The following is a 57,111-nucleotide window of genomic DNA, read 5'->3' as shown; positions in this document are numbered from 1 at the left end:
GCGAAAAGCGTTCACCCGATGTCAACGGCTCAGATGCCTCGATGCGCGTGCCGAGGCTCGGTCGCCGTGACACCATGCCGAGTTTCTGCAATTCGCCAAGCGCGGCGCGGACCGTCGAGCGGCTGACGCCCAATGCTTCGGCCAAGACGGGCTCGCTGGGTAGGGTCGACCCCAACGGATAGACGCCATTTGCGATGTCGAGAGACAGCTGTTGAGCGATCTCCGCATAACGCTTGCTTGCCTTCATTCGCCGAAAATCTCCATCTTTACTGGATGTTATAGGCGGCGCAGGGGGAGCAGACAAGTCGACCTGACCTTGTTCGTACAAAACGTTTTGTTCGGACAATAGTGGAGGACTAAATATGTCAAGCACGGTTTCCGACTCTCTGCTGTTCATATGTTCGGGACGGCCGCGATGCGCGCGGTCTTCAGCGATGAGGCCCTGGTTGGCCGCTCACGAGGCGTTATATTCGGCGATTGCTGGCCCTGGATTACATGAGCAATTTCTAAATAATGGGTTACCGTAAGCGACGACGATGATACCGTCGAATTGCTTGAGATGACCTCCTTCGACCCCGCTGCGGCCTGCGGCGGGGTTTCTTTTGTCAGATTTCTCGAGTCCCGCTTAGGCTGCCTGGATCGTATTTATGCCAACACATCACCTGACAGGTGAACCAAATAGGTCCCGATACTGTCTTGGTTGGCTCCTGAGATATTGATCGGGAGCTCGCACGGTCTCCCCGAAATGGGCCGCGGCATGCCATGGCCAACGTGGATCATAAAGAATTGCCCGCGCGAGAGCGACAAGGTCAGCGTCACCGGTCGTCAGAATTCCCTCCGCTTGCTCGAACTCCGTGATCAAACCGACGGCGATGACGGGAATGTCGATGGCCTGCTTGACAGCGCGGGCGAACGGCACCTGATAGTTGGGGCCGGGAGCGATCTGCTGATGTGATGCCAGCCCGCCTGTAGAAACGTGGATCGCCGAACAACCTCTCGCCTCGAGCGCCTTTGCAAACACGATCGTCTGATCGGTGTCCCAGCCACCTTCGGCCCAGTCGGTCGCCGACACTCGCATTGTCACGGGTTTTTGGTGAGGGAACGCCTCCCTGACCGCATCAAATACTTCGAGCGGGAACCGCATGCGATTTTCGAGAGAACCGCCATACTCATCGCTACGCCTGTTGGACAAAGGCGACAGGAATTGATGGAGAAGGTAGCCGTGCGCACCATGTAGCTGTACGGCGTCGATACCCAAAGCAGCAGCTCTTAGCGTGGCGTCGACGAACGCGTTTCTGACACGCGAGAGCCCCTCTTTGTCGAGGCTTTTCGGGTGATCGTACTCGTCCTTGAACGGGATATCGCTCGGCGCGACGGTCTTCCAGCCGTTATTGCTGCCCGAGCTGATCTGATGGCCTCCTAGCCAGGGCTTTTCAGTCGAAGCCTTGCGCCCGGCATGACCAAGCTGGATGGCGATCGGGATGTCGGACCACCTGCGCACGCTGGTTAGCACGCGGGCCATGGCTGCCTGGCAAGCGTCCGAGTAGAGGCCGACGTCGCCGTATGAAATCCTTCCCTCCGGCGAGACCGCTGTCGCCTCGATAGTCAGAATGCCCGCCCCCGAGAGTGCGAGGTTGCCCAAATGGATTTGATGCCAGTCAGTCATCTCGCCCTCGACTGCGGAGTACTGGCACATCGGTGCAATCACGATGCGATTGCGAAGCTCGAGAGAACCGACACTGACGGGTGAGAATAGTCTGGTCTTCGACATTGCAGCTCCTTCAGGGTCGGTCCACGCATTGGTAATGCTTCTCGACAATATAGCAACGTGGTTCTCAAAGGCATGGCACTTGAGCAGCGTTCTCCTTGGCAGGGGTATTGAGCCCCTGCCAAACTTTACCCGCCGCAGTGGGCCGTGTTCAAGGAACCGTTACCGCGCGTGCTTGTTAAGGTCATGACCAATCCAGGAGGCTTCCATGACCTATGACAGATATCCAATCCCGCCCTACCCCGAGCAGCAGCAAGAGCCGCCCGGCTATACGGGTCAAATGCAACCCACTCCCGATCACGGCGAGCAGTCCTACCGCGGCAACGGCCTGCTCGAAGGAAAGGTTGCCTTGGTGACAGGTGGCGACTCCGGTATTGGCAAAGCTGTTGCGATCGCATTCGCTCGCGAAGGCGCGAATGTGGCGATTGCTTATCTTAACGAAGATGGCGATGCCGAGGACACAGCAAAGTGGGTACGAGAAGCCGGCCGTAAGGCCGTTCTCATTCCGGGAGACCTGACAACGGAGACCCACTGCAACGAGGTGATCCAGCGAACGGTGCGCGAGCTCGGCGGCATCGATATCCTCGTTAACAATGCAGCGTTTCAGCGAACATACGCCGACATCGGTGACATTTCTGTCGAAGAGTGGGATCGGACGTTCCGCACGAACATCTACGCGCCTTTCTTCCTCTCAAAAGCTGCCATTCCATACATGCGATCGGGTAGCGCGATCATCAATACGACGTCTATCCAATCGCGCCAACCCTCGCCTCAGCTGCTGGCCTATGCGTCGACGAAGGGCGCGATCTCGAATTTCACCGCCGGGCTTGCGGGAATGGTGGCCGAAAAAGGCATCCGGGTAAACGCTGTCGCGCCCGGCCCGATCTGGACACCGTTGATCCCTTCGACAATGCCGTCGGAAAAAGCGGCAAAGTTCGGTCAAAACACGTTGATTGGACGGGCCGGGCAGCCGGCGGAGTTGGCGGGGGCTTACGTGCTGCTCGCCTCCGACCTTGGCAGCTACATGACGGGTGCCGTCGTTCCCGTCACAGGCGGCGAGATCATGATTTAGCGATCAGTCTGCGGCTCGATAGAGCGGCATGTCGAGATGTTTAGCTTCACTCGTGCGGCGGGTTGACCGCACGCTCACGCCCTCACCAGCACAGAGCCGCGACTAACGCCCATGGCAATCCCGATTTCCCCCTCGCAACCGTTCGACGCTCACGCAAATAGACTGCAGCAGGAGGTAGCGTTTCGCCGGTGAAGCGTAAGGTAGAGACAGTTGAGCTCGCTGACTGATAGTGAATGAAGCCCCCCTGTTTCGACGACCAGAGCGGCGCGACAATTCAGACTCTATGCCAAGCTGCTGGGAGCCCGAACGACAAAAAGGCCCCGGCCGGAGCCGAGGCAGTTTCCCCTAATCACGTTGTTGCGCGAATGAAACCAACGTTGAAATACTCGCGGTGCTCCGAGCCGGGCATCAGTTGATAAAGCGCACTGCCAACATCAGGCGGTCACCTCGGGTCGGGGGTGAGGCGCGATGATAGCAGGAAGTGTCCTGAACGAACCCTGTTCCCGCCGGGCCTTCGATCGTTATTTCGTTGTCCCTTCCGAACTGCCTATACACGGCCTCTGGCGAGGCTCTCGCCGACCCGAGAAGCATTCTTAAAGGCTTAGACTTGTGCGATCGCTTCATCATGACATGAGCCCCGGAGAAGCGATCGGTATCAGTGATGTAGAAGCTCGCGTACACGAAGCTGTAGCCACCTACATCGTAGTGATAATCGATGACGCCATGTTTCAGCCGCCGGCGCTCCTCGTCGTTCATGGCCGATGCAAAACTCCAGTCCAGTATGGTCACTATCTTCCGGGGCTCGTGCCCGAGATATTTCCGCACGATGGACCGAAGAATTGGGTCATCAATCACCTTCTGCACCGCCGAGCATCGCTCTGGCTTGGTGATGCCACCAATCGGCATGAGCCTCCCGTCAGCTGCGACGCCATCCTTGACGTCAGAGTATTGGAAGGTCGGCCCGGTTGGATCGTAAATGGCGTGTAATGGCTCCGACAGGGCGAATTCCCTGATTTGATCAACCACGTATCCCGGCAAGTTCAGGCCGATAAAAACGGCTTCATCACGAATTGATTGCACAATGTCAGGCACATTTGCCTGAGGAAACAAGGTCGGCATGCTCCATCGGCCTAGCGGTTTCCGTTTGAATAGCTCTGCCGCTCCTCTTGCGGAGCTGTATCCAATTCTGACTAATCTGAACCGTCCAAGCATGTAGGCTAAATCCTTGGACTTAATGCGATTAATTATGCCTCCCCCACGCTTCCGCTCTCTCCGGTTGTTGACCCCGCATTAGCTGCCGCGCATATAGAATACCGACTTGGCGGCTCACGTACACGGGCCGAGGATCGGCATAAAGTGGTAAATCCATTTCGACATATAGCTGAGCTGTTAAAGCCCTGGTGCCAACAACGAGAGCCGCGGCTCAATCAATCACCCGCTCTGCGGCATGTCTATTTAGCGGATGGCTATCCGCGCCAGCGTTCTCAACTGCTCCGGAATTTCTTGACCCGGCTATGGACACCACAACTCTCTTCAGAGCACCAAATCCGCCGTCCTCCCTTCGATTTATCAAGGAACAGCCAGCCGCAGTTGTCGCCCTTGCATTCCTTCACTTGCCGACGCTCGGATCGTGTTGCCAATAGCTCCGCAGCGGATGAGGAAAGAACGTGCACAAGGTCGGCCGGTGTCTCGATTTTATGCGCCCAAGTCCATGCCGCGGATCGTTGCGCGAAAACCTGACGGCCACGAGCCGCCGTTGCCACTGCGCCGATATAAGCGACGTCATCCATCTTGGGTTTTCCGCGCGCGTCCTCATTCAGAAAGACACGGTACACGCATTCGCGGAGTTCCACCGAAGCTTCCAGAGCCGTTGCTGCCGCAGCAGGGTTCTCTTTTGCCATCTGCTTCAAACCAGCCGCTTGCGCGTCCGAAAGGAGATCGACCCGTCTACTGAAAGTAATCAAGTCAACGTAATCGCTGAGGAAATCAGGACCCCATCGATTTCGTCGGCTGTCGACGGTGTTCACAAAGTCGAGCGCGGGATGGCCGCCGCTCAGTCGCATATCTTTTACTGATTTTGCCATATGGAACAGGATGCAGTTGCGTTAGTTGTAACGGTATAAACGAATTATACTCGTTACATAGATCGGGTCCATACCATGTCAGCTTCAAACTATGGGAAATTCGCGATCCTCTGCGCTGTTTGGGGTTTGACCTGGATCGCTGTGAAATTCGGGGTGACGACCTTGCCACCCATGCTGTTCGCGGCCCTGCGCTTTGTTACGGCAGGGGTTGTCTTTCTGTCGATAGCAATCTGGCACCGTTGCTCGATGCGAGCATTGGCTGCCGACTGGTTCCCAATCTTCATTGCCAGCTTGCTGATGATAACCCTCTGCTACGGACCGTTGTTCTGGGGAATGACAAAGGTTCCGTCCGGCACTTCTGCCGTCTTGGAGATGTCTCTGACGCCAGTTTGCCTCTTCGTGTTTGGTATGCTTTTACGACAGGAATCATGGAGTTGGGCAGCGGCCGCCGGCCTGGCCGTCGGTTCCATTGGGCTATATCTTCTATTCGTAGGGGGAGATCGCGCGAGCTACGACGACGGGGCGTGGATAGGCATTATTGCCGTCTGCTGGGCTGCCGCATCGTCGGCACTCGGCTCGGTGTTGGCAAAACCAATTATCGCGAAGCACGGCAGCACGGCAATCGCGGGGGCAACGACCCTCTTGGGCGGATTGCTGCTTGCCGCTGCGGCCTCAATCTGCGGCGAAGATGTCACCGACCTGGCGGTCTCCAAATGGACCATGAAGGCGTTCGGTGGTTGGCTGTTTCTGGTGATCTTCGGTTCGCTGATTGGATACCGACTTTACGTGCAGCTCCTGAGGGATGCGGGGCCGACACGCGCAGGCATGTTTGCCTTCGTATCGCCAGCTATTGCTGTCGCAGTCGGCACCTTCTTGGCAAGGGAGCCGCTCACCGCCACGAACCTCGTCGGGATGGCTTTCATGCTCTTGTCGGCGGGAGTCTGCCTGTACGGTACAAAAGTGCCATCTAACAAGATGTCCAGATAATGCCGCCCCGTGCTGTATGACGGGCCGGCCGCAAATTTATCCCGACGCTTACCGTTGTGCCCCTAAACTAGGTTGTGCTCCGCCTCCCTCTCTAAGTCTCTGATCAAAGCTTCATATTCGGCAACGCGGTCTGTTGGTGAGCCGGTGGCGATCAGTTTCCGCGTGTAGAGGACCGCGAGGCTATAGTGTTCGAAGATTTCAACGGCCCAATGAGACTGAGCGTCAAGTGGCGGATGGCAGGCACTCGCATAGCCGGTAGCGCCCGCTTGGGTGGTGGCGTCGAGCGCCAGCCTAGGACAGCCTTTATGTTCGTCCGGCCTTGAGCGCGCGGACGATGCCGTGTGCGTTCCTCGAGGCGTCTCCCTCGCCACGTCACGAGATTTCATTTCACCGCTGTGGTATCGGGACAGAATTCGTATGGTGCAGACAGAGCAAGAAGCCTCGGACCGGGTTGTCCGTGAGGCCTGAGATGCGCGAAGTTCACGATCACTTGGACGAACGTTCGTCCTCCAAAAGCTGCCTGATTGCCGCCACGCCCTTTGCGGTGTCAGACCATGACTGTCGCCAAATCAGCAGTGAAACACACGCCATCGTCGCAGCCACGAATGGTAATAGGCCAAGAAACCAGAACGCGGCAGCTACCGTAAAGTAATACGATCGGACCCCGACACTGAACGATCTAAGTGCTGGATTGAGGACGAGCGTCAACGCGTGGGTCCAGGCTACAAGGTCGCGCTCCTCTTGGCGAGACGGGCTCGCGCCTATCGCTGCGAGGCAGTAGTTGATCTGACGAACTGCCCAGATGAAGTCCGAGAGCCCTCTCAAAAGCGTCGCAACAACGAGCAATACTTTGCATTGGAAGAACCAAGCGGGGTCCTGAACGGCAAACATTGCTATCAGACCGTGTCCCGATCCGTAGTTCGGCTCAACGAACAACGCGCCGCTCAAGCCCACGATGACAATAAGGTTAGCCGAGCCGAAGAACGACGCCGAGTTGATCGTATGTCAAAGAATGGCGGCGTCGCCGATAAAGTTGTTATCCCTCGTCAGCACCTCTCTCATCCAGGAAGAGCGAATGCGGACCATGTCGATCGAGAGGCTGTCGTTTCTCCTTGGCCAACCGATCGCCATCAGGGGCTCAAAAGTGATCCACACAATCAGGAAGAAAAGAAACGCGAGGGCATTCAGAAAATCCATCGGCGACCTCGAACTATTTATCGTGCCAACTGTAATCGGGGTGGCCGCTACTGCAAGGGGAGCGCGCTCCTGATTTTCAGTCCGCTGAAAAGCGCCTCGATAGCTTCGCAAACAACTTTTTCAAGCCAGGCTCGCCCACGCGATGAGCTGCTTCCGACGCCGAGACCCAAGCCAACTCCCTTTGGCCGCGCTCCGGAAAAATCGATCGGGTCTCCCTCACCTTGATAAGGTGAACCGGCGCCCCTCACTGCCAGACTGAGTGAATGCCCTACCAACCCCTCTACCACTGGCGCCGCACAAAGCTCACGGTCTTGCCAACTGGACAGCCTGAAGCAGATATCATTGATGACCGACATCGACGCAAGATCCGCGCTCCTGACGCTGCTGAAAGAGATGAAGCTCGAACCTGGGTTTCGCTCAGCCTCTATGAGATCGGCCCGCCCCTCGGCGGCCAAGGCATCAGCCAGGACGCTATCGTCAAAGCGCTGTACGCCATCAAGGATGAAGGCGTGATTGATCTGCCGAGCGGTAATCGGCTCGTCCTGCTGAAGCCACTTACATGAGCAGAACGAGCCCCGTAACTAACTTCGCATCTTGATGTTGCGTAAAAAAGCCGAAGCACAACGCCCCGGCCCTTTGTTGGTGCAGTCAAAGCGTTGCAAAGAACGCCTCACCGGCAGCTTACTTGCGTGCGCCGCCCGGACGGCCCCTGTTCTGGCCGGCGCCACCGGAGGTCTTCGCATCGTTGGACTGGCCAAATTGGGTGCCGCCGAGGTGTCCACCGCCACTGCTATTGGCAACGTATCGTTCCGTCCGACGCTGAAGCTCGGCTGCATTGGTCTTGCTCATAGGATCTTCCCTTTGTTGAACAGAAATCGCCTCCGGCCGGGCGGCCGGGGTGCGTCGAATCGATTTTGAGAGAAGAAGTCAGCTTGAACGCCTGAGACGTTAAACAAAGCTCGACCAGCAATTCCGATTTGAAAGCTTTGCGCGCTTATCGCACCCAAAGCAAGGGTAGCCCGTCGCCCGCTCGTGAATTTCGGCCCGCCAGCGGGCGACCGGAGCACAAAACCGACTGGTGCGACTGAGACCCGGGAACTCTCCGCCCTTCCATATGTTCGTGTGTGTCGCTGTGAACGGTCTGCAGCCAACGCAGCGGCAAGGCAAAGGGCTTTCGTTGCTGACGGCCCTTCGTCGACCTGTTGCTGGGTCGGCTTTCCGTTACAGTGGCGTTAACATGGCCGACCCAGTACGGGCCGAATGGCCTTGCCACCGTGGAACTTATCGCCGTTTCTGCGTGTTTTACACCGCCGGGATGCATCCCTTGCCTTCACCGGCACGTGGAGGGCCTTGAGCCCCTGTAACTCTCTCGGCTCTCCATATCCTCGGACTTCCAACCGGAAAGACAGGAGCACCTGCATGTCAGGCTACGGTCCAACCCTTCGCCTTGCCCTACTTCTGCACCGTCTGAACACCGACGAGTTCAAGCCGCTCCCTCCGGGCCTAGGGCGAAAAACGGTGAAAGTTGCGGATGAAGCGGGGTTTGTCGAAGTCAGCGATAGCTCGCGGTTTCCGATGTGCCGGTTGACGGCCGCAGGTCTGGCTTACCGTAAGGCGAACCCATACCGCTTCGACTAGGATCGCAAGACGTGGCGGCCGGGACACCGCAATGACTGGTGTGACTGAGCCTCTTCAGACTTTTGGCTGCCTTGGATGACAGTGGACTTGCCGTAAACTTGCCATTGCATCCTGTGAGTGTCGCTGAGATGAAAACTGAAATCGACCACGTCGCCCATGGCTGGGCTTTGCTGGCGCTACGCAATCCCGAGATCCGCGCGCTTTCTGAGCACCGACAATCGATTGGCGAGATGTGTGAAGCCTACAGCATCGCCGTCCTCCACCTTCGCGAGTTGAGAGCACTTGGCCCCGACACCGATCACATCGCCGAGTATGAACGCCTTATTGCCGAAATCGAGCACGAGACGTCGTATTACTTGACAATGCGCGCTCGATTGTCGGCCTAGATGTGCCGGAGCGATCAGTGGTCCCTGCCAGCGCGGGGCGGCGTAATGATTTGATCGAAAGTGCTTGGCATCAACGTCAAGTCAACCCGATATGGGGGCATCACCTGAGCGTTTCGCAAAGCATTTGGCTTCGACCGGGCTGTGAGCTTGTTGGAAGTCAGAGGTCTTTGGTCGGTTCGCTTGCGAATAGACAGCGGAGGCATTTTTGTTCTCCTTCATTGGCTGTGTATCCCATGACAACAATGGCTCGACGTGTTTGTTCCGATCGGCGTTTGGTCAGTCTGAGGCCACGCTCTGGATGCTTAGGACGCGGAACTTATCGCGCTCACCTGTGTTCTTTCCCGCCGAGATAGTCTCCCAACGTCTTGCTCGGCACTTTTGGCTGCCTTGGATGACAGTGGACTTGCCGTAAACTTGCCATTGCATCCTGTGAGTGTCGCTGAGATGAAAACTGAAAGACCACGTCGCCCATGGCTGGGCCTTATTGGCACTGCGAGTTCCTGAGATCCGTGCGCTGGCGGAACATCGCCAATCGATCGAGGAGATGTGTGAAGCCTACAGCATCGCCGTCCTCCACCTTCGCGAGTTGAGAGCACTTGGCCCCGATACCGAACAAATCACCGAGTATGAAAGCCTTGTTGCCGGGATCGAGTACGAGACGTCGTATTACCTGACGATGCGCGCTCAACTGTCGCCTAACTTTGCGGGAACTGATCCCGCTCAACCGCGTTCTTCCCCGCCGAGATAGTCTCCCAACGTCTTGCTCGGCACGTGGAGGGCCTTGAGCCCCTGTAACTCTCTCGGCTCTCCACATCCCCTTCACTCCGGAACATCTGGCTCGTTTCGATCCGACCGCGCTGGTTAGCTGTGCCGGCTTTGCCATTGTTGCGGTTGAAAGGTGGGGAGGCTTCCGGGGTCTCCCCCACCGCCACACGGATGGATCAAGCCGTAATGCGCATCTACTGCGTGTGTTAACGATATCTTAAAGTGCAATTTGACGTCGTACAAATTTCTGCGATTGTCGCCCCGGGCAACTGAGGGGTTAAACCGTGACTGTAGGAATTTGGGCTCGCCGCGCTGGTGCCGTGATGATGGCGCTTGCGCTGGCAAGCTGTACGACGACACAGGCAGAATTTGCGAAGAAGCCGTCTGCCGTGAGCAAGGCAGCGCTTTGCAAAACCGCGTTGGAGACGACAGATCCCGCATTCCAGTTCCAGCTGGTATCCGAGGTGACCCGTCGCGGCATGAACATGTTGCAATGTCAGCAGATGGTCATCCAGCAGCAGCAGGCCGCAGCAGCTCTCGTTGCTATCGCTGTAGTCGGCACCGCCGTCGCGGTATGCGCGAATAACAACTGTGGTGGCGGCAGCTACTACCAGCCTCGGCGCTACCCCGGAAACTGCTATTCGCCGAATGACACGGCGGCCGATGGAACGCGCTGCGGCAACCGAAGCGCGATGTCACGACCTGGTGGGTGGTGATCACTAAGAAGCCAATTTGAACACCACCGTCGAAATACAATATTAGACGACCACACTCCATGAGCCTGTCACGCCTTTTTCACGATGCCAGATATTGCGCGAATCGAACCTTGCTGACCTCTTTCAAGCAACCAAAGGAGGTGCTTCAATCTTCCACCTCGACGAAAAAAACGCAGTAGCCTTTACCGAGGATTCCGTCTCTCGCGCCGTGAAAAAAAGCAGGCGTGGAAGTCAAGACCGTCCGTGTCGAGCCTCACGGATCTGTGGTTATCAACGGGGATAACGGGGGGCTTCTGAGGGAGGACATGCCCCGCAAACGCTATGCTTTCACCGTGCAAGAATTCGACCGCTTCGGAAACGAACGCTGGTATTTTCGCATTGGCAAGGGGAAGCGCATCCGGCTCCCGGCACCGTGGGGGTCAAAGGAGTTCGAGGCCGAGTGGCGCCGCTGCATGGCAAACGAGGAGCCCGCCCCTGCTCCAACCACGCAAATGCCTGGGCTACTAATCGCCAGCCGAGGTCTTCATCGCTCATTTGCGCGAAAGCGGCTGATCCCCTACCCTGCAAACGAGGCAGGATGCACTTGGGTTGGGTTCTCCAAACTCGCACACCATAGACTCCAATTGAGAAAATCACCGCCAGGAATCATGCGGAAATACACCGAGACCGAAAGGACTACCGACATGCGCGGACCGATTATCGAGAAGCTCTCTGACGAGATCGGTATCTAACCAGCGACTTTCCCCGCGCCTAGTGCTCGTGATCGTTGATCCGATGGGGACACGGCGCGGGAAGACGGTCTCGGCGCCCTTAGGCGATGGGCTTGGCGGGTGGTGCCGCCTCGTGCTTCGATCCTCGATGGGATGGAACTTTCGGCCGCCCGAAGTATTTTGACGGAATGAAACTCAATATCGCAATCGTAACAATGGTAGGCACTGTGTTGGCTGCGTGCAGCCCAGCTGGGCCATCAGGCAATTCATCCGTACCTCAGCCCGCCAAACCTGTCGAACTCAAAAAATACATGGGCCACTGGTTCGAGCTGGCGCGCTACGAGAACCAGTTTGAGCGCGGTTGCGAGGCGGTTACCGCCGACTACTCGCTCCGCGACGATGGCATGGTTCGTGTGCTGAATGCCTGTCGCGAAGGCGGGATAATCGGTAAGCGCAAAGAGTCCGAAGGTAAGGCAAAGATTGTTGCAGACAGCGGAAACGCCAAGCTCAAAGTCTCGTTCTTCGGCCCGTTTTACGGGGATTACTGGATCCTCGATCACGCCAACGACTATTCATGGTCGATTGTCGGCGAGCCCTCAGGTCGCTATTTGTGGATCCTGACGCGGACACCAACACCCTCAGGAAAGACCAGTGACATGCTTGTCGAAAAGGCGAAGACGCTAGGTTACGATGTCGACATGCTGAGGTGGACGCATCACTGAGCGCACCATGGGCGCTTGCCGCTCTGCAGGGCGTACTTATCAGGTAACTAGGACAGGACTGCAGCGGATAATGCCGGTATAATCGAGTGATGGTCTCCCAGCCCATACCGGGTTTCTCGCCCACAGAAAGGCCGGTGCAGAACACAGCGCATACATTCGCTGAAGCAAATCTCCTTTAAGGGGAGGATACTGCTCAAACAGCTGTGCGTACACCAGATCGTTGTCGTCTGGGACATTCTCCCCGAGTTCAACGTGCGAACGAGCGCGCGGCGCGTAGTTTGGGGCAGTCGCGTCAGAACCTCGGCGGCGACGACGGGCCTACGCTCAAAGACATTCGTGATGCCATCATCGTTTTTGAATGCCGTGCATCCGACCGCCGTGACACCTTCGATCGGAAGGTCCTCGTCGCCCAAGTCGGCGCGGCGGCGAGCTTCGCGAAACTACGGCGGAGGTTCACTGTGGGATGCGAGCGGATGTGCGACGTAGATGGCGACAGGTGCGAGACCAAGTTTCCTTGCCTCGACGCGGCGCCCTTGTTGGCGCCGAAGGTCTCTTAGCTCCTAACAGGGCGCGCGCCTCGCCACGAGCCAGCCTCGGTCCTTTCTTACAAAGCGAAACCTAACGTGCTCCGCCTGGGATACTATTGACGCGGGTGACCGCATTCAGGATCGGTGGCGCAATGGGTCGTTTCGTCGGCGACGAAGAACCTGATGGGCGCAGGATGCCGATCAGGCGTTGGTCGATGATGGTTGCGGACCGTCGGATCCCGCATTTCTTCGCGTCCCGTCTCATGCAAGCCCCCACTCTGGTCGGCTGGGCTTGCGATCTCGTGCTACCTGCGGCGGCCTCCGTCCTGCTTGTAGTTTTATTCGGCGGCCTCCACGCGCTCGGTACGCTTCTACTGTTTCGCGCGATAAATCGCGGCGTAGTCATATCCTGGCACTGGTGTCAGGGTTCGTCAGAACGGAACGAGCATGGCTGAGGAAGTCGATGATCTTCCCAGTCTGGAAACGCGGAGCCGCGCGGGAATAAACTCGTGGTTCTTGACCACGACCGCCCGCGCGGCAACAGGAGTTCGTGGAACGAAATCGCCGCTCGCGCATTAAGATGCGTTACCATCCAGGAATATCGATGACAGAAAACAATAACAGCCGGCAGGACGCCAGAGACGCCGGTGACCGTCTTGTCGCTGATCACGCTTCGGAAGACCCGTTCGCCGCAGCGTTCAAAGCCACGCGTATGCCGATGCTGATCACCGATCCTCGTCAAGCGGACAATCCGATAATCTTTTGCAACGCAGCTTTCTGCAAGCTCACGGGCTACTCCAACGAAGAGCTCATTGGCAAGAACTGCCGCCTCCTTCAGGGCCCCGAGACCGATCCGGACGCCGTGTCCAGGCTTCGCGAAGCCATTGCTGCCGAAAAAGATCTCGCGATCGACATTCTCAATTATCGAAAAGATGGGTCTCCTTTCTGGAACGCCCTCTTCGTCAGCCCGGTCCGGGATATTTCTGGCACGGTGATCTACTTTTTTGCCTCTCAACTCGACTTCACGAATATCAAAAGCAAGGAAGCCGAACTCGCGCGCGCGCGTCACCTCGCCGAGGAAGAAGTGGGGATGCGAACGGCAGACCTGACCGACGCCCTGCGTGCAAAGACAACGCTGGTCCACGAGGTCGATCATAGGGTCAAGAATAACCTGCTTACGATCGCATCCATCGTAAAGCTCCAGGCCCGGATGACCGAAAACGACATTGTCAAGCGTACGCTGACGTCTGTTCTCAATCGCGTTGAAGCTCTTAGCACCGTCCAGCGCAAGCTTTTGAACGACGAGGAAGTGGGGCAATTCGACGTAGCCGATTTCGCGAACACCCTCATGATCGACAAGATCGGCGCACTGAAGCGCTCCGACATACACCTGACAACGGATCTACACGCGGTTGTGGTGCCTGCTACCAAGGCATCGCCCTTGGCTCTCATTATCAACGAACTAGTCGGCGACGCGATAAGAAGAGGTCTGAGCGACGGCGGTGGCGAGATCCATCTGGAGATCAGACGGCTCAACGGACACTTCCTTATCCGAGTCGTCGATACGGTCACGCCGGTTGACGTAGACAAAGAGGAAGCTGCGTTCAGCCAAGCCATGCTCGAGGCGTGCCTGAAGCAGCTTCGAGCAAAAATCGACCGAGTTGTGAAGGGCCACCGGACAGACGTTACAGTCACGCTGTCCGTTAAGGACTGAAAGGATTTGATTTGAATATTCTGATTGTGGAAGATGAAGTCCTTCTTGCCATGGAGCTGGAAAGCGAAGTGGAAGGCGCCGGGCATCTCGTTGTTGGGACGGCGACCGATAGCCGTGAGGCGATCGAGATCATTGATGCCACCTCGCCGCAATTTGCCTTTGTCGACATTCAATTGCTGGATGGCCCAACGGGTATCGACGTCGGACGCTACCTTTCGGCCAAGGCCATTCCATTCGTGTTCGTATCGGGAAATCTCAAGCGCATACCGGACGACTTTGCCGGTGCGCTCGGGGCGATCGAGAAGCCCTACACGGTTAACGGTCTGCAAAACGCCTTGCAGTTTCTGCAGATCATCATCGATGGCGGCCATGGCTCGCAGGTCGCGCCGCCTAGCCTCGTCCTCTCCCCTGCCGCGCGCGCCACCGTTGCGGCATGATCAACTCCGCGATTTCGCGGTGAAGGAAACCAGTGAGTTCACCATCGGAGCGCATCGGCGCCGTTCGGAATTCAGGTCTGCTTGGCGTTCAGGGCCAGTCCGAATTTCAGGACATTATCGAGGTCGTAAAGGCCGGGCTGGACTGTCCCGTGGCGCTTGTCTCCATTCTTGACGAGGACCGGCAGGTCTTCATCGCTCATCTCGGTCTGCCGGAGAAATGGGCCGAGGCGGCAGAGACCCCGCTGACCCATTCCTTCTGTCAACACGTGGTGCGGGACAATCAGCCCTTGATCATTGGCGACGCGACGATCCATGATCTTGTCAGAGATAACCTGGCCATCACGGATCTGGGCGTGATCTCCTACATGGGCGTCCCGGTCACAATGCCGGACGGTCTGGTTATCGGAGCGTTGGCGGCGATTGACGGTGAGCCCAGAACATGGACAAGACGAGAGCTCGAGCTGTTGAGCCGCATCGGCAAGGTTGCCTCGAACCAGATCGCTACGTTTCTATCAGAGCGCCGGTGGAGTTCGCTTTTCGAGCAGCTCGAGGAAGGTATCATCGTCGGTTCGGTCGTCCGTGACGTCAATGGAACTATTGTCGATTGGCGACATGACAGCGTCAATCCGGCTTGGAGCAAGCTTGTGGACTGTCCCGTCAAGGACGCCACCGGTCGTATGATGCGAGAGATCTTTCCAAATTTTGGAGAGGAGTGGGTATCGGACGTCGCGCTCGTTGTCGAAAGCGGACAGAGCAGGCGTTTTACTCGGCACATTCCCACCCTCGGACGTTGGTTCGACGGCTACGTGCAGGCGACAGGGGACGACAAATTCATCATCATTTTTGTCGATGTGACAGACAGAATGGAGGCTGTGGAGGCCCTTCGGGACAGTGAGACAAGACTGCGCCTGATCGTCGAGGGCGCCAAGGATTATGTGATCGTGACCATCGATCACGAAAAGCGTATCACGAGCTGGCTTGGCGGCGCAGAGGACACCTTTGGCTGGACCGAAGCAGAGATGCATGGACGACGGTTCGAGGAGATATTCACGGAGGAGGACCGCGCGGTCGGCGTTCCAGAAACTGAAATGCGCAAAGCTGCAGCCGAAGGCGTGGCACTTGATCGAAGGTGGCACCAAGCGGCCGACGGAACACGGGTTTTCCTAGACGGGACCATACGACCGTTTCCAGGCCATTCCGGTCCGGAAGTACCAGGCTTCATCAAGGTGGCCAGAAACGCGACATCTCAGAAGATCGCCGAAAATCGGCAATTGGCATTCCTTGAGCTCGGCGACAAGATACGGGAGCTGGACGATGTGAAAGATGTTGCATTCGCCGCAGCGGAAATCATGGCCCGCAACCTGGAGGGCGCGACAAGAGCTGGTTACGGGGTCATCGATCCCATCGTCGAGACCGTGCAGATGCTACCCGATTGGTGCGCCGAAGGTATCTCGACTGTCGCCGGCTCGCACCAATTCCGGGATTATGGCTCCTATATCGAAGATCTCAAACGCGGCGAGACGGTCATTATTCCAGACGTGGCCAAGGATCCTCGGACATCGGCGTCAGCCGAGCTTTTCCATTCGATCGGGATTTCTGTGCTGGTGAATGTGCCAATCATCGAGCACGGCGCCTTCGTAGGAGTCATGTTCGTTCACTACGACAGACCTCATGATTTCTCGTCGGAGGAACGCGACTTCGTTCGGACGATCGCAGATCGCACACGAGAGGCGATTTCGAGGATTCGCGCGGAGCAGGAGCAGCAGGTTCTTAATCACGAGATCAGTCACCGACTGAAGAATACGATGGCAATGGTCCAAGCGATAGCCACGCAGACCCTTCGCCCTGTCACCGATCGGGCGCCTGTCGAAGCTTTTACGAGCCGGCTTCACGCTCTTTCGAAGGCACACGATGTTTTACTCGGCCAGGACTGGTCGTCGGCGCGGATGATCGCCGTGATCGATTCCGTTCTCGGTCAGCTCTCATTGCCAGAGCGATATTCTATCTCGGGTCCAGACCTGCAGCTTGGACCGCGCTCGGCGCTCTCTCTGGCGCTGCTGATGCACGAACTCGGGACCAACGCGCTCAAATATGGAGCCTGGTCCAACGAAGCAGGCAGTGTCGATGTCTCGTGGATGATCGAAGGAGCCAGCGATGACAGTCTGCTTTTTCTTGCGTGGGACGAGCATGAAGGCCCTCCAGTGACCGCCCCATCTGGCAAGGGGTTCGGATCGAAGCTCATACGTCTCGGCTTGACGGGAACCGGCGGTGTCGACGTTGATTATTCCCCTGATGGGCTGAAGGTTAAGATGCGCGGACTGATTTCGCAGTTGAGGCAGTCGTGATGACCGTGAGTAATATTGCCAAGGACGTCGCAATCGTTCTAGTCGTTGAAGACGAGCCGCTCCTGCGTCTTGCCGGCATAGACCTCATCGAAGCTGCTGGATATGAGGCGGTAGCGGCGTCGGACGCGACAGAGGCGATCGCGATACTTGAGTCACGCGATGACATCCGTGTAGTCTTTACAGATGTCGATATGCCGCGCGGCGTCGACGGAATGCGCCTGGCCGCGATCATTCGAGACAGATGGCCGCCAATCAAGGTGATCGTGGTCTCCGGCCACATCGAGGATCCCGGAGACGTGATCCCGGCCGAGACGGTGTTTTTCTCCAAGCCTTACCGGGAGGAACAGATCGTGGCAACCATCAGGCAGATGCTGTCATGACACGGACCGGACTGAGCCCGCGTGCTTCTGGAGTTAAATCCATCCCTGGGTGTTCGGTGCGTCCGAATTCAGCTTGGCGAAGTCGACGAATGCCCTCAATGGCGCGGGCATGAACCTGCGGGAGAAATAAAGGCGCGGCCCATCGAAAACTCATCCACCAGTCCGGTGGAACTAGCTCTAGTTCCCCCAATGCGACGTGCGGCTCGAACCAGTTATCGAACCTGTATATCACACCGCGACCCGCGCGCGCCCAATCGATGGCGGCAGCCGCCGCATCCACGCCGACGATCAGCCTGCCCTGTGGGTCGATATTGACCGACTGCCCGTCTCTCTCCAGTTCCCATGGCACGAAGGCGCCGCTCGAGAACCTGAGCTGTATGCAGGCGTGGGCAAGCAACTCATCCAACTGCTCTGGCATGCCGACCTTTGCGAGGTATGACGGCGCTGCGAATGACTGCGGAGGTGTCGGGGAATTGGCGCGAGCACAATGTCGTTGCCGAGGCAGAACGCCGCAGGCATGCGGTATCAGGCGATACTGACGCGGTCGAAGCGGCGGGATAAGGTGAAGGCCCGCCACGCTGACGAAGTGGGCTCAGGTCTCAGTGGCTGGGATGAGTTTGAAAGCAAAGGCCTGCTGCGATAGATGTCCTTTTAAAGTAACCCGGCTAGGGCAACTCGACATCTATTCCGTGGAACTCGTCTCGAAATGATTTCAGACCTTTTTTGTCGGCTGCTGTCACGATCACAAATCGGCGGCCGCCTCCAGGTGGCTCCTGGTTTGACAAGTCGAACATCCAGATCGTTGTCGCGGTTCCCCTAGTGATCTCGATCAGCTTCTTCATGGCTGGATCTTCGACGGCGTCGACGACGAAGCTCATCTGATAAGCAAACGTCTCTTGGCCCGAGCCTCCCTGGAGCTGCTCCCTGAACCACTGCCAGACGTTGGGAAAGTCGACCGGAAACGGAGAGAGGTCCATGTTCACGTGAACAACGTCCCGCGCGAAAATGACCTCACCATCGAAGAAGGCATGAATACCTAGAAAGTATTCGGGGAGGTCCATGTGCGCGGATAGCGCGTCTTTCAGCATTCTCAAATTCGAAGTCTTTTGGAACACGTACTTCCCCATGCGATTGACAAATGCAGTCGAAAAAATCCTTTGTTCTTCTATGGGTGGCGCAGAACCGTTAAAAGTTGGCCATACGATTCAGGCGGGTATTCGTGGAGGTCTCATCGATAAAGATGAGCCGCGACAAGGCCTTGTTGAAGAACCGCTTTCGGCGGTTGATTCAAAGGTCACGGCCATTGGCGATCTCCGGCCTGCGCTGCTCGCTTGCCTTGAGGCCTTTTTTATTGCTTAGCCCAAGCCGGTGCAAAACCGCCCGACCGTAGCGCGATGGATTTCAATTCCGCGCCCCGCGAGTGCAACGCGCAGCTCATCCTGAGTCGTTTCGTCATGCGCGGACATCCGCTCGCGAACCCAATCAGCATGAGCCATAAGCTTCGCGCCGCCAGGCGGGTGGCCCTGCTCGGCGGCGGCGAGAAAACCGGATGACCGATGCAGGATCATCATGCGGTTGAGGTTCGCTCTGCGCTTGCCAACAGGCATGACACTGCTTCGGAAGCAGGTGAGCCGAACAACACACCTCGCCCGGTCGTGCTGTCGTCCTCCATGCAATTTGTCGTAAGGTGGGTCGGTCAGCCTCCAAGCTGCCCGCCTTCACCTGCTACTGGACCTTCTCGGTTCCATTAGGCGTCGTCACTTGCGTCGGCCCTCCACCGTTCCCAGACGGTGACGGGTTGCGATCGGTAGCCTCCGGAGGGCGGCCACTACCATCGGCCGCGTTGTTGTCGAAGGTACCAGGACCCGAGGGCTGAGCATTGATCGGGTCATTCTTCGTAGCGGTTGCAGGCTGAACATCGGAATCGACGCTCTCACCCCAAATCTCGACGCCGCCCCATACCATCAGCGCGAGGACAAGGCTGCAGACCAGCACCACGAAGACTGGTTTGCCGTAGCTTCCTTGCCGAGCTTCGCTCGCGGTTTCTGTGATCTTATCAGTCTGTCTGCCGTTGAACTGTGACATTGCGGATCTCCTGAACTTCAATAACCGCCGACGATTGGTAGGATTTCACCTGTGATGTAACTCGACATCTGCGGGGACGCGAGGAACACATAGGCGGGTGCAATCTCCTCCGGTTGCGCCGCGCGTTTCATGACCGCCCCGCTGCCAAATTTCGCGACATCCTCGGCCTGCTTGTCGGAGGGATTGAGTGGAGTCCAGACTGGCCCAGGCGCGACGGCGTTTACTCGGATGCCCTTCGGCACGAGCTGACTCGACAACGCTTTGGTGAAAGCGTGAATGCCACCCTTCGTCATCGAGTAATCGAGGAGCTCCTTGGACCCTTCGAGGCCAGTCACCGAACCAGTATTGATGATGGCGGAACCGTTGGACAGATGCGGGATCGCGGCCTTGGCCATATAGAAGTAGCCGTAGAGGTTCGTCTTCAGGGTCTCGTCGAAGTGTTCGTCGGTCAGATCTTCGATATCCGTGGTGTGGACCTGGAATGCGGCGTTGTTCACCAGGATGTCGAGCTTCGAGAATTGCATCTTCGTCTTCTCGACTGCCTTGCGGCAGAAGGCGGGATCCTTCACATCGCCGCGAATGATGAGACACTTGCGCCCTTCCTTTTCCACCGCGGACTTGGTTACCTCAGCGTCCTCGGTCTCGTCGAGATGAACAATGGCGACATCGGCGCCTTCCCGGGCGAAGAGGATTGCGACCGAACGTCCGATGCCGGAGTCCCCACCTGTGATGAGTCCGACCTTGTCCTTCAGCTTCTCGGAGCCTTTGTAAAACGGCGCGTCGTACATAGGCGCCAGCGGAAGGTCTGCCTCGGATCCGGGTTTGTCCTGATGGACGGCCGGAAACGGGGGCTCTGGATATCGACGAGCGCCCGCCTGCATGGCTCCGTCCGGCTTCGACTTCTTCTTCTCGTCGGCCTTCTTTACCTGCTGCTGGATCTCTCGCTGTTTTTTGGATGTGGCTTCTGACGACATGAGACGATCTCCTTGCTGTTGGAGGCCTAACGTCGGCCGAGGCAAAAGGTTTGCGTTCTTGAAAGAATTCGAGCGCACACGAAAACCTTGTCAAGGCAGCCTGCTGGAGACATCGACCACGCCCCCCGAATTGGCTTCCGTGAGCGTCTGTCGACCGCCCTGCCTGCGCAAAACGGGCGTCTTTTGCCCGGACATCGCTCCCCAAAGCCAAGCTGTTGGCTGGGACGGGGGCGCTTCCGTTAGAGCGCGGTATTTTGCGACGAGTCCAACGCGATTTCGGTACGGCGGTTGAAGCGTGGTGGTTGACCTGGCTGGCGTCGCCCGCTGGCCCTCCACAAAGGCATCGTCCCGGATCCGAAGGTGGCAACCTCCATCATCAATTCCCCAGCGTGATTGACGGATCCTTCATAATGAAACTCCGGGGAAGCAGCCATGCGTACCGAGATGGCTACTCAGCCCTCGCCGTTGAACTCGACTGTGACTTTCCCGTCATCCCTTTTATGACTCGAGTTCCTAGATGCCGTAATGGGCCGGCGTCTCACGAGTAGCCAGTTAGGTGGCTGTCCCTCAGAATGATGATGTTTTGGAACGAGGTCCGAGCGATCGGTCTCAAGCATCATGAGAGGAACAGCCATGGAGTATTATGCAGGAATTGACGTCTCGCTGAAAGAGAGCAGCGTGTGCGTGGTCGACGCGACGGGCAAGTTGGTTCGCGAGGCCAGGGTGGGCAGCGAGCCAGAATGCCTGGTCGGGTATTTTGCTCAACTGGAGTTTCCGGTAGAGCGCATTGGCCTTGAAGCGGGGCCTTTGTCCCAATGGCTATACGCGGCTCTCGCTGCTGCGGGTCATGAGGTGGTTTTGCTGGAAACACGACATGTGAAGGCGGCGCTTTCGGCGATGACGGTGAAGACAGATCGCAAGGATGCACGGGGGATCGCGCAACTTCTGCGCATGGGATGGTATCGTCCGGTCCACGCGAAATCGTCGCCGGCGCAGGACACTCGGGCTCTGTTGGTGGGTCGCAAGCTTCTGCAGTCCAAGCTGCTCGACGTCGAGCTCAGCATACGGGGTATCCTGCGCGGCTATGGACTAAAGGTCGGCGAAGTGAGCCGAGGGCGTTTTGAGGTGCGCATCCGCGAACTGATTGCAGGGCATGCGACATTGTCGACGGTGATTGACGCGATGCTGACGGCGCGAGCAGTGTTGTGGAGCGAATTTGCGAAGCTGCACCGCGAGATGCTCAGGATCGCCCGCGCTGACAAAGTTTGCCAACGGCTGATGAGTGCGCCAGGTGTCGGTGCCTTGGTTGCGCTGACCTATCGCTCTGCCGTCGATGATCCTGCCCGGTTCCAAAAGTCCAGCACCGTGGGTGCCTACTTCGGGCTGACGCCGAAGAAATATCAATCCGGCGAAACTGATCGCGATGGCGGCGTCAGCAAGGTCGGCGACGCGATGGTGAGAACCGCATTGTTCGAGTCCGCGCACATAATGCTGACGCGGGCCACGCGCTTTTCCAGTCTGAAGCGCTGGGCGCTCGATGTGGCCAGGCGTCGCGGAATGAAGCGCGCGAAGGTTGCCCTTGCACGCAAACTCGGTGTCGTTCTTCACCGCATGTGGGTGGATGCGACGGACTTTCGCTGGAGCGCAAGCCCTATGGCGGCATGACGATCGATATGTGATTGATGCAGGCAAGTATAAGGCTTGCATCAGATGAGGTCCCGTCGCTGGGACGCAGGCTTGGCAAGGTCGTGTGTAGTGCTGTGATCGCTTCGGCGAAGCACGCTTCCTAGATTGACCTGTCGGCTTGTTGATCTGATGGCATAGTGTGGCGGCCTTCGTGCTGACCACGGACAGAAGCATGACCTCAGCGACGAGATATTCATTCAGAGGGACTTGACGCACAAAGGCCCATTACAGAAACATTACAGTTGCGCGTTTTGGTGAACTCTGAATCTATGGGTCTCCATGATTGGGAGGTCATGGATGGCAGGTGCGTCAATCGAGACGACGTTGGAACTTTTTGCATCGTCGCTGCGCGACGTGAAGGCTCGTATTCGAATTGTTTACGCAGGAGCGCGTTGCGGCTTCAGCGAACCTTTTCCTGGACGGCTTGCTGGGTGACGAGCGCCGCAAGACAGGCTGGATGCGCGCCGAGGCGGCCGGTGATTCCGGTCCCTGGCGGCAACAAGCTATTCTCGGTCGCGGACGCTGGGACATCGAAACCCGCTCATGGCATGGCTGGCACCGCCACGTTTCCCTCGTCATGCTGGCCTTCGCCATGATGGCGGTGATCCGGTATCGCGCCAATGACGCGACGCCCCCAAAAAGACCGCGGATTCCGACCATCAGGAGTTGATCCGCTGGTCTATCCAGGAAGTCCGGCGCATCGCCAATAAGCTCGCCCAGCGTCGCATAAAGCACGCCTACGTCATCGCATGGTCGTGTTGGAGACGCGCGCATCAGGCCGCCGCCAGGCGCGCGCATTTGGAAACAAAAATGCAACTGTAATGGTAGGCGGCAAGCGAGTTGTCGCCTAAGCACCAAAGAACCAGGTCAGCCGTTCGGTCGGATGACGACCTTCACGCAACCATCCTGCTTGTCCCGGAACGTTTGGTACGCCTCGGGACCTTCCTCCAGACCGATACGGTGTGTGATGAGGAACGAGGGATCGATTGCGCCCTCCTCAATCAGGTCCATCAGTGGCTTTAGATACCGCTGAACGTGTGTCTGGCCTGTCCTCAGCGTCAGTCCCTTGCCGACGACGGCGCCAAGTGGAGTGGGCACGGCAGGCCCGATGAACACGCCCGGCAGGGATACAACGCCGCCAGGACGGCAAGCCCTGATAGCCTGGCTCAATGCGTACGGACGTTCGGTAGAGGTAAGCTTGGTTTGCATCGTCTCCATGACACCGCCCGCGCCGTGGCTCTCCATGCCGACCGCCTCGATGACCGCATCAGGGCCCTTGCCGCCGGTTAATTCAAGGATGCGCTGTTGCAGGTCTTCGTCGGTGTAATCGAGCGCTTCGGCGCCGGATTGCCGGGCAAGCTCCAGCCGTTCCGGCACGGTGTCGATTGCGAGGACACGCTCCGCGCCGAGAAGGAAAGCGGACTTGATCGCGAAGAGACCGACAGGGCCGCAGCCGAACACGGCGATGGTCTGGCCCTGTTTGATATCGCAGTTTTCCGCCGCCATGTAGCCCGTCGGGAAGATATCCGACAGAAAGAGGACCTGCTCGTCGGAAAGTCCGTCCGGGACCTTGATCGGACCGACGTCCGCATAGGGTACGCGTAAATATTGCGCCTGCCCGCCGGGGAAACGACCGTATAGTTCGGAGTAGCCAAAGAGGCCCGCGGTCGGATAACCGACCTGCTTGGCCTGTTCGGCGCCGTTCGGGTTAGAGCGCTCGCAGAGGGAGAATTGGCCCCACTTGCACTGACGGCATTCGCCGCAGGATATTGTGAACGGAACCACGACGCGGTCCCCTACCTTCAGTTTCGAGTTGCCGCGGCCGACCTCGACCACTTCGCCCATCGTCTCATGGCCCATGACGTCGCCGGCATGCATTCCCGGCACGAAGCCGCCATAGAGATGGAGGTCGGAGCCGCAGATGGCGCAGCTCGTCACCTTGATGATTGCGTCGCGGTCGTGCTGAATGATCGGATCGTCGACTTCCTCACACCGGATGTCGCCGCTGCCGTGCCAGGTAAGTGCTTTCATGTCTTTTGTCCTTTGGATTGAGTTTCGATGATGCTGGCGGGTTACGGCTGCCACCGCCACCCGCCGCGCCGTAGACCTGCCCCGTCGCGTAGCTGGCCCGAGGATCGGCAAGTTGGACGTGGATCGATGCGAGTTCGGCGGGCTGTCCCGGGCGGTCCATTGGCGCGTCGCCCCCGAACTTCTCGAGCTTTTCCATTGTCGCGCCGCCGCTGACCTGAAGCGGCGTCCGGACGGCAGCCATCGCCTATGCCCGCGAGGGCGCGGGCGTTGCCATCAACTACCTTCCCGACGAAGAGCACGAGCGTCGCGCTCGCCGCGGAAAATATTGATCGTCGGCTGATCGGAAATTTAGATTGAAATGTCATCTTGATCCCGTCGGCATGTGGGCGGACATGCCCAACTCGCTAACCTCTACCGCGGGGTGTTGTTCCCGCTAAATCAAATCGTGGCAGGAATTGCCGTGGCGGAGGGAACAGAGGTTCAGGACGCTGCCGGCCCCAAGGGCGCCTCCGATGGAAGAGGCTCCGGTCTTTCAAAGAAGAGGCGGAAACGGTCGAAAAAAGTGGGACGGCAGCTTGCTAAACCATGATCTTGTAAAATGGGATTTTTGTCCCACTCGGGGTTAAGCAGATGATTTTCTTGGAATTCGGCAGACCCTCAAAGTATGCTCTCGCCAAGCCTTCGATCCCAGGGCCTCCCAGTATGAGATCGCTGCGGACAGATCGCGCGCTGGGCTGCCATTTCGTTAGCCATGGCGAGAAACCGGCAAAACCACCATGTTCACCATCCCTGTCGCGTCCGGTTAGCACGCTCGCGATCTCGAATTCGGAAATGCGGACCTGGCCCTGATGTTCCCCCAACCCCCCGTGTACGCTAAGGTACAAAGCATGCAAGATGGGTCGGATCTTGCCTGAGAATTGGAACCTCCAGCTGCCCGACGTGTTTTCAAACGTCATTTCATAGGAGGACACGATGGCTACCACCAAGACCAACACGAAGACACTTGATGATTTGTTCCTTGATACGCTGAAGGATATCTACTTCGCCGAGAAGCAGATTTTAAAAGCTCTACCAAAGATGGCCCGCGCTGCACAGTCCGAAGAAGGCAAGGCGGGTTTCCTTCAGCATCGAGATGAGACGCAGGGTCAGATCGAACGCCTGGAACAGGTTTTCGAACTCCTTGGCAAGCCCGCCCGTGGCAAGACGTGCGAAGCGATCCAGGGGATCATCTCCGAAGGCGAGGAAATCATGGAAGAGTTCAAGGGTTCCCCTGCCCTTGACGCAGGATTGATTTCATCGGCTCAGGCTGTCGAACACTACGAGATCGCTCGTTACGGCACGCTTATAGCCTGGGCGACCCAGCTTGGCATGAAGGATGCAATCCCGCTGCTCCAGGCAAACCTCGAAGAAGAGGAAGCGACGGATCAGAAACTAACGCGGCTTGCCGAGGCGGCGGCGAACGCCAAGGCCACGAAAGCAGCCTAACGCTTGGTCAGGGCTGCCCCAAAAGGGGCAGCCCTATCGTATGTCGGCCAGTAGCCGTCCTCCGTGATGTTCATTGGGATCGGCGAAAGTCTCGATAACGCTTCCACCGTAAACTCCACCTGCAGCATGAATGCCCGCATCGGGCTAGGCATAGCGATGCCAGTGAGTTTCTCGCGTGCTAGAAAACGGCCCACGCCCGCCTCCCGCAGACGCCTTTCCCCCTCGGCCGCGATCGACGCATTCTTGCTTTGAGCGACAGACTTGGTTTCGGTTAGGCCACCTTCGATTACCCTGAACATCCCATTGCCCTGATTACGTTTTGCAGCCTATCTCAAAACTTACCGCGATTCCTGGCAAGTCTTCCGACATTCAGCGGTAATAACTTTCATGCCGCGTGACAAATTCGCGACAACACTCGTCTCTGATAGCAGGAGCAAGAATCGGCCACGGGCTAGCTTTTGGTCTGAAGGATACGAATGCGTTACGCTGTGGTCGATATTGATCGCCGGAGCAAGGCAACTTGGGTTGTTGTACACCGACCCATTTATCGAAGACGGCGGCGCGGGGCCGAAAGTCATGATTGGAAAGCTGCCGAGGCTGTTCGCGTTGAGCCAATTGTCCTTGGCATCGAAGTTCCAATGTCGGTGCCCACCAAAGGCGACATCCGAGCAACGATCCAACAGCTCCCTGGCGAGGCAGGCCATGGAACGCGGGGGGCGGGCCTAGTGTCACGGCGATGGCCCTGGCCCTGGTGCTCGCGATCTTGGATGGGTTCGCATCAAACCCGCCAGGTCTCAGTGCTTGCAGGGTTGGGCTCCGAGACCTCAAAGTCTCGGCGACATACTCGTGTTTGAAGCATTCGCCGCCCTGGCGCGTCTGATGGGCACGGCGGATGACGCGACTTGCCGCTTACGCAGCACGGGAACGACTGGCCGGGGTCGATGTAACCAGCGCTCTTGGTCCGGAATCGTGCATGAGCATGCTCGGTGCCGTACTCATACATGCCGATCTTTCCGACAACCTTGAAGAGCTTCGTCGGCAATGCCTTGTGGTAAGGCTCTCCAAAACAAGAAGGCCCCCGACCGCTACTTAGCGCTTACCGCCCGAGCCGTCCTAGCATCTCACCGTCCCAAGTTCATTACCAAAACTGACCTTGACAACGCGCCCGGGCAAGGCGGTCGGAAGTTAACCCTGCGAGCGCCGGTCAGAGACAGCTTACTTCTCCCGAGGTTCCCTATGTCGAACTCGATCGAAGTCATCATCGTTCTTTCCGTCGTCGCTGTCCCTGTATTTGAAGCTATCGAGTCTCCGCTGCCCCACTTTGTCCGATTCTTAGGAACTGATGTGGGAACCGTCAGCGACCTTCTTGGTTTGCGTTGGAGCAAAACCGGAGATTGATATGACCGAAGAAGCACGTCGCCCGACGCCACCCTACCCCAAGCAGCATCAGGAACCGCCAGGCAAGACCGAGGCGATGCAACCGGTTCCTGACCACGGTGAGCAGTCATACAAGGGCAGCGGCAGGCTTGAGGGTAAGGTCGCCCTGATCACCGGCGCGGACTCAGGCATCGGCAAGGCGGTGGCAATCGCGTTTGCTCGCGAAGGAGCAGATGTCGTGATTTCCTACTTGAGCGAAGACGACGATGCCGCTGATACTGTGAAGTGGGTTGAGCAGGCAGGCCGTCGAGCAATTGCCGCCCCGGGCGATATCACCTATGAGGAGCATTGCCAGGAACTCGTCCAACGAGCTGTCCGCGAGTTGGGAGGCATCGACGTTCTCGTCAACAATGCCGCCTTCCAGCGAACCTATTCCGACATATCGGAAATACCCGTCGAGGAATGGGACCGGACGTTCCGCACGAACATCTACGCACCTTTCTTCCTGTCAAAGGCGGCAATCCCGTACATGCGTCCAGGAAGCTCGATCATCAACACGACGTCGATCCAGTCGCGGCAGCCCTCACCGCCGCTGCTGGCCTACGCGTCCACGAAGGGCGCGATCTCAAACTTCACGGCGGGTCTCGCTGAAATGGTTGCCGAGAAGGGTATCCGAGTAAACGCGGTTGCACCCGGGCCGATTTGGACACCGCTCATCCCGTCGACGATGCCAGCGGAAAAGGCTGCCAAGTTCGGCCAGCAGACCCTGATCGGTCGCGCGGGGCAACCGGCTGAGTTAGCTGGGGCTTACGTTCTGCTGGCTTCAGAACTCGGCAGTTACATGACCGGCGCCGTGGTCCCGGTGACGGGTGGCGAGATCATGATCTAGGACGTGGACTCGCAAACTGAATTGATCCAAATTCGTGTCGCAACGAGTTTCAGTGCAGCAAGGTAATTGTCAGGGCGACGGTCGTAGCGCGTGGCCAGGCCCCGCATGTGTTTGATACGATTGAAGAACCTCTCCACTTGGTTTCGCTGCCTATAGACCCAGCGACTGAAGCTGAAGCTCTGCTTCCGATTTATCTTTGTTGGGATGTTAGCCCAAGCCTTGCGGCCTTTCACAAACGCTCGGATCGCATCCGTGTCATACGCTTTATCTGCAAGTAGCGTCGTGCCTGGTTCGATGTCAGATATCAGCCTCTCAGCGACCGGAGCATCCGCTGCCTGGCCTGCTGTCAGCTCCATTCGTAACGGTCGGCCATCCGCATCGACCATGGCATGGATTTTGGTCGTCAGGCCGCCGCGCGAACGTCCCATGCAAGGATCGGTAGAGCCCCCTTTTTTGCGTTGGCACCATGCTGGTGAACGCGCACACACGACGAGTCGATCATAACTATATCGCCGTCGTAACGCCTTGATACCGCTTCAAGAAGTCGGTCCCAAACGCCGGCTTTACGCCAGCGCGAGAACCGATTGTAAAGTGTAGTACGAGGGCCGTAGCGCTCAGGGATATCCCGCCAAGAGCAGCCAGTTCTGAAACGCCACAAAATGCCATTGATCACCCGGCGGTCATCAACACGTTCGACACCACGGCTCTTATTCGGCAAAAGTGGTGCGATAATCGCCCACTCTTCATCGCTAAGTTCATGACGGCGCATATCAATCTCCTTCCAAGGACATTGAATCATCATCCTGACTAAAGCGAAACCCTTTAATGGGGACGCGACCTAGTGCTCTTCGTCGGCTTGGCTCACCACCGATTGGCAAACACCAAGTATGCGGGTCGTGCGAGTTGGCTTGCTTTTGAGATTGCGCCCAGCTTCATTGTTGAGGTGGCATGCGAGGGCCTGGCCTGTGCAGGGCCGGGCCTTCGCCGCGGGGCGGTAACCACTCACACTGTCCTGATTGCAGCTTTCCGAAGCCGTTGATCTGCATCTGGACCGCGATTAGGCTCAGTTGGATCAAACCATTCCCAGCCAAACTTCGACATGAACGTGTACGCTTACGGCCGGGTTGCAAAACAGTGGATCCTGCAGAGGGCCTTCGTGGGTTAAGGACAGGGCCTCGGCGCAGTGCGGCTTAATAACCGGTTGCAGAAGAGTGCCTGCTCTTCCGATATATTGGCATTGGAGACGTCCATGCGAAGCACGATTTGATGAGAAATCAGCAAGAGCGGTTCGGTTGAGCGTATCTTGGCAGCTATGGGAGACGTGGCTGTCAGCAGCCAGACCCTCGACAAGCTGAAGGCCAAGCGACCGGTGGTTCTTTATCAAGGCGAGTAGCATTGTTCCGTGGTTGGACGGATGATGGCAATCTGCGCCACGCTTCATTACAACGGCCTTCGGGAGGTCCAGGATAGCACTGCGATCTTCGAGATTGATGGCATCGCTTAGAGGAGATGCATCTCTCCAGCGCCGTCGGCACTGGCGCCGTTTAGCCGCGCGCCGCTGAATAATGCGGGAAACGAGCCAAGCACGGGGAGCTTAAATGCGTTAAGAGATGACCGCGTCCTTGCGCGGCCACCTCAAATCAACTGATTAAAATCTTTACATCACCAGCCTGTCGCGGAGTTCCAAGCGCGTCCTTTTGATGCGGCGTCGGCCTTTTCCAGCCCTTGCTTAATTCGATCATCGGAAAATGGCTTACCAATTATGTCGACCGCGCCATCCAGGCCATGCCCCACGTCACCCGGAGATCCCGTAACGAAGACCACGCTTACTCCAAAACGGTCCGTGAGACGACGGGCAAGGGCTGCTCCACTCATGCCGTCGGCGAGCCCCAGATCCACTAACGCCACATCAACGCGGGGTGCGTGAGCAAGAGCCTGCTCCACGGTAGTGACAGGCCCAACTGCTGTGTGCCCCACTTCGGCAACAATTCGCTCAAGCTCCAAGGCAATAAGCGCTTCGTCCTCGACTATTAAAACTCGCATGACACTCTCCTAAAAAAGCAACTATTTAAATCGCCCTCTGTGAAGTTCGAGGATTTTCACATGTTATTGAAGGCTGCCTTCCCTTGGCTGACCGAGACGAGAGGACTGTACAATTCTCCCGCGATGGACGTTGACGATGGAGCGGATCGGCCCTCTGAACCACGACATCAAGAGGGCGTCACTCAATTTTTCCGCTAAGACCAATCAGTGGAGGACCGCCCCGACCGGGTATCGTGCATGACGGCACTGAAACGCAGTCAGCAGGCCTAGCGCACGCAGGACCACGCTCTCGGTTAGGATGATATCCGTCACAGCAAGTTCGCCCGCCGCTGAAGACATCGCGCTTCTGACGGATCGCAGTATCATCCCAAGGGCATCGTCGCCCTTTTCCGTCGCTACATCCGCATTACTTTCAATTGCCGTGGCAAGCAGCTCAATGATTGCCGGCGCTCCGGTACGGTCATGTATCTGACGTCAAGTGTTGAAGCGATCATGATTGCCCTCCGTGGTTCCGCCTTCGAATAAAACATAGACTACGCGATAAAGCCCCGTTCGAGCCCAAGCGTACGGTGGCGAACAATGAGCTTACCACTCCAGGGACGCGGGGACGCGCGCGGCATGCCTGCCAGTCATCGACCATGCCGGGGACCTTGCCGCACCTGCGCCAGCAGTTCGGCTTTCAGGCGGCTTGGGCCGCGGGGGGGGGGCGGGTTTCCGTTGCCTTAGATGTCGATTTGGGTCCGGGGGAACCGGCAGTTCTTGCCGACAACTTTGAGCTTCCAGTGATCCGTGGAAGCGTCGATGACGGCAAACGCGAAATCCCCAGGTTGCCAGACCTTTTCAGTAGCCTCGAAGCTTCTGGATCACCAGCATTCAGCCGCGCGTCAATGATGGACAAATGCCAGTAACGGAAGAACTCGAATCTGTTGCTGGAACGGTGGTTGTGTCAAACTCGATCGCACACTTCAAGAATGCGCCCCCGCTCGGGCCCAACTCTGACCGTCCCACAACCCGAGCATCCATGACGCCTCTCCTGGAAACATGAAAACGTATCGACGCAGGCTGTGACGCAGCATCGTACGGCTCTTTTCCGGGGGCGGTGGCACGACGACAATCTAACCCTTAGTTGAGTGTAATGTAACTATCGTTTGCAGACTGGGAGACGTATCGCCGTGGGACGCAAGCAAACACTCGTGCAGCCGGAACCAGCCCTCCTTGTCGCCGACGCGTTATGGTAGCATTCGAGGCGCGGGAGCGCGAGACGACAAGACGTTTGGGCCACGGCGGATGCTTGGAGGCGATCCATCCTCCAGCAACAGTCCGGCGCCGCTATACCTCGCTTCGCTTCAGCAGGTAGTCCAAGCCACCTGCCCGATACCAGCGAAACCCATAGGGCTCTAGCACCATGTGATGCTCGTAAGTTCCCGTTGCCTGGCTGTCGTGTCCGTCGAGAATGTCAATCAACATTCCCGGATTGCCCTCATTGTTGAGGCTGAAACTGATTTCGACGGGCTTGTCGTGGAAATTATGGATGATGACGACGACGTTTTCGCGCCATTCGTACCGCATGATCAGAACACCTGGATCCTGGCAGTCGATCACGGTGCAAGTGCCCCATCCGATCTCTGGAGCTTCCTTGCGCATTCTTATCATTCGCTCGGTCCAGTTCAGCATCGAGTCACTATCACGGCGCTGAAAAGCCACGTTCACATTCTCGTACCCGTATGGACCCTGTGAAATCAGCGGTAATACGGGTTTCTGACCTTTCGTGAAGCCACCTTGGGGCTCGTTTGACCACTGCATTGGAGTACGCGCGCAGTTACGCTCGGGCAGCGATAAGTCATCGCCCATGCCAATCTCATCGCCGTAGCGAAGAACCGGTGTGCCGGGCAACGAGTACATGAGGCTGTAGGCGAGCTTGAGACGACGGATGTCTCCTCCCAGCATCGGAGCTAGGCGCCTGCGAATTCCGCGATCGTATAGCTGCATGTCCTTGTCTGGCCCAAAGGCGGAGAAGACTGCTTCCCTTTCATTCTTTGATAGCCGCCCAAGATCAAGTTCGTCATGGTTGCGTAGAAATATGCCCCATTGGCCAGTACGCGGGAGCTTCTCCGTGTCCCGCATTGCCTTTGCAAGCGGACGGGTGTCCGCGCTCGCCAGCGCATAGAAGAGTGACTGGTTAACGTGGAAATTGAACATCATCTGCAGGCGCTCGCCGTCGTGCCCGAAGTACTGCATATTTTCCCTCGGGACGACGTTGGCTTCCGCCAGGATGATGCTATCACCCTTTCGCCACTGAAGAAATTCGCGAAAAGCGCGCAGCATGTCGAAGTATTCCTTGGGCTTTTTCACGTCCGCGCCCTTTTCGGCGATTACGAAAGGCACGGCGTCCATTCGAAACCCGGAAACCCCGAGTTGGATCCAGAAGCCCATGATTTTAAGGATCTCGGCCTGAACAAGCGGGTTGGCGGTATTAAGGTCAGGCTGGAAATCGTAGAAGCGGTGGAAGTAATATTCGCCGGAATGCGTGTCGCGCGTCCAAGTGGATTTTTGTACACCGGGGAAGACCATGCCCTCGCTTGCGTTTTTCGGCTTTGTCCTGGACCAGACATACCAGTCCCGGTACTTTGAGGTTTTGTCAGCCCTGGCCTCCTTGAACCAGGGATGTTCGTCTGAGGTATGGTTGACAACAAGGTCGATGAGAACTCGGATTCCGCGCTGCTTTGCGCCATGCGTGAACTCGACGAAATCCCCCAAGGTCCCGTAGCGCGGATCAACGTTATAATAGTCGGAGACGTCGTAGCCGTCATCGCGACCAGGCGATGCCTGGAATGGCATCAACCAAATCGCGGTGACGCCAAGCCCAGCCAAGTAGTCCAAGCGACGTTGCAGGCCTTGGAAATCGCCGATTCCGTCTCCGTTGGAATCCATGAACGTCTCCACCGATAGGCAGTAGACGACCGCGTTCTTGTACCAAAGGTCGTTGATCAAGGCGTTGCTCCCATCAGCAGATTGATATGGTGGTGGAAGGCATCGGCAACGGAAAGGTTCCAGGGTGTGAGCTGCCCGCGAGATTTTGGCAGCGGTTTCGACGAGGTTCTGGGAGCCGGTGTAGTTGCCGCTACATACCAGGGACGTGCAATCTCCCGCGGACCTTGACCCTCGTGCGTCCTTCAGGGCCGACCGATGCCTTATCTTCGCGCAACAATCTGTTGGGCTCTTCCCACGCCGAACAGGAGCGCCAGGAGTAAACTGGGCGAAGACTTCGCGTCACCGCGGGTGCCACGTCATGGGAGGCAGAACACGTGAAGAGTGAAACCACCTCGCGGTTTGCGTGGAAGCGTGATCGGCGGGCGTCGAAGTCGATGACATCTCGAGTCCCACCACTTGAAATTAGAGACGATGGCGATAGTTATGTCCGCTAACGTACAAAGCTCGCGCTAAGTCTCGGGAGCATACTCTTTCAGAGAAGCGAGCCCCGCATGCCCACGGACCAGATAGTCGTGCTCGTCGTGGACGACGAGCTTATTCTTCGCCTGTCGATCTCGGCCGAGTTGGAAGACGAGGGTTTCGTCGTGTTTGAAGCTGGCACGGCGGACGAGGCGATAGCGACCCTCGAGCGGCATCCGGAAATCCGGCTCGTGTTCACGGACGTGGACATGCCAGGAAGCATGGACGGGCTGAAACTCGCAGCGTTCGTACGCGATCGTTGGCCGCCGATCAAAATCATCGTGACGTCAGGCTACCGCCAGCCGGAAATTGGCCAGCTTCCGCAGGGCTCGCCCTTCTTGACAAAGCCTTATGCTTCCACCGACGTCGCGACTATGATCCGTGGGCTATTAATGGGTTGACACGGGCTTGGCCGTAGAAAGGCCATCAAGCCATCAAGCCATCAAGCCATCAAGCCATCAAGCCATCAAGCCGCTATTCGCGCTGGTCATGCGTCGTCGATGTGACCCGCGTTTTCAGTGAACTCTCGTTCCTTGGCTATCCGCACGTCAACGGACATCTTTTCGCTCTTGTATGGTCCGAGTGACCCGGTGGCGCCGTCGTTGTTCCATTCCACCCAATGACCCTTGTCATCGGATCGAACGACTACGGATAGTGAGTGCTTCTCTTCTGACATGACTAGGTCCCCTACTGTCGTTACCACAGCTGGAATGATGGCAATGCGCCGCTGGAATTCGCGATCGAAGCTAGCTCAGCGAGTTTGATCCCTGGCCTCGTCACGCGCGATCCGCGCTTCGCGAAGCCGTTGAGTCTTAGCTTGTCGCGCCTGTTCCTCGGTCTGAAGTTCCTCGACGGCTTGACCGTGTGCGAAGAATTGGGATTGGACGCGGTCGAATGCGGCTTCGGCCTGCTGCCTGGACTTGCTGTGGGTCATGAAACCTCCTTGGGTTTCGGGGCTATGAAGCGAAAAGGCCGGACAACATTGCCCGGCCCTTCAAACGCGCTGCCCCATTGCCAGTACATCCGTGGTCAATGGGGCGGCCCGTTCAATCATGCAGCTTGCAGGTTGCAGGCAGACATCTTGCCGGACTTGGCGTCGCGCTCGAGATCATAGCCGATCTTCTGGCCCTCGACGATTTCGCGCATTCCCGCACGCTCGACGGCGGAGATATGGACGAACGCATCAGCGCCGCCGTTATCCGGCTGAATGAAGCCGAAGCCCTTTGTGGAATTGAACCATTTTACTGTGCCCGTGGTCATAATGAACCCTTTCAAAGCATAGAGTGAGGGACCGCGGAAGCAAGGCTTCGCGGACGGTGATACGACTATTTTTGAGAGAGAAGGTTCGAATAGAGCGCGGTGCCAATCGCGCGGTAGACAAAGCTCGGCAAGCAAAAGATCGATGAAGTCATAGATAGAGGCTTTACGCCGAAAGTCAACCGATAGTTTTCCAGGGGCCGGTCGCTTCTCTTTTCGGATTTGGCCTCGATTGATGGTGTGGATGGCTCCTTCTTCCGCCGGCGTATTCCGGCATGGTTTCGGTGTCATTGCCTGAAGCAAAGGAGCGATCCATGTCAGAACTTGCCACAGTCGGTATCGACCTCGCAAAGAGCGTCTTCCAGATCCATGGTGTAGACGAAACGGTCTGGTCCTTGTGCGGCGGCAGCTTCGCCGCAGCCAATTGCTTGCGTTTTTCCAGAACCATCCCCGGTGCCTCATCGGCATGGAGGCTTGCGCTGGTGCTCATGACTGGGCACGCAAGCTTCAGTAACTGGGACATGATGTCCGGCTGATGCCGCCATCGTAATGTAAAGCCCTACGTCGCGGAAAGACCGACGCCGCGGACGCGGCCGCCATCTGCGAGGCTGTGACGCGGTCCTCGATGCGGTTCGTCGCCATCAAGAGCGAGGCCTGCTCGTGGGTAATGGTTCTTCACCGCACGCGGGACTTTCTGGTTCGCCAGCGCACGCAGATCGGCAATGCGATCCGAGCGCATATGACAGAATTCGGCATCATAGCCGCGAAGGGCGTGCAAAATGTCGAGCGGCTGAAGGAACAAGTGGATCAATTACCGCAAGCGGTTCGGATGCCCTTGATCTTACTATTAGACCAACTGTCCGAGACGAACACGCGGATCGAGCGGCTGACCGACGAGATCGAAGAGACCCATTCGCAAAGCGAGACAAGTCAGCGTCTGGCGACGATCCCCGGTGTGGGGGTACTGTCGGCGACGATTATCGCGGCAACGACCTCTGATGTCGACAATTTCGACTGCGCGAGGGATTATGCCGCTTGGCTCGGCCTCGCGCCCAAGCCTCATTCTACCGGAGGCAAGCAAAGAGTGGGCGCTGTATCGAAGATGGGTAATCGGTACATCCGGCGCCTGCTGTATCTCGGCGCCATGGCGCAGATCATGCTCCGACGTCGGCTCAAGCGGGAGCCAGGAGCGGACTGGCTGTCGGGCATGCTCATGCGCAAGAAGACGAAGATTGTCGCGATTGCCTTGGCGCATCGCATGGCACGAATGATTTTTGCCGTCCTCGGGGACGGGTCTCGATACGAGCCGCGGGTCGCCTGACGGCTCCTGGAATGGTCAGGGCAACGTGAGGTGATGGCAAACAAGCGGAGAAGAAGAACCAGGACACCCCGATGAATCCGAAGCTCTTCGATTGAGTGGGACCTGTTCTCCAAGCGGATATTCATCAGGGCTCGCAGCGGTCTCGCTGCATATCAGACGCCGTATACATGGCCGCAACCGACCTATTTACCGGAACCGATCTTGTCCTTTGCTCGCAGGAGCCATCCATACAGGGATTAAGGTCGGCGCCGATGCGATCGCTGTATCTCTTACGCGAGTTACCAACGCTATCCTATATCGGTCGTACGAAGAGATGACCCTATATTTTCATTCGGCACGAGGTTTCGAGACTGACAGGCACACGCACGGCTGCCGGCTTAGGGGTTGTGCCCTTCCGTCGGCCGAGCAAGGCGAGACATGACGTGATGGTCTTGCGACTATTTCCGGGCCCGAGCGTCCACAACAACCTGGAATTAGGGGCGGCCGAGGACAGCCGAATTCGCATCAATAACTACGGTTGCCTACAACATGTGACGGTTTCGGGGAATGCGATCCGCCCCGATTTCTCGACGGGCCACTTCTCTCGAAACCTGGAAACAGGAGAGGCCGCGCCCGGAGGTTTACCTTTTACGTTTTCGATCCAAGGATGGTGGAGGATCTGCTGGATCGAGGAGCCGTGGACGAATGGCGCGAGGAGGATGCGGTGACAAAGGCCGAAAAACGCAGACAGGCGGCCTACAAGGCAAAGCTTCCTCTGTCGCTTGAGCAAGTTAGGGAAGCTCTGAAATCGGCGAGTGAGAAGACGGATGACGCGCGGCCACGAAGCTGCGCGGATGGGAGGAATTCGATCTCGATGGCTTGCTCCATTGACGGAGTTGGATTGATAAACCTCGTATCCCGGAACACATCGGCGTTGGAGACGTTTTCTAGAAAATTGTCGAGGTTTTGATCATGAGAAGCTTGATCATGAAAACCATAGCGATCGTCATCACCGCGCTGTTGGCGACTTCTCCCGCGGTCGCGATCTCACGCCTGAGCCCGCTCAAGATGACGTGCGAACAGGCGCGCGCAACCGTCCACAACCAAGGCGCCGTGATTTTTCGCTGGTCGTCGCCCAGGGGACTTCCGCTGTATGACCGCTTCGTGCGGAACAGCCGCTATTGCGACGCGAACGAGTATGCCGAATGGAAGCGGATTCCGACGCGCGACCAATCATGCCCGGTTTTGTTTTGCGAGAACCTTGATCGTCTGGACGGCGACTTTATTATCCCGGACAACTCGCTCTGACGGGGTCGAACGCGCGTGCCCCACAAGGGCTTTTGTTGACGGGCTACGATCCACACATCATTCCGGGCCAACTCGCGGATATCGTGAGGCTCAAAAGCCGATCACGCTCCGCGATATCGTTGATGCGGTGAACAAAGCTCTGAATGGCCCGCAGCGATAGCCCCGACCACTCATTCAGCGTCTGGCGGGGCGCGCCAGCCTAGGCTGCTGGCCGAAGCCACCCGCGTCAGTCCGCCAAGCCGCCCGCGCGAAACCGCCGATCAGATAAGATCCCGCGCCGCGCCCTCGCGCGCCCTCGTAATCCCGCAGCACTGCAACGCATCACGAAACACCGCTTCGACCTGATTGGCTGCCGGTGTCAACACTGGCGGCGGCGGCTAGAAGAGCTTCAAGAAATGGCAGGCGGTCTTCAAACCCGGTCTTCAAGTCAAACAGAATCCGCTTGCCCTTAGCGGTTGCTCTCGCTAACTTTTTCCACTCCGCCAGTATCGCTGCGCTAGCGCGCTCATGAAATTCGACCGCGGCGCCGTCTGGCCCCACTCGCAGCGACGCGATGCCGAGAAGACCTGCCCACGCTCGAATACGAGCCGTTCGAAGCAACGCCGCCACTGGGTGGGGGAGGTCACCGAAGCGATCCAAGATTTCCTCCTCCAACTCTTCAAACTCTTCCTTCACCCTCATCTTCGACAGACGTGTGTAAAAGCCTAGTCTCACGGTTGGATCCGGGACGAAATCGGAGGGAATGAAGCCGGTTACGCCGACCTCGAAATCAGGAAGATCAGGGAAAGCGGCTTTTCCGCCGCGAAGCGAGCTGACCGCCTTTGCGAGAAGCTCCTGGTAGAGACCAGTTCCGAGAACCTTTATGTGTCCCGCCTGTTCCTCGCCCACCACGCTACCGCCGCCACGCAGTTCAAGGTCATTCATCGCCACGTCGGCTCCCGATCCCAGACGATCGAACTTGAGCAGTAAGGATAGGCGCTGACGACTATCATCGCTTTCCTTCTCACCTGGCTCGGTCAGCATGTAGGCGAGCCCTTGCGATCGGCCCCTTCCAACGCGGCCCCGCAACTGGTGAAGCTGCGCCAGGCCGAATTGATCGGAACGCCAGACAAAAATCGTGTTCGCGCGAGGGACATCGAGACCGCTTTCAACGATATTGGTTGACAGCAGAATGTCGGCCTCGCCTTCTGAAAAGCGGACAACCGCGTCATCCATCTTGTCCACCGACATCTTGCCATGCGCCACCAGGACCGAGAGTTCCGGCGCTATCTCCGCGAGCATTGCCTGGAGCGGATCGATGTCGGCGACCCGTGGGGCGACGAAAAAGGACTGCCCGCCACGACGTCTCTCGCGCAGCAAGGCCGCGCGGATCGTTGCCGCGTCGATTTGGAGGATCGAGGTCCTGATGGGGCGGCGCCGAGATGGTGCGGTGGTAAGCAGGCTCACGTCTTGAACGCCGATGAGAGCGGATTGCAATGTGCGCGGGATAGGCGTCGCGGACAGCGCCAGGACGTGGACGTTCGGCGAAAGCGCTCGCATGGCGGCCTTGTCAGCGGCGCCGAAACGATGCTCCTCGTCGATGACGACCAGTCCCAGTCTCTGGAAGCTCACGTTCTTTCCAAGGATTGCGTGGGTCGCGATAACAATATCGACGGTCCCTGCACTTATCTCATCGCGCGTGCGCGTGACCTCGTCGTTCCTCACCGCGCGAGACAGCAGGCCGACCGAGAGCCCAGACTTCTCAAATCGCTTCTTGAACACGTCATGATGTTGTCTGGCCAGAACAGTTGTAGGCGCCACGACCGTCACCTGCAGATTGGACATCGCGACGGCCGCCGCTGCTCTCAGGGCGATCTCGGTCTTTCCGAACCCGACATCCCCGCAAATCAGGCGATCCATGGGACGGCCACTCGCCATGTCGGCGAGACATTCATCTATCGCGCTCATTTGATCGGTGGTGAGACCGTAGGGGAAGCGCGCGCAGAATTTCCGATACTCGTCTTGCGGCGGCACTATCGGTTTCGTTTTAGTTTCCGAACGTCGACGGGCAACGTCAACGAGATGCTTGGCCGCGGACCGGATATCCCGCTGGAGGTCATTTCGCTTGCGTGCCCATCCATTTGTATTGGGCCGGTCCAGGGTAACGGATGAGGCTTCGGCGCCGTATCGCCAAAGGAGGCCAAAATCCTTCATCGGAACGATGATCGAGGCGCCCCCGTGATACTCAAGCCGCGCGGAGTCAAATTCCACGCCTTCGACAACGGTGGTTTCGATCGCCCGCAAGATCGCGACCCCATGTTCCTCATGGACAACAACATCCCCGATCTGGAGATCCGGCGCCCGCAGCGTCGACCGGGTAAGGTCGCGTTGGTCGCCGATGGGCGGCCCAAGAATGTCCTGGCAAGCCACAACAACAAGATTTCGTCCACGATCCACATACCCTTCCGTCCACGGGATCCTTCCGCTTCGAACGCTCGATCCCGTCTCCAACAGCTCTTGCCAGGTCGTGGCTGGCACGACGTTCGTGTTCAGCGATTTGCTCACCCGATCCGTCAATCGGCTCAACTGGGGTTCGTCTCCCACTATCGCGAGATGGGTGCCATTTGTGGCAACATTGTTGACAAGCTCGGTTAGAGCTCCGAACCCTTTCCGACCCGCTTCCAGCGGCAGGTATCCATCCGTATCAAGAAGTGACCAGCCGGGCCCCGAGCGCGCGTCGTCCCAAGATTCGCGATCGAGGTAGAGTGAGCGCTGCGTCAAGGGCGCCCCGGAGGATATTCGCGCGTCCTCCATGATGTCGAGATACTCGTCCACTCTCCGGTCGACGTCGTCCTCGATAAGGAAGGTGGCGGGTTTCAGCACGTCAAAGACTGTTTCGAGCGCGCTGTAATTTCTCAACATCCGTGTGTATACGGCCTGGCCATCGGAGGGTTCGTCGAGCTCGCCAGGGGCAAGGATTATTTCTGAAGCTGGTCCGAACAGCATCTCTTGGACACTCGCTTGCGTGCGCTGTGTCGCCGGATCGTAAAACCAGAGTTCCTCGACGATGCCGTCCTCGTTCAGATAGCATCGCATGGGGAGGTCGCCGCCGGCGGGAAATATATCAACGACGCCGTTAAGGATAGCGACCTCACCTGGTTCATCGACAACACCGTCCACCGCGTAGCCTGTCCGCGAAAGGAAGGCTTCAAACAACGACAGATCAAACCGGCCGCCGACAGCGACTTCGAAGCATGCAGACTGGATGACGTCCGCGGGTGGAATTCGCTGAAGCAAGGCTTCAAGTGATGTCACACACAATCGTCCGCCCGGCCGCGTCGCCAGCCACTCGCGCAAGGCATCCATTCTCATTCCCATTGAAGCTCGCGATGGCGGTACCCTATCAAATGGAAGACAGTCCCACGCGGGAAGATAAAAGAGTTTGCTCCCGAGCGAGAGGCATTCGCACGCCTCGATGATGCGCTTCGCACGTCCGTCCGAGCGTGCGACGAAGACGATGTCGTCGCCGTGCTCAGCGCCGACCTGGCGCGCGAGCTCGCTAGCGATAAATGATGAATTCGCGGCGCTATGTTGGTTTTGAGGGGCTACTGGCATCGATCCTTACCATGTATCTTGGAGGCGGGCGAAAAGGCGATAGTCAACGATGATCACGCGGCTAGGTTCCGGATGGATGGATGCTGGTTGCTTTCGCGAGATCGCGCCATGGGACAGAGCCTTTTGCCCCGGCATGCCCTGTCTACTCCCGCAAGCGGGCGCGTGGCGCGTGGCGGGAGTGGCCATGGACCGTGGGATACGTCTTCCAAACCCCGGCCACGGATTCCATCCCGGACACTGGCTATCCGCGCCCGCGGCTCCTGGATTTTGGCACCGATCTGGCCTCGCTGTTCGCTCAGACGCCTGCACCGGTCCCGGACGAGTTTCCAATGGCGGCGCCGAGGCAACAAAGCCCGCTTTCGATCGTTAATCCAAAGGTGAAAGGGAGGACGTTCATGTCTAACGTGTCAAAAGCAGGTGGCGACGACCACAACAATGCCACAACTCGCAACACATTCGGTTCCTCAGTCGAGAGCCAGGCGCAGATTTCGGACGCGGCGGCCGCGGGAGCATCGGGGGGTGAAGCGGAAAAGCTTTCAATATATCGGCTGGAGCCAATCGCGGCACCGGGTGATCCGCGGTGGGTGAACTCGCCCGGCCACGGGGTCGTCATGGTCGCGGCCCGAACGTCGGGGGACGCTAGGATCGTGGCCGCGAGTCGCGAACTCGACTTCATGGAAGTGGATGCCGCGCCCGCTGAGGATGTGACGACCTTCAACGCAAGCGCTTTTCGCGACGATAAGCTCTACACCGTGATCGAGGTCGAGCGAGGGCGGACCGATATCGCCCGCGGAGTGATCAAGGGCGAGATCTCGGTTGATACCATCAGGCCGGTGCAACCAGACTGAGACGCGGTTCGCAACCTCGCTCATCCATGCCAGAAGCAACACGGGATCGGAAGATGTAGATGTCGGTCCCGTCAGTGTCCAACATATGCCGAAGGCGGGAGGCGCCCCCACCGAACGCAAGTGCGCGATATCAGGCGCCCTCCCCCCGGAGAGGCTCGATCGGATAAGCGCTACCTACGGCCAAGCTCGGAAGCCTGCTTCACGGGGGCTCGGCGGCGGAAAATCCGTACCGTCATTGGAAGCTGAATTCGGGTCGTGGCGGCTTTTTGCTCGAGGAGGCCCGCATATTCAATCTGATCAACGAGACCGCGATATAAGGTTGATAAGCTCAAGGCGGGTCGTGGGTTCAGACATGAACGCCATTTCATTGCGCGGATCTCGACGCGCGAACTTGATTAGCCCCGACGTCACGATGATCCGAATGCTCGGCCACCGGCTCCGCACGGTGGCGACGAGTCCCAGCCCGTCCATCGATCCGGGCATGTCAGTGTCCGCGAACAGCATGTCGACGATGTTGGTCTCAAGAAGAACAAGTGCCTCGGCAGCGTTGGCGGCTTCAAGCGTTCGGAAGCCGGCTCTGTCCAGGAAGTCCACCGTGTCGTGGCGTATCCGCGGCTCGTCCTCGACAATCAGAATGTTTCTGTTTTTGGCACCGCTCCGGTTGTCTTGGCAAGCAAATTCGCCACGCAGTTTTACGAGGACCTCGCGCCCATCACTTGATGCGCGCGTCGCCTCCAATAAATCGTACTCGGCGGATGCCTGATCCCAGTGATATTTATCCTGTCCGAAGGGCCGGCCGGCCTCCTCCCACAAAGCATAGGCACGCCTGACGATCCATTCGCCACGATTTTCCATTCCAACCTCCCCATGATCCGGATTGCGCGAACTATTAGCCAAACCTCCTCGATCGAAGCAGCTCCGGCCTGGACAGAGCCGAACCCGCGTTTCCATCGACGGCCTTCGTTTGTCTCTCGGCGGCTCAAACCTCGTTAATGTCGCGAGGTTCCCGTCGCGAACATGGCGAAGCGACATTCTCGTGAGATATTGATTTGATGCTGATCGATTGGCGCGCGAGCCGACAGCTGGCGATGGTGACCGGTGCCCGACGAGGCTAGGCCTGCTCCGACCCGCAACACCCACGTACGCCCCCGCTTGAAGCGATTTAGCGCGGTAACGGGAACGAACACTCACGCTTGGAGTTTCAAAATGGAAAAATTCCTTCGAGGGCTGACATGACGAATTCTCACGGCGGTAAGCAAATTGTAGCCGGCGACTGGACGCGTCTCGGCGCGAACTTCGATGGCGATGGAGTGAACTTCGCGATATTCAGTGCGCACGCCGAGCGCGTCGAGCTGTGCCTATTCGACGAGACGGGAATAATAGAGACCGACCGCATCGTGCTTCCGGAATTCACGAACGAGGTTTGGCACGGCTACGTGCCGGGTCTGAAGCCCAGAGCACTTTACGCGTACAGGGTCCACGGGCCTTACGACCCGGAGAGCGGCCATCGTTTCAACCCGAACAAGTTGCTGATCGATCCATATGCGCGCGAGCTGGTGGGGGACGTCGAATGGAGCCAAGCGCAGTTCGCGTATAAGTTGGACGCAGAGGAAAAGGACATGTCGTTCGATGAGACCGACAGCGCCCAGTCAATGCCTAAATGCCGCGTGATTGACCCGTCCAGTTACGACTGGCAAGGGGACACGAAGCCGCGGGTTGCCTGGTCGAACACGATCTTCTACGAGACCCACGTGAAAGGGTTCACCAAGCTCCACCCCGCCGTTCCCGAGGAGCTGCGCGGATCCTTCGAAGGATTGGGGCACCGAGAGGTCGTGGACTACATCCGCAACCTCGGGGTCACGTCCGTCGAGCTTCTCCCCGTCCACTGGTTTCCAGATGACGCGCACCTACTCGACAAGGGTCTTAAAAACTATTGGGGATACAATTCCCTAGGCTTCTTCGCGCCAGCTGCCCGTTACTACGGCCCGAAGGGCATTGTTGGCTTCCGGGACATGGTCCGCGCCTTCCATGACGCCGGCGTCGAGGTTATTCTCGACGTGGTCTACAACCATACCGCTGAAGGCAACGAACTCGGTCCCACGCTGTCGTTCAAGGGGATCGACAACTTTTCCTATTACCGCACGATGCCCGAGCAACCTCGCTACTACATCAACGACACAGGAACTGGAAACACTGTTAACACCTCCCATCCTCGCGTCCTGCAGTTGATAACCGACAGCCTCCGATATTGGGCTGAAGAGATGCATGTGGATGGCTTCCGTTTTGATCTCGGTACGATCCTCGGCCGTGAACCGGAAGGCTTTGATCAACGAGGCGGATTTTTTGACGCGGTCGGGCAGGACCCCGTTCTGTCTCGATTGAAGCTTATCGGGGAGCCGTGGGACATCGGTCCAGGGGGGTATCAGGTTGGTGGCTTTCCGCCGGGGTGGGCCGAATGGAATGACAAGTATCGGGATACGGCGCGCGATTACTGGAAGGACACCGATGGCACCACGGGGGATTTCGCGGCGCGTGTGCTTGGGTCTGGAGACGTGTACGACCTTCGTGGTCGCAGACCGTGGGCCAGTGTGAATTTCATTACGGCGCATGATGGTTTCACGTTGAATGACGTCGTTTCCTACGATGAGAAGCACAATGACGATAATGGCGAAGACAACAAGGATGGTCATGGCGACAACCGAAGCCATAATCACGGCGTCGAGGGTCCAACGGATGACCAAGACGTGATAGATGTTCGAGAACGACAAAAGCGCAACTTCCTCGCAACCCTGTTCCTATCCCATGGCACGCCTATGCTGCTCGCTGGCGACGAATTCGGTCGCAGCCAGATGGGCAACAACAATGGTTATTGCCAAGACAGCGAGCTTAGTTGGGTCCATTGGGAAAACCTCCCGGTCTCCGCCGATAGCCTTCGGGGCTTCGTGAAGAGGTTGATCAGCCTGCGTCAGTCCAATCGAATTCTTCGGCGGGAGAGCTGGCGCGATGGCACCCTGGTGACGTGGCTTAATCCAGGCGGCGGCGAACAGACGCAAGAGCATTGGGCCGATCAAGGGAGCACGACCATAGGCTTGCGTCTGACGGCAAGTTCGGACACGGAAGGGATGAATGACGTCATCATTCTGTTCAACCCGCATGATGGTGACGTGGAGTTCAGCCTGCCCGAGAGTTCGGGCAAGGGCTGGGTGGTTACTTTGACGACCGCCGATCCGATCATTGGGGAACAAGATATCGGCGAGACGGAGTCCTATCTACTCTCTCCGCGCAGCCTTGTGCTGCTATCCGCCAAGGGGTGAACCCGGCAATAAGGGTGAGTGATTGGTTGACGGATGGAAACCACAATGGCCGTCAGCATGTTACGCCCTGTTCTCGCCTAAGCTTTACCGGTGACGGTTTAGCATCCTTGATCCCCTACGCCAGCGAAGATAAGGGAACTATTGCTCGAAGCAAAGGTTCGGGTGACAGGCTTTATCTATAATCCATACTCTTTCCTCGAGATTTCTCCGATCAAGCCTGTCGACACGCAACCCCCATGGAGACAACCATGTCCGACGGAAATCAAGGCCCTGCCTGGTGGTTCGCCTGGGTGGGCCATACCAACACCAATCTCGGCATGGCCCGATTTCTCGCGGTCCCCGTTAGCTTTGTTGTCATCCTCGGGCTCGTGGCATGGTCAATATGGCCGTGAAGCCTTGGAGGATTCGGGCAAGACCTGATTCGCGCTATATCGACGAAGCCACGGGCAACTTGCGTCATCACGTCATCTGGTGGCGACAGGTGATCGACCCATCACCAGCCGTCACCAAGCGCGGCTGCTTGAAAAACCGATTGGTGTTTTTCCGAGTTCGATGGCAGTAAGTAAGCACCGTATTCGGCGGCTTGCGAGAGCCTCGGATCGCGGTGGAAACGGTGCTCGCGGGAGCCGGTCAAACCAGCCCCGTGGGCGGTGCCCTGGTCCTATCGCATCTTTCCCTCATTTTCCTCCGCGGGATCGAAGTTGATGTCCCAATCCTTGACCGGCTTTCTTCCTGGAGGTGTCTTATGTTCGGTCGCGTCCTCTGAGCCTGTTATCACGGTGGGCTTAGCGCTATGCACCCCCGTGGCCTTGCGATCAGCGACGGACTTGGCAAATTGACCCTTGGCGTCCTTCTCGATGTCCGACATGTCATTCGCCTTTCTGCTTAAGGCCGTCGGAGATCTTCTTGACCTCGGGATCGGCGTTGGTTTCACCGTTGGCATCCTTGGCCGTGTCGGGATTGTCCTCGGCGCGAAGGTAGCCAGGCGGGATATTTTCACCGCGGTCCTTCCCATCGGGGCGATTGGTCGGTGGTGCCGGGAGCACCTTCACTTTGCTTGCTCATACCCATTGTAAAACTCCTTGTGGTGTATGGGTAACCTCGCAAAACATCACTTGTTCCGGGTTGATCATGATGTTTGGTTTGATCCGAGAAAGACAATCTAGTGTCTCGTTCCTTTTCCAGCAGCGATTGAGAGTGTCGCGGCCTTCCAGGTTTTCCACGATGGCGACAAGGCCATTTTGGTCGCGGGAGCGGATGGGGACTTGGCGGGGGGCGGGGCTCGCTCGCGCCATCAACCAATCTCCCCGCTTACGCGACGGCCACGAACCGAACGTCCCCAATTAAAGACGCCAGGACAGGAACGATCAGGCGACCAATAAGTTTAGTGGTCTCAACTCGCCAAAGGAGCACCATCAAAATGAGAACCGCCCTCGCCATCGCTGGACTTGCAATCCTATTTACTTCGCCCGTCCTCGCCCAATCCGCGGCCGAAAAGACTGGGGTCAACTCGGTCATGGGCGTTGCTCCAAGGACCGAGGACTTCGTCACCGAGGTGGCGAGCTCCGACATGTTCGAAATCGAATCCAGCAAGCTTGCCGTCGAACGCTCGCAGGACGCCGCGACGAAGACATTCGCCCAGCAGATGATCAGCGATCACATGAAGACGTCCGCGGAGCTGAAGGCGATGATCGATGGTGGCAAGGTCAAGGCCGCGATCCCGAGCGCGATGAGCTCGGCGCAGCAGAGCATGCTGGACGATCTGAAGAAGCTCAACGGGGACGATTTCACCAAGCGGTACCACTCGGATCAGGAAGATGCTCATGAAGACGCCGTCGATCTTTTCAAACGGTACGGCGATGAAGGCGAGAACGCGGAGTTGAAGGCATGGGCCGCGAAAACCCGACCCGCGTTGGAACATCATCTGACGATGGCCAAGGACTTGAATAAGTAGTCTCGGTTATCGGATTCAAAACGCCGTGGACCAGGAAATCCACGGCGTTTTGGTATCGACGCATTCGAGCGCGTCATTCGTTCCATCGCGACGCAGCGTTCGATGGTACAGTTTAACCTTCGCCTCCAGGCTCGACGCCGTTGGAACCGGTCCCTGGGAATGCCAGACGTGACGATGTGCACTCCGTCGCACGCGTGCCAATGATGTAGGTCCCGTTGAAGGCGAACCACTTCACGGAGGGCGGGTTGTCACCAGGACGCAAGCGGCCAGCGCGGCGGCGATCCGGGCATTTCGATTGGGCAAGCAGTCACTGGCTCCCTGGGCCCTCGCCGTCTTCGACGGCTCCTTTTGCGGGAGTACCCAGCGCTTCCGACGACGGAGTTTTCCTCAAATCGCCCGTGGCCGAAGGCGCATCCGGATCGGCATCGTCTCCACGCACTGCCGAACGCAGTCCTTTCGCGGCTTTTTTCGCCAGCTCCTCGCGCCGCTCGTCGGCGCCATCCGAGACGCGGCGATCGTCGGTTGCGGCCTGTTTCGATCCAGTCATCCTATATCTCTCGTCTGTTTGAGGAGGGATGCTTTGCAAACCGCGCTGGCACTCAAAGGTTCCGTCAGGCGTGGTCCGGCGCGCTTGCCCCTTCCCAGTCGAGCCCCGAGAGCGGCAGCGACCAGGCCGGGCTCGGCCTCAGTATTGCCATGGTCCGGTTAAGACCACTGACGTTGAACGCCGTCGACACTCGGACCGCGACGGGAATTCCTCCTCGGAAGGGCGCATTCGGCACGAAAGTCCATTCGATGTCAGATTCGGATGGCCCCGGTTTCAAAAGCCTGCCCGACGATTAGCGCGATAGGCGTCTTTTATTGGGAACAACACGAGGTTTTCGAGGTTCATGGGGTTCCACAACGAAAGGAAACACCCTGTGCTCGGGGAGCCGGCTCCGGTGAAGGGCGACCCCGGCGGCAAGTCCTACCGATCGTTGTGAGCGACTTTTCCAACCCGCCTAGAAATGTATAGGAAAGCTTATGAAAAAGGTTCGAAATCCGATTAACGCATCGCGACAGCGTTCTGGCCTGGAACGGCCGACAGAGGATCCCGGCGCGCGGGAAGGCCTGGCCCCCGCGCCCAATGAAGGGGAGATGACGTCACCTAGCGAGCCTAGCGTGTTCAAGAGCGACGATGAAACGGTATCTGTCCACGAGCGAGAGCGCAACGAGTGGATTAGCAAGCGAGCCTACTCGTTGTGGGAGCAAGCGGGCCGTCCCGAAGGGCGCCACGTCGAGCATTGGGAGCAGGCAGTTATCGATTTCAAGGAAAAAGGAAACGTTGACGGGGAAGACGCTCCAGACGGGGTTGGCGCGCCCGGCTCGTCAGGGACGTCGCGCGCCACATAGCAGCCACCGCCGCCGGGGGCGGGAGGTCGCTCACGAAGGTGGTATTGATTGCATGCTGCGCGGGCCTGTGTGCGACGGTCGGCAATGAGGGTGCTTGGTGTTTTAGGGCCGGGTGGATCGCTACCTCACCCCAAGGGGAGTTTCTTCCGGGAGACCCTCGACTGGCTGGCCCAGGGGATATCCGTCGAGGAGAACAGATCTTCACGGCCGCGGATTGCTCCTCTTGCCACGCCACTCCCTGTCAAACCGACCGCCTTCACCTTGGAGGCGGGCTAGCCTTGGCGTCGACCTTCGTTACATTCAGGCCTCCGAACATCGGCCGACCCGATTGATGGAATCGGAAATTGGGACGTCTCGGACTTGGCGAACGCACTGGTGGCGGGGATCTCCCCCACCGGCGCTAATTACTATCCGGCCTTCCCCTACACCAGCTATACGTCGATGACACCGGGCGACATACGCGACCTTCATGCCTATCTCAGGATTGTTCCCTGGGTTAAGGGCCGCGCTCCACCGCATCAACCGAGCCTTCTCTTCGCGATCAGGAGGTCCGTCGGAGCATGGAAGCTTCTTTTTTCAGTAAGGGTCGCTCCGCCGCCCCGCCAGCCAAGCCGTGCGGCCGTCCGTCACGGATTGACGCAACGATCGAAACCATCTCCGGGCCATAAAGCCACCAGCCATCCAGGAAAGTCGGGCCTTGCCCACCTCGTCCGTCGCCATGACATGTGGGCAGCCGAACCAAGTATAAAGGCGCTTGCCTCGGCTCAGGTTATAAGCGTCGTTTTCGTATGGTTGGCCGCGCGCGAAGTCTATCTCGGGCGGCGCTCCACTTATGCCGTTCGGCATCAGCCTGAAACCGTCCAGTTCGGAATTAACGGGCGGATCGAGCCGGAACCTTCTGCCTTCGTCGATCCAGCCCATCACGCCGGCGCCTATGATAAGCGCGGCGGCAACACCCGACCAAGCGATGACATGCGACCAAGTGACGGCATGCCGGATCGGCGAACCTTGATCACGACAGTCCACGGGTTGATCGCGATCGCCGCGTGGAGCGCGCGCCACGCCCGAAAATCCTCGGCGGGCTGGGCGCCACGTCACGAACAAGGCCACCCAGCAGCATCGTAAGCCCGTTTATAAGCCTGGAAGATGTTATGATCATCCTTCTTAATCTTCACGTTAGTCGCGAGGTTTCTCCGAGGATCGGGTGACCGTGACAGGAAGCAGCTTGTAGGACGGGGTTTTGGACTTTGGGTCATGGTGGTCCAAGGGAAATAGCGGGTTGGCCTCCGGAAAATAGGCGGCGCAAGAGCCTTTCGGGATGTCGTACTCGACAATTCGAAGCCCGTGGATCATGCGTTTGCTTGATAGGTCGATCGCGGTGACAAGATCGACCGACATCCCGTTCTCAAGACCAAGGGCCGCGATGTCGGCGGCATTCATGAATACAACTCGCCTTGTCCCATCCACGCCCCGAAAGCGATCGCTGTAGCCATACACGGTCGTATTGAATTGATCATTGGACCGAAGAGTGGCCAGGTGAAGAACGTCGGTCCGTCCCTGCGTTGACAGGTCCGGGAAAAGCCTCCGCGGCGTCAAGAAATTCGCCTTGCCGTTCGCGGTGACCCACTTTCGTTCGCGCGCCGGAACGGGTCGAGGAAATCCTCCCGGCTTGAAAAGCCGCTTGTTGAAGTCCCTGAAGGTTTCGGGATATGTCTCCTCGATCGCATCCCTGATCTTGGCGTAGTCGTTTGTCCACTCGTCCCAAGGAACGCTATCTGATCGCAACGTGGCCTTGGCCAGCCCCGCGATGATCGCGGGTTCCGAGAGCAGCTCCCCGCTCGCCGGTTTCATTTTGCCAACGGAGCCGTGGAAGTGAGCGATCGAACTTTCGATCGACACGGCCTGGGGACCCGTGGCCTGTTGATCGATCTCGATCCTGCCCAGGCAGGGCAAGAGGTACGCGATCTCTCCGTGGATGACGTGGCTTCGATTGAGTTTCGTCGCGATCTGCACGGTCAGTCGCATTTTTCGCCAGGCTCGTTCCATTGCGTCGGTTTCCGGCGCCGCCCTCAGGAAATTGCCTCCGAGACCGAGGAAGGCGCGCGCCTCCCCTCCCAGGATCGCCTGACAGGTCTCCACTGTCGTGCGGCCAGTCCATCGAGGCGGTTCGAAGTGGTAGAGCTCGGAGAGCTTGTCCAAGGGTACCAGACCTGGCTTCTCGGTTATGCCCACGGTTCGTTGCCCCTGCACATTGGAGTGTCCCCTCACCGCGCATATGTTCGCGCCGGGCTTTCCGATGTTGCCACGAAGCAAGGCTAGATTGGCAACCATGTGGACCGTCTGAACGCCCATGAGATGTTGAGTGAGACCCATCCCGTAGACGAGTAGAACCGCCTTGGCGTTAGCGTATATGGTCGCGGCCTGCTCCATCTCTTGACGTGAGAGACCTGAGATTTTTTCCAGTTCGCTCCAGTCATGGCCGCGAGCCGCGGCGGAGAATTCCTCGAAGCCCGCCGTATGCTCCGCTATGAAGTCGTGATCCAGCACATGTTTTTTATCCACGGCCGCCATCGAAGCCGCGAACGCTACCATCGCGGCGTTCGAGGGATCGGCGGGTTGACCGTCATTTCCCGCCACTTTTGTCCTGGTTTCGGCGCGAAGGGCATCGTCCGCCTCGATCAAGGCCTTGCATATGCCAAACAGCGCCGCGATATCTCCTCCGTTGCGCACCTGATGGTAGTTCGACGAGATCTTGGTTTCAGGGCCGCCTAGCATTTGCGTCGGCGATTGCGGGTTCACGAAGCGCTCAAGCCCCCTTTCTCGAAGCATGTTGAAGGTCACGATCGAGACGCCTCGATCGACCGCGTCCTGCAGGTCATGAAGGAGCCTCGGCGACGATGTCCCAACATTCTGGCCGATGTAAAATATGCAATCGGTGTTTTCAAAGTCCGACAGGATCGCTGTCCCGACGGAGGCGCCGATACTTTCCGGCAGCGCTACCGACGAACTCTCGTGGCACATGTTGGAGCTGTCGGGCAGATTGTTGCTGCCATAGATGCGCGCGAACAACTGATACATGTAGCTCGCCTCGAGGGAGGCGCGGCCCGAGGTGTAGAAGTCGACTTGCCTTGGCTCGAAGCCCCGGAGCTCCTTGCCTATTTCCTCGAATGCTTCCTTCCATGAAACCGGGACATACTTGTCCGTCGAAGGATCCCAGCGCATCGGATGGGTCAAGCGACCCTGCTCCTCGAGATCGTGATCGCGCCATCGCTCAAGCTCGCTCAATGTGTGGGATGCGAAGAATGCCCTGTCAGCTCGGCGATCGGTGATTTCCCATGCGGTCGCCTTTGCTCCATTTTCGCAGAACTCGAGAGGATGGGTTTTCGCGGGCTTGGCCCATGCACAGCTCACGCACATGTAGCCTTGCGGCTTGTTTTGCTCCGATAGCCTTCTAGCGCCTAAGGCAACCTTGCGCTCCCGGAGCAACATTTCGGCGACGGATTTGGCCGATCCCCAGCCTCCGGCGGGTCCTCCGTAACGCTTGATCTTGGGTGGATGGCTTGGTTTCGCAGACATGGCGGTCCCTCTTTTGTCGGCAAACCACGAAACGTGCCGTTTGTTCCCGATGGTCATGGGGTGGTCCGCGTATCGAAGCCGGGGCGGCTCCACGCAGCCTCGCTCGATGGTAAGATTGGCCGACAGACGAGCGGGAAGCGTGCCTAAACTAACGTTGGGCCGTGGAACGTAACCACACCAGTCCCGTGGAACTATCCTTCATGAATGGTGTTGGGACTTGCCACGCCAGCGAAATATTCCTGGCTGCTGACTGTTTAACCACTGGAGAGAAGCCTAGTGCGACGGCCCGCCCTGAGACTGTTTGTCGAAAAACGTGTCTTGATCGTTGAAGACGAGTATTTCCTAGCCGATGAGACCCGGCGAGAACTGGAAAGCAATGGGGCGGTCGTCGTGGGGCCGGTGGGAACTGTCGGCGCCGCCTTGGAGTTGCTCGAAACGGAACAGGTCGACGCCGCCATACTGGATATCCATCTCGCCGACGAACTCGTGTTCCCGGTCGCCGAGGAACTTGAACGACGAGAAATTCCCTTTGTATTCGCCACGGGATACGACCCTTCGATCCTGCCCTTGAAGTTTACCGGTTTCGCGCTTTGCGGGAAGCCAACGGAACTCGGCACCATCGCCGAGGCTTTGTTCGGCAATGGTCCGGTGGACCTTCACTGACACCGTCTATCCGAGCATGCCGGCCAGGCGCGCGCGGGCGCGGCTCACCCTGCTCTTGATGGTGCCGACAGGAACGTCGCAACGCTCGGCGGCGAGTTCGTAGCTCATCCCCTGGATCAGCACCAGATCCACGACCAAGCGAAAATCTCGCGGCAGCGTGTCAATGGCCCGCTCCAATTCATGGGCTCGCAGCTCCCAATCCTGGGTCGGTGGTGACCAAACCTCGCCAGCGCAGTCATCCAGGCCGCCGACCTGTTCCCTCCTTGAGAGCTTGTACCTCGTGCAGAAGGTGTTGCGCATTATCGTGAAAAGCCAGGAGCGAAGGTTGGAACCACGCTGGAACCGGTGCGAACTCCCGATTGCCTTCGCCAGGGTTTCCTGAACAAGATCGTCGACCTCGCTCGCCCCCCGATGAAATCGCCGAGCGAATTGCTGTAACGCGGGCAGAATTACCATGAGTTCGGCTTCAGTGAAGCCAGTCGCGCGATCATCCAACATTGTTGCTCTCCCTTGTCGGGTGAACATCCCTTGCGGACAGTCGTTCCATCGACACGGCGTTTCGTCTCCGACCGTACGGACAGGCGCGCGCTGTGTCGGTGATTTCGAGCGGTCATCGCGGGGTTGCCGGAGACACCGCCACGGCTTATTCGCGAGGCGACGATCTTCCAGCCAAGTCAGGGGTTTGATCGCCCCTCGCGCATCGCCTCGCAGATTTTCAATAGCAGGGGGAGCTTGGATAGCTGATCCAAATCGACAGACAGCTTTGGCTTCCAGTTCGGGTAACTGTCGCTCGTGCCGGGAATGTTGGTTGGGCGCTTTTCGTCAGTCATGTCGGCCAACCGAACAGCGGCGAGCATCGAGGAGGTCTTGGCGATGAATTCGTGCGCGCTCACGACCAATTCCTCCAACTTTTTGTCGTTGGTGGTCACCGCTGGCGGATCAGCGGGCGGGTGCGTGCCGGTAATGTCCAGCGCGTTCTTGAGATCCTCCCGTTCGTGACGCCGCTCCTCGACATGGGCTTTCGTCACATCCGGGGGGACGATGCCATGTCGCAGTCGCGCTTGAATATCGGCGCCACGCCACCAGCCAGCCAACGTTTGATGATCATGGGTCGAAATGCACGCGATAGACAGCCGAGGATAGGCGTCGGCGGGCTTGAAGCCGTGCTCTCCACGCTCGTAGGACAAAATTCGGTAGGATAAAACTCCAGCCGCGGCCAGATCTTCCCGAAGGCCGTCGGGGAGCACCCCAAGATCTTCCCCGATGACGATACACCGAAACCTTTTGGAGGTCTCGGCCAGAATTCGCAGCAGTTCATCTCGCGGATAGTCGACGTAAGCGCCCTGATCCGGCGTGCATTCGATCGGCACGAGAAACAGACGTCGGAGCGCCGCGGCGTGATCGATCCTGATGGCTCCCGCGTAGCGCATCGCCGAGGACAGCATGCGCCGAAAAGGCGCCTCGCCTCCTGACGCCATGGCGGCGGGATGAAAGGCCGCCAGATGCCAATCCTGTCCTTGCGTCGCGAACGGGTCAGGGGGGCTTCCGATGGTCGCGTCGGAGATGTAGGCGTCGCGCTCACCCCAGGTTGCCGACCCATCGATCGCCTCGCCGACAGCCAGATCGAGATAGAGGCCAATCCGGAGACCCTCTTGGCGCGCGGCCCGCGCGGCAGTCATCAGTTGCCGATGCGCATGCCATTGCAGCCACATGTGAAAGTCGATTGTTTCGGCGTGTTCCTTGGCGAAAACGGCAGCCTCGGAGCTGGTGGCGCGCTGGTAATGGACCGGCCATGATTTCCATCCCGTACCCCGTCCGAGCCCGCCCATGTGGGACGACAGGGTTTCAAACATGGCGTGCCGTCGAAGACTTTCACCTCCGTCCTCGACGAAAGCGTCGAAGGCCCGCCATTCATCCGCCAACTCGCCCCTCGCCGCCTGGAATTTTTTCCATAGATCACGCAACACCTTGATCTTCGTCTCGGCGACGCCGACATAGTCCACGAGGTCGGTTTGCCTTAGCGACTCCAACCTCGCGTCCAGTTCTGGGCTGCTTTCAAAACCCGTTATCTTGTCGGCCGCTATGTACAACGGATTGAGCATTTGCCGGTTCGATGGTTCATAGGGACTGCATCGATCCGGGTCGGCCAGGAACGGCGCATGCAGTGGATTAAGGCCGACGAAGTCAGCGCCCTGGGAAGCAGCGATCGTGATCATTTGAACAAGATCGTCGAAGTCGCCCATGCCCCAGTTGCGCGCCGAGCGAAGCTCATAGAGCTGCAGGCTGATCCCCCAGACCCGCTTTCCCTCGAGAAAGCCGGGCAGAAACGACTTGGGAACGATCTTTTCCACCACTTGCCTTGGTGTGGGCTTGGGGGCGGTTTGGCGGGCGGGGTCGGTCTCGACCCCTAACGCGGCCAGAATTTTTCGCTTGGTGGCGTCCGTGATCGGCACCTCCACATTCTCCGGGCTCGGCCTTGTGAGGCTGATCCCGTGTTCTCGCGCAAGCTGGTCAAGATTCGGTTCCATTATTTTTCTTTCTGGAATACGCTCTCGCATCTCAATTGGCCGCCGGACTAATGATGGCTGTCACGGCCCATGGCCCGAAAATCTCGTCGGTGGCCGCACCACGCGAGAAAATGACTTCGCCAGAGGGTGGTGATGGCGGTGTTCCTGTCTTATCCGAAAGGTTCGCGAGCAGACGTAGCGTTGACCCATTGTTCAGCACCCACTCGGCAACGGTCATGCTCCCATGTCGGTGGTGCCTTCCCACCCCGCCACCGGTCCCCTTGAGCAAGGGAACAATCCGTTGATGCCGCAGCGTGAGAAGTGACCGATAAAGCGCGAGCATTTCCAGCGCTTGTGGTTCGGCGAGCCTGGACCAGTCGAGCCTGGCCATTTCGAACGTCGACATCGCGGTCGGATCGAGAAGCTCATCGGTGTCGAAGCCGGGAAGACGAGACAGCTCCTTTCGGCGTCCCTCCCTCACCTTTCCGTTCAATTCTTCATTGAAATCACAAAAATATGGAAACGGCTCGCGCGCGCCCCATTCCTCGCCCATGAACAGCATAGGGATCTGTGGCGACAACAAATAGAGCGTCGCGATGGCCTTGAGCCGGTCGAGCGGCCGGTATGTGATCATGCGGTCGCCGAGCGCCCGATTCCCAATCTGATCATGATTTTGAATGAAGGAAACGAAGGCGGTCGGTGGTAGGTCGCGTGTCGGCTTGCCGCGATTTCCGCCACGATATGGCATATGTTCGCCTTGAAACACGAAACCCTGCGCGAGCGCCCGCCCGAGCTTGTCAGGCTCATCGGCATAATCCTGATAGTAGCCGAACGTTTCGCCTGTCGCCGCGATGTGCAGCACATGGTGCATATCGTCGTTCCACTGAGCGGTGAATAAGGTGGCGCGTCCAGTCTCGTCGCGCTTTAGGAGATCGCTGTCGTTGTCTTCGTTCTCGACGACGAGGTGAACATGCCGTTTGTCGGCCGCCCACCGAACACGGCGCGCAAGCTCGTGCAAAAGATGTTCCTCGCTGTCGTCCTTGATGGCGTGCACGGCGTCAAGACGCAAACCGTCAAGGCGAAATTCCGTAATCCAAAAAATCGCGTTCTGAATCATGAATTCCCGAACGGCGGCCGAAGCCTCGCCGTCATAATTAAGACCGTTACCCCAGGGCGTCTTGTGATGTTCGGTGAAAAGCGGCGCGTAATTGGGAAGATAGTTTCCGTCCGGCCCGAAGTGGTTGTAGACGACATCCATGAAGATGCAAATGCCGCGTTGGTGAGCGGCATCCACCAGCGCCATCAAATCCTCCGGGCGGCCATAGGTGGCGTCGGGGGCATAGGGGAGGACGCCGTCATAGCCCCAGTTGCAGCGGCCAGGGAAGTCACTGACAGGCATGATTTGAATGGCGGTAACACCAAGGCTCGCCAGATGGTCCAGCTTTTCGATCGCGGCTCGGAACGTCCCCTGCGCGGTGAACGAGCCGATATGGGCCTCGTACAGAACGACTTCCTCCCAAGGCCGGCCCGGCCATGAATTCGTGTTCCATCGGTGGGCCTTCAGGTCGACGAGTTCACTTGGGCCGTGAACGTCGTGGGGCTGATGGCGCGAGGCGGGATCGGGGACCGCCGTTCCGTCCGGTAAAATGAACCTGTAGAGGTCACCGGGTCCCACTTCAGCGACGCGGCATCGATGCCAACCGTCATCATCCCGCTCCATTCGCCAGGGCTCACGGCCGTCGACGCTCAAGAGAACCTTATCCATGAAGGGGGCCCAAAGCCGAAACTCGACGCCGTCGTCAAGAAACCGAGGGCCAAAGGAATAATCCATCACGACATCACCTCGTTATCCAAATACATGTTGAAACCGACGCGGCACTCCCGCCCGACGTTCGACCAAGGTGGGCGACCGGACGTGCCGAGATCCTTG

The 57,111-nt window shown here is 58.1% G+C and carries 48 protein-coding genes and 9 pseudogenes (2 of these 57 running past the window's edge); 27 read left to right on the top strand and 30 right to left on the bottom strand.

Features of this window, described 5'->3' with window-relative positions; all coding sequences use genetic code 11:
• Positions 1-247, bottom strand: the 5' end (the start) of a protein-coding gene (locus ACVTFQ_RS26835) for a GntR family transcriptional regulator (RefSeq protein WP_470424254.1). The gene continues 497 nt to the left of window position 1, outside the view; 247 of the gene's 744 nt are visible here — the first part of the coding sequence; its start codon is at positions 245-247; its stop codon lies beyond the left edge, outside the window.
• Between the two features lie 411 nt (positions 248-658).
• Positions 659-1,771, bottom strand: a complete 1,113-nt coding sequence (locus tag ACVTFQ_RS26830) for an NADH:flavin oxidoreductase/NADH oxidase (protein ID WP_112949513.1) — start codon at positions 1,769-1,771, stop codon at positions 659-661.
• A gap of 205 nt (positions 1,772-1,976) precedes the next feature.
• On the opposite strand from ACVTFQ_RS26830, the gene ACVTFQ_RS26825 reads away from it, so the two are divergent.
• Positions 1,977-2,840: an SDR family oxidoreductase gene (locus ACVTFQ_RS26825; RefSeq protein ID WP_313760817.1), complete on the top strand. Its 864-nt coding sequence runs from the start codon at positions 1,977-1,979 to the stop codon at positions 2,838-2,840.
• Positions 2,841-3,248: 408 nt separating this feature from the next.
• On the opposite strand, the gene ACVTFQ_RS26820 is transcribed toward ACVTFQ_RS26825, so the two are convergent.
• The gene (locus tag ACVTFQ_RS26820; protein ID WP_470424253.1) at positions 3,249-3,959 is read right to left on the bottom strand and encodes a phytanoyl-CoA dioxygenase family protein; all 711 of its coding nucleotides are present in this window, start codon (positions 3,957-3,959) and stop codon (positions 3,249-3,251) included.
• 365 nt (positions 3,960-4,324) lie between these two features.
• On the bottom strand, positions 4,325-4,924 hold the full coding sequence (locus ACVTFQ_RS26815) for a CGNR zinc finger domain-containing protein (RefSeq protein ID WP_112989034.1): 600 nt from the start codon (positions 4,922-4,924) through the stop codon (positions 4,325-4,327).
• A gap of 75 nt (positions 4,925-4,999) precedes the next feature.
• Between ACVTFQ_RS26815 and ACVTFQ_RS26810 the strand changes: the two genes are divergently transcribed.
• Complete coding sequence (locus ACVTFQ_RS26810; protein ID WP_112989036.1) at positions 5,000-5,911, top strand: DMT family transporter; 912 nt, start codon at positions 5,000-5,002, stop codon at positions 5,909-5,911.
• A gap of 486 nt (positions 5,912-6,397) precedes the next feature.
• On the opposite strand, the pseudogene ACVTFQ_RS26805 reads toward ACVTFQ_RS26810, so the two are convergent.
• Positions 6,398-7,108: pseudogene (locus ACVTFQ_RS26805) on the bottom strand (DUF599 domain-containing protein).
• Positions 7,109-7,371: 263 nt separating this feature from the next.
• Between ACVTFQ_RS26805 and ACVTFQ_RS26800 the strand changes: the two are divergent.
• On the top strand, positions 7,372-7,671 hold the full coding sequence (locus ACVTFQ_RS26800; protein ID WP_111564493.1) for a hypothetical protein: 300 nt from the start codon (positions 7,372-7,374) through the stop codon (positions 7,669-7,671).
• Positions 7,672-7,789: 118 nt separating this feature from the next.
• Here ACVTFQ_RS26800 and ACVTFQ_RS26795 read toward each other — a convergent pair whose 3' ends face one another.
• Positions 7,790-7,957, bottom strand: a complete 168-nt coding sequence (locus ACVTFQ_RS26795) for a hypothetical protein (RefSeq protein WP_181459322.1) — start codon at positions 7,955-7,957, stop codon at positions 7,790-7,792.
• A 917-nt stretch (positions 7,958-8,874) separates the two neighbouring features.
• Between ACVTFQ_RS26795 and ACVTFQ_RS26790 the strand changes: the two genes are divergently transcribed.
• The 7 genes from ACVTFQ_RS26790 (at position 8,875) to ACVTFQ_RS26760 (ending at position 17,448) form a co-directional block, all read left to right on the top strand.
• A complete protein-coding gene (locus ACVTFQ_RS26790; RefSeq protein ID WP_112435633.1) occupies positions 8,875-9,132 on the top strand; it encodes a hypothetical protein in 258 nt (85 codons plus the stop codon).
• 1,049 nt (positions 9,133-10,181) lie between these two features.
• A complete protein-coding gene (locus ACVTFQ_RS26785) occupies positions 10,182-10,613 on the top strand; it encodes a hypothetical protein (protein WP_162718025.1) in 432 nt (143 codons plus the stop codon).
• 898 nt (positions 10,614-11,511) lie between these two features.
• Positions 11,512-12,045, top strand: coding sequence for a lipocalin family protein (locus ACVTFQ_RS26780; RefSeq protein ID WP_112979798.1), 534 nt, complete (start codon positions 11,512-11,514; stop codon positions 12,043-12,045).
• 1,131 nt (positions 12,046-13,176) lie between these two features.
• Positions 13,177-14,286, top strand: coding sequence for a PAS domain-containing protein (locus ACVTFQ_RS26775; RefSeq protein WP_111564487.1), 1,110 nt, complete (start codon positions 13,177-13,179; stop codon positions 14,284-14,286).
• Positions 14,287-14,297: 11 nt separating this feature from the next.
• Positions 14,298-14,723: a response regulator gene (locus tag ACVTFQ_RS26770; RefSeq protein WP_111564486.1), complete on the top strand. Its 426-nt coding sequence runs from the start codon at positions 14,298-14,300 to the stop codon at positions 14,721-14,723.
• Positions 14,724-14,755: 32 nt separating this feature from the next.
• Positions 14,756-17,068, top strand: a complete 2,313-nt coding sequence (locus ACVTFQ_RS26765) for a GAF domain-containing protein (RefSeq protein ID WP_470424252.1) — start codon at positions 14,756-14,758, stop codon at positions 17,066-17,068.
• A complete protein-coding gene (locus tag ACVTFQ_RS26760) occupies positions 17,068-17,448 on the top strand; it encodes a response regulator (protein WP_181459321.1) in 381 nt (126 codons plus the stop codon). Before ACVTFQ_RS26765 ends, ACVTFQ_RS26760 begins: the two co-directional genes overlap by 1 nt.
• Here the strand turns inward: ACVTFQ_RS26760 and ACVTFQ_RS26755 are convergent.
• Both ACVTFQ_RS26755 and ACVTFQ_RS26750 read right to left on the bottom strand, forming a co-directional pair.
• Positions 17,429-18,025, bottom strand: a complete 597-nt coding sequence (locus ACVTFQ_RS26755) for a LysR substrate-binding domain-containing protein (protein ID WP_470424251.1) — start codon at positions 18,023-18,025, stop codon at positions 17,429-17,431. The two genes, ACVTFQ_RS26760 and ACVTFQ_RS26755, sit on opposite strands and share 20 nt — an antisense overlap.
• An 88-nt stretch (positions 18,026-18,113) precedes the next feature.
• Positions 18,114-18,536 (bottom strand): hypothetical protein, encoded by a 423-nt coding sequence (locus ACVTFQ_RS26750; RefSeq protein WP_470424250.1) that lies wholly within the window; start codon positions 18,534-18,536, stop codon positions 18,114-18,116.
• Between the two features lie 37 nt (positions 18,537-18,573).
• On the opposite strand from ACVTFQ_RS26750, the gene ACVTFQ_RS26745 reads away from it, so the two are divergent.
• Positions 18,574-18,807 (top strand): hypothetical protein, encoded by a 234-nt coding sequence (locus ACVTFQ_RS26745; protein WP_470424249.1) that lies wholly within the window; start codon positions 18,574-18,576, stop codon positions 18,805-18,807.
• Here ACVTFQ_RS26745 and ACVTFQ_RS26740 read toward each other — a convergent pair.
• From ACVTFQ_RS26740 to ACVTFQ_RS26730, 3 genes are all read right to left on the bottom strand, one after another.
• A complete protein-coding gene (locus tag ACVTFQ_RS26740) occupies positions 18,804-19,055 on the bottom strand; it encodes a hypothetical protein (protein WP_470424248.1) in 252 nt (83 codons plus the stop codon). The genes ACVTFQ_RS26745 and ACVTFQ_RS26740 overlap by 4 nt on opposite strands.
• A 118-nt stretch (positions 19,056-19,173) precedes the next feature.
• Complete coding sequence (locus ACVTFQ_RS26735) at positions 19,174-19,533, bottom strand: hypothetical protein (protein WP_113201248.1); 360 nt, start codon at positions 19,531-19,533, stop codon at positions 19,174-19,176.
• A 17-nt stretch (positions 19,534-19,550) separates the two neighbouring features.
• Complete coding sequence (locus ACVTFQ_RS26730; RefSeq protein ID WP_111564482.1) at positions 19,551-20,507, bottom strand: SDR family oxidoreductase; 957 nt, start codon at positions 20,505-20,507, stop codon at positions 19,551-19,553.
• 633 nt (positions 20,508-21,140) lie between these two features.
• Here ACVTFQ_RS26730 and ACVTFQ_RS26725 point away from each other — a divergent pair.
• The 3 genes and pseudogenes from ACVTFQ_RS26725 to ACVTFQ_RS26715 form a co-directional block, all read left to right on the top strand.
• The gene (locus tag ACVTFQ_RS26725; protein ID WP_112949825.1) at positions 21,141-22,172 is read left to right on the top strand and encodes an IS110 family RNA-guided transposase; all 1,032 of its coding nucleotides are present in this window, start codon (positions 21,141-21,143) and stop codon (positions 22,170-22,172) included.
• A 300-nt stretch (positions 22,173-22,472) separates the two neighbouring features.
• A pseudogene (locus tag ACVTFQ_RS26720) lies at positions 22,473-22,728 on the top strand (IS701 family transposase); the annotation flags it as partial.
• Positions 22,726-22,863: pseudogene (locus ACVTFQ_RS26715) on the top strand (IS701 family transposase); the annotation flags it as partial. The pseudogenes ACVTFQ_RS26720 and ACVTFQ_RS26715, both read left to right, overlap by 3 nt.
• A 197-nt stretch (positions 22,864-23,060) precedes the next feature.
• On the opposite strand, the gene ACVTFQ_RS26710 reads toward ACVTFQ_RS26715, so the two are convergent.
• A complete protein-coding gene (locus tag ACVTFQ_RS26710; protein WP_111564481.1) occupies positions 23,061-24,224 on the bottom strand; it encodes a zinc-dependent alcohol dehydrogenase in 1,164 nt (387 codons plus the stop codon).
• Positions 24,225-24,273: 49 nt separating this feature from the next.
• Positions 24,274-24,453 (bottom strand): annotated as a pseudogene (locus tag ACVTFQ_RS26705) (SDR family oxidoreductase); the annotation flags it as partial.
• Between ACVTFQ_RS26705 and ACVTFQ_RS26700 the strand changes: the two are divergent.
• The 4 genes and pseudogenes from ACVTFQ_RS26700 to ACVTFQ_RS26685 form a co-directional block, all read left to right on the top strand.
• Positions 24,443-24,532: pseudogene (locus ACVTFQ_RS26700) on the top strand (NAD(P)-dependent dehydrogenase); the annotation flags it as partial. The pseudogenes ACVTFQ_RS26705 and ACVTFQ_RS26700 sit on opposite strands and share 11 nt — an antisense overlap.
• Before the next feature lie 664 nt (positions 24,533-25,196).
• Positions 25,197-25,709, top strand: coding sequence for a YciE/YciF ferroxidase family protein (locus tag ACVTFQ_RS26695; RefSeq protein WP_111564479.1), 513 nt, complete (start codon positions 25,197-25,199; stop codon positions 25,707-25,709).
• Positions 25,710-26,945: 1,236 nt separating this feature from the next.
• Positions 26,946-27,107 carry a hypothetical protein gene (locus tag ACVTFQ_RS26690; RefSeq protein ID WP_470424247.1) on the top strand — a complete coding sequence of 54 codons (162 nt, stop codon included), beginning with the start codon at positions 26,946-26,948 and terminating at the stop codon, positions 27,105-27,107.
• Position 27,108: 1 nt separating this feature from the next.
• Positions 27,109-27,975, top strand: coding sequence for an SDR family oxidoreductase (locus tag ACVTFQ_RS26685; protein ID WP_162718026.1), 867 nt, complete (start codon positions 27,109-27,111; stop codon positions 27,973-27,975).
• Here ACVTFQ_RS26685 and ACVTFQ_RS26680 read toward each other — a convergent pair.
• The 3 genes and pseudogenes from ACVTFQ_RS26680 to ACVTFQ_RS26670 form a co-directional block, all read right to left on the bottom strand.
• Positions 27,972-28,744 (bottom strand): annotated as a pseudogene (locus ACVTFQ_RS26680) (IS5 family transposase). The gene ACVTFQ_RS26685 and the pseudogene ACVTFQ_RS26680 sit on opposite strands and share 4 nt — an antisense overlap.
• A gap of 893 nt (positions 28,745-29,637) precedes the next feature.
• Complete coding sequence (locus ACVTFQ_RS26675) at positions 29,638-30,018, bottom strand: response regulator (protein WP_111565444.1); 381 nt, start codon at positions 30,016-30,018, stop codon at positions 29,638-29,640.
• Positions 30,019-31,347: 1,329 nt separating this feature from the next.
• Entirely contained in the window at positions 31,348-33,009 is a 1,662-nt protein-coding gene (locus ACVTFQ_RS26670) for an alpha-amylase family protein (protein WP_112989279.1), read from the bottom strand.
• Positions 33,010-33,500: 491 nt separating this feature from the next.
• Between ACVTFQ_RS26670 and ACVTFQ_RS26665 the strand changes: the two genes are divergently transcribed.
• On the top strand, positions 33,501-33,869 hold the full coding sequence (locus ACVTFQ_RS26665; protein WP_111565447.1) for a response regulator: 369 nt from the start codon (positions 33,501-33,503) through the stop codon (positions 33,867-33,869).
• An 86-nt stretch (positions 33,870-33,955) separates the two neighbouring features.
• Here the strand turns inward: ACVTFQ_RS26665 and ACVTFQ_RS26660 are convergent, their stop codons facing one another.
• From ACVTFQ_RS26660 to ACVTFQ_RS26650, 3 genes are all read right to left on the bottom strand, one after another.
• A complete protein-coding gene (locus ACVTFQ_RS26660) occupies positions 33,956-34,144 on the bottom strand; it encodes a hypothetical protein (RefSeq protein WP_111565446.1) in 189 nt (62 codons plus the stop codon).
• Positions 34,145-34,219: 75 nt separating this feature from the next.
• On the bottom strand, positions 34,220-34,402 hold the full coding sequence (locus ACVTFQ_RS26655) for a hypothetical protein (RefSeq protein ID WP_111564812.1): 183 nt from the start codon (positions 34,400-34,402) through the stop codon (positions 34,220-34,222).
• A gap of 116 nt (positions 34,403-34,518) precedes the next feature.
• Entirely contained in the window at positions 34,519-34,728 is a 210-nt protein-coding gene (locus tag ACVTFQ_RS26650) for a cold-shock protein (protein ID WP_047514662.1), read from the bottom strand.
• Positions 34,729-35,039: 311 nt separating this feature from the next.
• On the opposite strand from ACVTFQ_RS26650, the pseudogene ACVTFQ_RS26645 reads away from it, so the two are divergent.
• Positions 35,040-36,046, top strand: a pseudogene (locus tag ACVTFQ_RS26645) (IS110 family RNA-guided transposase).
• Between the two features lie 966 nt (positions 36,047-37,012).
• A complete protein-coding gene (locus ACVTFQ_RS26640; RefSeq protein WP_283193700.1) occupies positions 37,013-37,333 on the top strand; it encodes a hypothetical protein in 321 nt (106 codons plus the stop codon).
• Between the two features lie 321 nt (positions 37,334-37,654).
• Here ACVTFQ_RS26640 and ACVTFQ_RS26635 read toward each other — a convergent pair whose 3' ends face one another.
• A complete protein-coding gene (locus tag ACVTFQ_RS26635) occupies positions 37,655-40,678 on the bottom strand; it encodes a DEAD/DEAH box helicase (protein WP_470424246.1) in 3,024 nt (1,007 codons plus the stop codon).
• Between the two features lie 644 nt (positions 40,679-41,322).
• Between ACVTFQ_RS26635 and ACVTFQ_RS26630 the strand changes: the two genes are divergently transcribed.
• On the top strand, positions 41,323-41,775 hold the full coding sequence (locus tag ACVTFQ_RS26630; RefSeq protein ID WP_111564045.1) for a hypothetical protein: 453 nt from the start codon (positions 41,323-41,325) through the stop codon (positions 41,773-41,775).
• A gap of 297 nt (positions 41,776-42,072) precedes the next feature.
• On the opposite strand, the gene ACVTFQ_RS26625 is transcribed toward ACVTFQ_RS26630, so the two are convergent.
• Entirely contained in the window at positions 42,073-42,630 is a 558-nt protein-coding gene (locus ACVTFQ_RS26625; RefSeq protein WP_470424245.1) for a response regulator, read from the bottom strand.
• A gap of 377 nt (positions 42,631-43,007) precedes the next feature.
• On the opposite strand from ACVTFQ_RS26625, the gene glgX reads away from it, so the two are divergent.
• Both glgX and ACVTFQ_RS26615 read left to right on the top strand, forming a co-directional pair.
• Positions 43,008-45,089: a glycogen debranching protein GlgX gene (gene glgX, locus ACVTFQ_RS26620; protein WP_470424244.1), complete on the top strand. Its 2,082-nt coding sequence runs from the start codon at positions 43,008-43,010 to the stop codon at positions 45,087-45,089.
• A 248-nt stretch (positions 45,090-45,337) separates the two neighbouring features.
• Positions 45,338-45,481 (top strand): hypothetical protein, encoded by a 144-nt coding sequence (locus ACVTFQ_RS26615; RefSeq protein WP_162718232.1) that lies wholly within the window; start codon positions 45,338-45,340, stop codon positions 45,479-45,481.
• 269 nt (positions 45,482-45,750) lie between these two features.
• Here ACVTFQ_RS26615 and ACVTFQ_RS26610 read toward each other — a convergent pair whose 3' ends face one another.
• Together ACVTFQ_RS26610 and ACVTFQ_RS26605 are read right to left on the bottom strand one after the other, a co-directional pair.
• Positions 45,751-45,957, bottom strand: a complete 207-nt coding sequence (locus tag ACVTFQ_RS26610; protein WP_111564018.1) for a hypothetical protein — start codon at positions 45,955-45,957, stop codon at positions 45,751-45,753.
• A gap of 1 nt (position 45,958) precedes the next feature.
• Positions 45,959-46,160: pseudogene (locus ACVTFQ_RS26605) on the bottom strand (hypothetical protein).
• A gap of 349 nt (positions 46,161-46,509) precedes the next feature.
• On the opposite strand from ACVTFQ_RS26605, the gene ACVTFQ_RS26600 reads away from it, so the two are divergent.
• Positions 46,510-47,043, top strand: coding sequence for a DUF4142 domain-containing protein (locus ACVTFQ_RS26600; RefSeq protein ID WP_111564015.1), 534 nt, complete (start codon positions 46,510-46,512; stop codon positions 47,041-47,043).
• A gap of 307 nt (positions 47,044-47,350) precedes the next feature.
• On the opposite strand, the gene ACVTFQ_RS26595 is transcribed toward ACVTFQ_RS26600, so the two are convergent.
• Positions 47,351-47,590, bottom strand: a complete 240-nt coding sequence (locus ACVTFQ_RS26595) for a hypothetical protein (protein WP_470424243.1) — start codon at positions 47,588-47,590, stop codon at positions 47,351-47,353.
• 476 nt (positions 47,591-48,066) lie between these two features.
• Between ACVTFQ_RS26595 and ACVTFQ_RS26590 the strand changes: the two genes are divergently transcribed.
• Complete coding sequence (locus ACVTFQ_RS26590) at positions 48,067-48,435, top strand: DUF2934 domain-containing protein (RefSeq protein WP_470424242.1); 369 nt, start codon at positions 48,067-48,069, stop codon at positions 48,433-48,435.
• A gap of 607 nt (positions 48,436-49,042) precedes the next feature.
• On the opposite strand, the pseudogene ACVTFQ_RS26585 reads toward ACVTFQ_RS26590, so the two are convergent.
• Positions 49,043-49,374: pseudogene (locus tag ACVTFQ_RS26585) on the bottom strand (c-type cytochrome); the annotation flags it as partial.
• 237 nt (positions 49,375-49,611) lie between these two features.
• On the bottom strand, positions 49,612-52,011 hold the full coding sequence (locus ACVTFQ_RS26580; protein ID WP_470424610.1) for an FdhF/YdeP family oxidoreductase: 2,400 nt from the start codon (positions 52,009-52,011) through the stop codon (positions 49,612-49,614).
• A gap of 318 nt (positions 52,012-52,329) precedes the next feature.
• On the opposite strand from ACVTFQ_RS26580, the gene ACVTFQ_RS26575 reads away from it, so the two are divergent.
• The gene (locus tag ACVTFQ_RS26575) at positions 52,330-52,674 is read left to right on the top strand and encodes a response regulator (RefSeq protein WP_283193703.1); all 345 of its coding nucleotides are present in this window, start codon (positions 52,330-52,332) and stop codon (positions 52,672-52,674) included.
• Between the two features lie 6 nt (positions 52,675-52,680).
• Here ACVTFQ_RS26575 and ACVTFQ_RS26570 read toward each other — a convergent pair whose 3' ends face one another.
• The 4 genes from ACVTFQ_RS26570 to ACVTFQ_RS26555 form a co-directional block, all read right to left on the bottom strand.
• A complete protein-coding gene (locus ACVTFQ_RS26570; RefSeq protein WP_470424241.1) occupies positions 52,681-53,172 on the bottom strand; it encodes a sigma-70 family RNA polymerase sigma factor in 492 nt (163 codons plus the stop codon).
• Positions 53,173-53,348: 176 nt separating this feature from the next.
• Positions 53,349-55,202, bottom strand: coding sequence for a 4-alpha-glucanotransferase (gene malQ / locus ACVTFQ_RS26565; protein ID WP_470424240.1), 1,854 nt, complete (start codon positions 55,200-55,202; stop codon positions 53,349-53,351).
• A gap of 31 nt (positions 55,203-55,233) precedes the next feature.
• Complete coding sequence (gene treZ / locus ACVTFQ_RS26560) at positions 55,234-57,012, bottom strand: malto-oligosyltrehalose trehalohydrolase (RefSeq protein ID WP_413394770.1); 1,779 nt, start codon at positions 57,010-57,012, stop codon at positions 55,234-55,236.
• Positions 57,012-57,111, bottom strand: partial view of a hypothetical protein gene (locus ACVTFQ_RS26555; RefSeq protein WP_470424239.1) — the 3' end only. 353 nt of this gene lie beyond the right edge of the window; only the last 100 of its 453 coding nucleotides appear in the window; its start codon lies beyond the right edge, outside the window; it ends in the stop codon at positions 57,012-57,014. Before ACVTFQ_RS26555 ends, treZ begins: the two co-directional genes overlap by 1 nt.

The sequence above is a fragment of the Rhizobium sp. O111 genome (assembly GCF_055616315.1).
The sequence above is the reverse complement of the archived record's forward strand: the minus strand, read 5'-3'. Positions and strand labels throughout refer to the sequence as shown.

Coding starts and splice junctions, on each gene's coding strand:
- ACVTFQ_RS26830 (WP_112949513.1), bottom strand. CDS start 1,771: ATGTCGAAGACCAGACTATTCTCACCCGTCAGTGTCGGTTCTCTCGAG.
- ACVTFQ_RS26825 (WP_313760817.1), top strand. CDS start 1,977: ATGACCTATGACAGATATCCAATCCCGCCCTACCCCGAGCAGCAGCAA.
- ACVTFQ_RS26820 (WP_470424253.1), bottom strand. CDS start 3,959: ATGCCGACCTTGTTTCCTCAGGCAAATGTGCCTGACATTGTGCAATCA.
- ACVTFQ_RS26815 (WP_112989034.1), bottom strand. CDS start 4,924: ATGGCAAAATCAGTAAAAGATATGCGACTGAGCGGCGGCCATCCCGCG.
- ACVTFQ_RS26810 (WP_112989036.1), top strand. CDS start 5,000: ATGTCAGCTTCAAACTATGGGAAATTCGCGATCCTCTGCGCTGTTTGG.
- ACVTFQ_RS26800 (WP_111564493.1), top strand. CDS start 7,372: ATGCCCTACCAACCCCTCTACCACTGGCGCCGCACAAAGCTCACGGTC.
- ACVTFQ_RS26795 (WP_181459322.1), bottom strand. CDS start 7,957: ATGAGCAAGACCAATGCAGCCGAGCTTCAGCGTCGGACGGAACGATAC.
- ACVTFQ_RS26790 (WP_112435633.1), top strand. CDS start 8,875: ATGAAAACTGAAATCGACCACGTCGCCCATGGCTGGGCTTTGCTGGCG.
- ACVTFQ_RS26780 (WP_112979798.1), top strand. CDS start 11,512: ATGAAACTCAATATCGCAATCGTAACAATGGTAGGCACTGTGTTGGCT.
- ACVTFQ_RS26775 (WP_111564487.1), top strand. CDS start 13,177: ATGACAGAAAACAATAACAGCCGGCAGGACGCCAGAGACGCCGGTGAC.
- ACVTFQ_RS26760 (WP_181459321.1), top strand. CDS start 17,068: ATGACCGTGAGTAATATTGCCAAGGACGTCGCAATCGTTCTAGTCGTT.
- ACVTFQ_RS26750 (WP_470424250.1), bottom strand. CDS start 18,536: ATGCTGAAAGACGCGCTATCCGCGCACATGGACCTCCCCGAATACTTT.
- ACVTFQ_RS26745 (WP_470424249.1), top strand. CDS start 18,574: ATGCGATTGACAAATGCAGTCGAAAAAATCCTTTGTTCTTCTATGGGT.
- ACVTFQ_RS26740 (WP_470424248.1), bottom strand. CDS start 19,055: ATGCCTGTTGGCAAGCGCAGAGCGAACCTCAACCGCATGATGATCCTG.
- ACVTFQ_RS26735 (WP_113201248.1), bottom strand. CDS start 19,533: ATGTCACAGTTCAACGGCAGACAGACTGATAAGATCACAGAAACCGCG.
- ACVTFQ_RS26730 (WP_111564482.1), bottom strand. CDS start 20,507: ATGTCGTCAGAAGCCACATCCAAAAAACAGCGAGAGATCCAGCAGCAG.
- ACVTFQ_RS26725 (WP_112949825.1), top strand. CDS start 21,141: ATGGAGTATTATGCAGGAATTGACGTCTCGCTGAAAGAGAGCAGCGTG.
- ACVTFQ_RS26710 (WP_111564481.1), bottom strand. CDS start 24,224: ATGAAAGCACTTACCTGGCACGGCAGCGGCGACATCCGGTGTGAGGAA.
- ACVTFQ_RS26695 (WP_111564479.1), top strand. CDS start 25,197: ATGGCTACCACCAAGACCAACACGAAGACACTTGATGATTTGTTCCTT.
- ACVTFQ_RS26690 (WP_470424247.1), top strand. CDS start 26,946: ATGTCGAACTCGATCGAAGTCATCATCGTTCTTTCCGTCGTCGCTGTC.
- ACVTFQ_RS26685 (WP_162718026.1), top strand. CDS start 27,109: ATGACCGAAGAAGCACGTCGCCCGACGCCACCCTACCCCAAGCAGCAT.
- ACVTFQ_RS26675 (WP_111565444.1), bottom strand. CDS start 30,018: ATGCGAGTTTTAATAGTCGAGGACGAAGCGCTTATTGCCTTGGAGCTT.
- ACVTFQ_RS26665 (WP_111565447.1), top strand. CDS start 33,501: ATGCCCACGGACCAGATAGTCGTGCTCGTCGTGGACGACGAGCTTATT.
- ACVTFQ_RS26660 (WP_111565446.1), bottom strand. CDS start 34,144: ATGTCAGAAGAGAAGCACTCACTATCCGTAGTCGTTCGATCCGATGAC.
- ACVTFQ_RS26655 (WP_111564812.1), bottom strand. CDS start 34,402: ATGACCCACAGCAAGTCCAGGCAGCAGGCCGAAGCCGCATTCGACCGC.
- ACVTFQ_RS26650 (WP_047514662.1), bottom strand. CDS start 34,728: ATGACCACGGGCACAGTAAAATGGTTCAATTCCACAAAGGGCTTCGGC.
- ACVTFQ_RS26640 (WP_283193700.1), top strand. CDS start 37,013: ATGAAAACCATAGCGATCGTCATCACCGCGCTGTTGGCGACTTCTCCC.
- ACVTFQ_RS26635 (WP_470424246.1), bottom strand. CDS start 40,678: ATGGATGCCTTGCGCGAGTGGCTGGCGACGCGGCCGGGCGGACGATTG.
- ACVTFQ_RS26630 (WP_111564045.1), top strand. CDS start 41,323: ATGTCTAACGTGTCAAAAGCAGGTGGCGACGACCACAACAATGCCACA.
- ACVTFQ_RS26625 (WP_470424245.1), bottom strand. CDS start 42,630: ATGGAAAATCGTGGCGAATGGATCGTCAGGCGTGCCTATGCTTTGTGG.
- glgX (WP_470424244.1), top strand. CDS start 43,008: ATGACGAATTCTCACGGCGGTAAGCAAATTGTAGCCGGCGACTGGACG.
- ACVTFQ_RS26615 (WP_162718232.1), top strand. CDS start 45,338: ATGTCCGACGGAAATCAAGGCCCTGCCTGGTGGTTCGCCTGGGTGGGC.
- ACVTFQ_RS26610 (WP_111564018.1), bottom strand. CDS start 45,957: ATGTCGGACATCGAGAAGGACGCCAAGGGTCAATTTGCCAAGTCCGTC.
- ACVTFQ_RS26600 (WP_111564015.1), top strand. CDS start 46,510: ATGAGAACCGCCCTCGCCATCGCTGGACTTGCAATCCTATTTACTTCG.
- ACVTFQ_RS26595 (WP_470424243.1), bottom strand. CDS start 47,590: ATGACTGGATCGAAACAGGCCGCAACCGACGATCGCCGCGTCTCGGAT.
- ACVTFQ_RS26590 (WP_470424242.1), top strand. CDS start 48,067: ATGAAAAAGGTTCGAAATCCGATTAACGCATCGCGACAGCGTTCTGGC.
- ACVTFQ_RS26580 (WP_470424610.1), bottom strand. CDS start 52,011: ATGTCTGCGAAACCAAGCCATCCACCCAAGATCAAGCGTTACGGAGGA.
- ACVTFQ_RS26570 (WP_470424241.1), bottom strand. CDS start 53,172: ATGTTGGATGATCGCGCGACTGGCTTCACTGAAGCCGAACTCATGGTA.
- malQ (WP_470424240.1), bottom strand. CDS start 55,202: ATGGAACCGAATCTTGACCAGCTTGCGCGAGAACACGGGATCAGCCTC.
- treZ (WP_413394770.1), bottom strand. CDS start 57,012: ATGGATTATTCCTTTGGCCCTCGGTTTCTTGACGACGGCGTCGAGTTT.